Origin of the sequence: Pseudomonas graminis (assembly GCF_004364335.1) — a bacterium.
In the GTDB taxonomy this organism is placed as follows: Bacteria; Pseudomonadota; Gammaproteobacteria; order Pseudomonadales; family Pseudomonadaceae; genus Aquipseudomonas; species Aquipseudomonas graminis_D.
In genome coordinates this window covers 1-57,061 of the sequence record NZ_SOCR01000018.1, presented here as the reverse complement: position 1 = coordinate 57,061, position 57,061 = coordinate 1, and the positions used below count along the sequence as shown (strand labels likewise).

The following is a 57,061-nucleotide window of genomic DNA, read 5'->3' as shown; positions in this document are numbered from 1 at the left end:
ACGCGAACGGGCTCTCACGAGATACCTACGCAGCGAAAAAGCGCTGCTGCGATCATCAGTTTGATCCAGTCGACAAGGCCGGTCGGCATGAGCCAAATGCATGCCTCACGGACGATCTCACACGGCTGACTGCGCAGTGGCCGAGCGCAGATACAGATTCGCTACTGCAAAATTGAGGGCCGTCGCGCAACCTGTGATGCCCAGCCGCTTACGGCTTTTTGACACACCGCGCTCGTGAAGCCTCAGCAGTCTCCCGGCATGTGAGTGGCTCGCTTATTGGCCTACATACCGCGCGCGACCAGCCAGTACGGCGAAGACAACTTGCATTAGAGCTGCTGCTAGCAAAACCAATAGAGGGAGGTGCCAACTCGATGTCAAACCGTGCAGCCACCCGGCAAGAAAAGGGCCGCTCGCGCCGAGCCCGTAACCTACGCACTGGCCCATGGCCGACAACGAACTAGCTTCGTGATGATCACGAGCGCGTAGACCGAAAAGGCTTAAACACGTCACCATTGACATGCCCGCTCCCACGCCTGCGAATAGCAGCCAGACCAGTGATATTGCCGGCGCAAAAATCAGCCCTAGCACACCAATAACAATGGCTACGGAGCAAATAAAGCCCAGCAGTCGCTGGTCATGCAGACGTTTGATTGCTACCGATGTCGATAGGTTGGCCACTACCGCAATTGCTTGATAGGCAAAAAGGTAAACGCCTGCTTGCGTGGCGCCAATACCAGTCGAGGCGGCCATTGCCGGGAACCAGTCAATCAGGGTGTAGAACGTCACGGTCTGCAAAGCCATGAACATCGATATTTGCCAGGCGACCGCACTGCGCCATACCGTGGTGCGTCCTGCAGGTACGGGGAAAGCGCTACGCGCACGAGCACTCTTAGCGTGAGGCCACCAGCAAATTGCAGCCACCAGAGCGAGACAGAACCAAACACCCAAGGAAAGCTGCCAAGCATAGCTCGACAGTGCTGACAATGGTGCGGCAAGTCCGCTGGCGAGCGCAGCCAGCAGCGCCATGGTCGCGGCATACAGCCCGATGCACAAAGCAGTATGATCAGGGAAGTCACGCTTCACTAGCGGTACGACCAGAACATTGGCGACAGCTATACCCGCGCCGATCAGCAGTGTTCCGAGCCATAGACAGCTATAAAGGCCGGTGGAGCGGGTTAGCGCGCCTACGGCGATCATCACCAAGGCTCCCAGCAGGGCATGCTCCAAGCCAAAGCGACGAGTCAACCAGGGAGCCAGTGGTGAAGCGCACGCGAACATTAGTAGGGGCAACGCATTGAGCAGTCCCGCCACCGAAGGACTGAAGTTAAAGAAGTCCTGGATCTGGGACAACACGGGCCCTATGGCGGTTATGGGAGCTCGAAGGTTAGCTGCGATCAGCAGAACACCCATCAGCAGGGAGAAACTAAAAGTAGATTTTGCGACGTGAGCCGTCGAGGAGGAATGCGGCATTTTTACCTACGCACAACTGTGGGATAGAAAATCCCAGGTGTGCGTTGGTTGACGTTAACGCTTACGCAATGCGCAGCGGCGCGCAATGTCTGCCGCGAAGCTTAACAGAACTGCATGGTCAGCCTCAACGTGCAGTTCCTTAACAGGTTAGCCTAGCCATTTTCAGAAGCCCTGAGTTACACGGCCGGCATCGCCCTTACAGACAACGGATGCTGCTAAATACGAGGACACACTCGGACTAAGCGGCCGTGCAGGTGTGTTCACCGGACACTTACGCAGTAGGTTCGAGCTTTTGCACTGAGGACAACGAGTGTTGACCTTTTCCCCTATATTCATAGGTATTTTTCCATCAAAGATTAGCCCACGGCTAGCCTGTCAGCTATACCTCAAATGAGACAGCGTGCCACCACCGGCACGCCCACTGGAGGCTCAATATGGCGAATAATGAAAAAACCAGCAAAGGAGTAGCGTCAAAAGCAGGCAAGCAACTGAAGGACGAGAAATCTTCCGCTGCAGAGAAATCCGTCGCTGGTTCAGCACTGACTCAAACCCCGGATAAAAAGAAAAAGTAGATTCTTCCTGCTGGAAGCTTCTAGGCCTCGTATTTTTCATGTTCTTGGAATCGCTGTAATCCAAGGGGACTTGTCCCCTTGGATTACAGCGGCCAGCAAGCGGAAAGGCACGCGGGCCACCATCCCTGCCTCCCACAATCTTGGGGTGAACCATCTAGGTGCCCTGCGTTTTGCAGTAGATAGTCGAAGCGTGATTACCCTAGCCCGCTGACCTTGCTGCTGCGCGCGCAGGCACAGCACCAGGTGCTGAACCAAACAACGCCTGACGCATATCCTCTGCTGTCAAATCGGCAGTCATCAACCGTCCAATCGGACAGCTGTAAAACGCAGTAAGAAATCCTTAGAAGGATTTAATGTAATCCCGTCATTAGGAGTCGTGCGGGTGCTCCAGCGGCAGGCCGTCGGCATCGACCTTTGGCTGCCAGTTGTCGGCGCCTCGTTTAAGCGATCACCAAGGCTTATCCAACACGCCGAACTTTTAGGTCACATCTATCCATATCTCAAAGGCTTGCACCTTTCAGATAGCCGCGTTAAGCGCGGCAGTCTCAGAAAAAACTGCAGCTTTACACTGGCAGGCATCGGCTATTGCTTTAAGCCGGACCTCGCATTTTTTACGTGCAGCGGCATAACACGCCATTAGATAGTCGGCTTGCCACAGGGTTAACCGCTCGGCCACATTCAGTCCCAAAGCAAATCCATCCGCTCGGCCATGCGTCCACTTCAGTTGCTCGAGCGAGTCTGCCATATGGATCTTGTACAACAGAGTATCCGCCATGCTATGCAGCTCCGGGGCGAGCTCCAGAGCGTTGATGTGGCCGGGTGGGAGGCTTGGAAAGCCCGAGGGCTGTTTGATCTGGTAAGACATGTTCGACTCTCGTTGATTGCGCAGGGCAGAACTGCGGCTTAGCTCAGCTAAGATTTGGCTCGTCTGATATCAGCATCTTCAGCGTTCGACCTACCAGAGCCATAGTGGCTATTTGACAACACCATCACCAGGAAAGTTACATACTGCAGACGTCCGATCTGGACAGGTGCCATCGTTATGCGCCTGACTACGCTCGCAGGCGCCACGAAGAACATTTACAACGTCATAGCGGCTGGACGGCTGGCTCCGATGCGCTCGTCGTCTCCATACCTTGCAACACCCCACCAAATCCCTTGACGCTCAGACAACAGCCGCTCATAAGTCAGACGGCTGAAGACGCCTCAAAGGGCCAGAAACAGGTGCAGCAGGCCGTGACGGCCATCAACACTGTAACCGTTGAAATTACAGACTCCACCCAGCGCGTGGAGGCCTTAGCTGGACAGATTCATGACATCACCAAGGTTCTGGAGGTCATTCGTGGCATTGCCGAGCAGACCAACCTGCTAGCCCTGAACGCTGCGATCGCGGCCGCTAGGGCAGGTGAGCAAGGCCGAGGTTTTTGCAGTTGTGGCCGATGAAGTTCGCGCGTTGGCTCATCGTACCCAATCGTCAACAGGTGAAATTGAAGCCATGATCGATCGGATTCGTAACGGAGTCGACGAAGCGGTGCATGCCATGTGGGACTATCGTGCAAAGCACCCAGGCGTTAGCGACGGAAGCAGGGCTAGCTCTTGAACAGATCAGCGAAGGCGTTAACCAGATCAACGAGCGCAACTTGGTGATTGTCAGCGCTGCTGAGGAACAGGCTCAGGTAGCCCGTGAAGTAGACCGCAACCTAGTGAACATCCAAGATCTGTCCACCCAGACGGCTACTGGGGCCAACCAAACCAGCGCATCAAGTCACGAGTTATCGCGGCTGGCTATGTCGTCTAACACGCTGGTTGGGCAGTTCAAGCTTTAGAACCGAGGAAAAAATTCAGCCAAACAGTTGTAGGTGCCAGCCGTCTTTCCCAGCCTTGCCTGAATAGAGGAGTGGACGGCACGCAACAAAGCGTACGGACGTTCCACTTCGCTATCTCAGCCGTGGGGAGTGAGCTTGTGACAAAGCTCCCGCAGCTGATCAAGGCCGAACGGCTTCTGTAGCCAATACACGTGATCACCGTCCAAGCTATCAGCAGCGGCATGGAACCCGGATGCCACAACCACAGGCATCAGTGGTAGCAGCGCGTGTACGTTGTGGGCTAGCTGAACCCCATCGATCGTCCCTGGCATTCTAAGGTCGGTAATCAGCAAATCGGCGTTAAAGCCGTAGCTCTGAATGTGATTCCAGGCTGAATCAGCTTCGCAAAACGCCTTGACCTCATGCCCGTCCATTTCCAGGACATCCGTCATGATCGTCAATATAACTGGCTCATCTTCGACAAGGATAATCGAACTCATACGCTAGATCCGGTCGTGAGGATGGGGGATCTTTAAGGGGCAGCCTGAATAATCAGGCCTATGTAGCTGAATGGACACTCAGTACGCGATTTCGAGCCATCAGGCGGATGAGTGGGCAAGACTAGGGGGAGACCTTCCGGCGTCGAGCAGGCGCAAAAAAGCCCGCCGGGGCGGGCTTGTCTGTGGGGGTCGATTGAACGTGACACCCGTTGTACGCTGCTAACCAGTAGCACAGTCCGTAAGTCCGGGTCCGACGGCTGCTTTGGGGCCAAAGCAGCCGATAGCAGGGCAATAGAGGTCTGAAGAGTTACTTACGTCAAGACCTAGGCCACTTCCAAGCCTCTAGGGTCAGCCCATCGGATGCAAGTCGGCAGGGGCAAGACCCACAAGCTCGATATGCGCAGCGTTCGCGTCGGCCACGATCAGGTTATCGGCGGTGAAAGTCTTGGCAACGTTCTTGTCGATACTGATCTCGAATCGGTTACCGTCAGCGTCCGCTTCGTAATCCTTGAGATAGGTGCGGTGCAGGGCTGTGTCGTAGATCAACTTAAGCGTGCCGTCGGTGCCGTCGCCAAGGCCTGTGTAGCCCAGCGCTGATACATCGATGCGGTCCTGCGTGGCGTCGAAATTCTGAATGAAGTCCGAGTTGCCCCGAAAACTGTCGCTCTTCTCGACGTATCGGAAGGTATCGACGCCAGTATTGCCCACCAACAGGTCATCATCACCGCCTCCGACGAGGATGCCACCCGCGGTCGAGTTGGTGAAGGTGTCACGGTAGTTATCGCCGGTCAGCGTCTGGCTGGCGCGGTCTGCTGCATTGTCCCCGGCAAAGGTGAACCGGTCCATGTCCTGCAGACCTGTGAGCGGATCCCGGTCGTATTGCGTCAGGTGCACGGCGAATCGGTTGCCGTCTTGATCGGCCTCGAAGGATTGGGCAATCGCGTAACCCGCTTCGCTGTCGTAGCTGTAATTGAGCGTGCCGTTGTAGCCATTCCCAAGGCCGGTGAACCCCAGTGCCGAAACGTCCAGCAGATCACCGTCACCGAGGCTGAAGCTGTGGATGAGGTCAACGCTGGACTGGCCTGTGCCGTCGTTCACGAAGCTATCGGTGAGATGCTCGAAGACAAATGTGTTACGGGAACCGCCGCCATACATCTCGTCCGCTCCGCCTGCACCGGTCACGATGTTGCCGGAGCGGGGAACGACCAGAAAGTCATCGCCATCGGTCCCGGTGATGACGTATTGCTTGTCGCTGAGCCCATGTTCGCGACCATTGCTATCTGCAGTCAGGTCGTAACGGAGGGCGAAGTTTTGCGTGCCAAGCTGAGCGGCATGGTCGCCTTCCAGTCGCACTTCGAATGCCTGGCCCTGAGCGTTCTTATCCAGCGAGCGAACATAGGTGATGTCCTCAATGGCGTTGTAGGTCACCGCCAGATCGCCGTTGTGGCCATCGCCCACGCGCTCCAGCCCAAGCGCTGTCAGATCAAGCACATCACTGGATTGGAAGTTTTTGATCAGGTCAGAGTGGGAGCCTTGTGCGTCAAAGTAACTGTCCGTCACCGAGGTGTAGACGAACGTGCTCCCGTAGTAATAAGCGGAGTGGCTGGTGATCGTATCGACGCCCGCGCCGCCGTTATAGCGATCCTGCGGGTTGTTGAACGGGTTGGGCTCACCTGCCTGGCCGGTGAGGATGTCGTCGCCATCGCCGCCAAAGATGAAATCCCGCTTTGTGGTGCCCGTGATGGTGTCGTCATCTGCCGTGCCGGTGTAGCTGTCATACGTGCCATGAGGGGTCATGACAACCGCGTCATCCGCTTCACTCTGCAGTGCTGTTTTCTTTGCCTGAACCATGTTTTTTCTCGTGATAAGAGGATGGGGCACTGTGCCCGCCTTAAATGGAAGACCCAGTCAGAACGAGCATCGTCAGCGTCATCAATGCCAGCCACTGCGTGGTAGACCCGTCAAAGGAGTGTTTGTTTGATTATCCGCATCCGTCCAGAGACAACAAAACCCAAATTACTCACGCGGCACATCATGGGGCAGGTCTAATTGCCCTATTTATCTGAGGCCGATTCTGATGTCTCTTTGTTGCAGTAAAAACTCGACGTTTCTCCTTTCAGAGCATAAGGGATCGCATGCTCAGTGAGGCTACGGCTGGCTAGTTCGCAATTTTCGAAGGCAAAGACGCCATAGAAGTCGGCTTGCTTAACGTCCTCCTGGCAATGTCCAAGCTGAGGAAGGCATGAATGACCCCATAGGCTCACAACGATAGCTGCAACACTCATTAAGCGACTACCGTTGTTCGTGAGCTGGTGGTGGACTGGGTGACTTGTCGCCTTGGATAAACCAGCAAGCCTATGGCGCGCTAGTTGCTTGGTTCATGAGAGTTTCAGGTTTTGAAGCGCGCTACCATCTGATTCAAGTTAACCGCCAACTGCGACAGTTCGTTACTGGCCATCAAGGTCTGCTGCGTGCCCTCGCTGCTCTGTAGTGACAGGTTGCGGATGCTTACCAACGCGCGATCCACTTCGCGAGCCACGTGGGCCTGTTCTTCAGAAGCCGTGGCAATCTGCTGATTACGGTCGTCGATCAACTGCACTGAGTCGGCGATAGCCTTCAGCGACACCCCGGCTTCGTCAGCAGTACGCTGGGTATTATGTACCTCTACGGTACTGCTGCTCATCGAGTCTACCACCTGTGACGTTCCGGCCTGGATGCTGGAAATCATCTGTTCGATCTCTTGCGTCGAGGTTTGCGTGCGGTGCGCCAGGGCCCGAACCTCATCAGCCACTACAGCAAAACCTCGGCCCTGCTCACCGGCTCGGGCCGCTTCTATGGCAGCGTTTAGCGCGAGCAGATTGGTCTGTTCAGCGATGGCGCGAATGACGCTCAGTACCTTGCTGATGTCCTGCGCCTGGCCAGCGAGGCCTTGGACCTGTTCCGAAGTCAGCTCCACACGGTCGGTAAGAGTGCGCATGGCCTGCAGGGTTTCGCTGACTTTTTGATTACCAGTGGCAGCAGCCTGAGTGCAATCCTTTGCTGATTCGGAAGTTGAAGCAGCGTTGCGTGCGACTTCGTCGACGGCGGCGCTCATCTGAGTGACGGCGGTAGCAGCCTGTTCAATCTCGCTGTTCTGCTGTTGCATAGTGCGGCTGGAGCTTTCGGTTATCGAGGTCATCTCTACGGCTGCGGAGCTGAGCTGCGAAGACGCATCTGATATCTGACCGATGGTGCTGCGCAAGTTACCTTGCATGGTGTTGAGCGCGCGCATCAAGCGCGCGGACTCATCGTTGCCCTTGACCTCCAAGCTCAGGCGGAGGTCCCCGGCGGCGATTTCCTCAGCCATTTTCAGCGAGGCGCTCAAGGGGTGAACGATGCTGCGCGTCAGCAGGGTGGCCAGCACCAGGGTCAAAACCAGCGCGGCGAGCACCACGGCGTCGATAATGGTAATGCTGTGGGCATACACCTCGGTGGCAGTGAGGCCCGCAGCGGCAGCACCGTCGGAATTGTGTTGGCGCAGTTCACTGAGTTTGGTCTGATGGGCGCTAGCTCGATCACGTTGTTCAGTATTGGCGAAGGTTACTGCCTGCTCATGTTGGGTGGATTCTAGATCGACGATGCGCTGTAGCCCCTCAAGGTATTGCTTCATCAGTGTGGCGGCGGCTTCAAATTTAGCCCCTGCTTCCTGGTCAGCAATCAGGTTTTTTCGGTAAAAATCAGTACGCTCGTTGAGTACGTGCTTAGCATCTTCCAGATGCCGCAGGGCAGCAGCGCGCTCTTGGGGTTGGACGTAGCCAATAGGCGGATGCTTTCCAGGCGCGCATCAAGCAGGGCAATCTGGATACCGTCGGCTGTCTGAACGCTAGTCAGCCAATTTTTCTCGATATCCTGTTCAGTGCCACGTAGTTTCCCTAACTGAACGTAGGCGAAGCCGCCAAGGGCAATGACTAACAGGGTGATCAGCCCGAAACATAAGGCGGCGCGCGGCGCGATATTTAGAGAACGTAGATTCACGGCGTAACTCCGAGGGATGCAACGCAGAAAATTTTGAGTTTTGCTCGGAGGCCATCGGCAAAAAGGGGCACAAGTTTAAGGCACGGAGGTGTCTACGAAATCCGGGGCGATTCAAATTGATCCGCTAAGTAGATTTGGCTTAGGAGCGAAACACGTCCCTCCCTTACGGCCTCGGCCCCGGTCATTGAAGGCCGAGGCTTGGGAGCCAGCCCAGCAACGTTTCCTGCATCAAACCAATTTTAAGCCTCCGGTTTTCTGAGCAGCATCCGCAGCGTTCATTTCCCGCCTCGCTTCACCCATACGGACGTGCAGCTTTGTTGCACCCTAGCTGGTGATAACGCCGCAGATCTGGAGGGTAACGATAAGGATGAGGCGGTTTCTGGCTTGCCAGGGGGACTTTCTATTGTTCGATCATTTTACAAGCCGTAACACGGGTTTGACCGTGTCCGCGTTCAGCCCTATTTCCGAGACGAGGCAATTCGGCGCGATGACTTATAGATTCGGGCAAGAGCGGCAAGCGGCCCTACGCCGTTCACCCTGTTGCGGTCGATCGTATCTACACGTATCTGGAGCGTTCAGGCCACTACCTGTTTTGAGGTCAGATGCTAACAAGCGCTGATAAATGATTTAGATACCTACGACTGCTTTCCCATCGGGACGGACGAGCCGGATGATCGCAGCCGCCAATTCCGAACCGCTTCCAATCACGGAAACGGGTCCATCAAAAGCAATGGCATTCTCAGGCATTGCGTGGCCCAACAATGATGAGGGTCGTAACGCCATTGTTTGTCCACCAGCATGATGGATAGCAGCTAAACCGCGTGATCCGTCGTCCAGAGAGCCTGAGAGCACGACACCAATCGTGTTGGTTCCTCCGCAGTCGGCGACTGATTGAAATAGCAGGTCGATTGCGCGTTTTCCATAAAGACGAGCCCGATCAGCGGCCAAAAGTGCAAAGGTCCGATCGAGCAGGGTGAGATGGATGCTCGGCTCTGCGATGTAGGCAGTCCCGGGAACTAAAAGCTCACCTTGGCCGGCAACCACCACCGTCATCTGCGAACTTCCAGAAAGCACCTCTGCCAGCTTGCTCGCTTGATCCCAAGGCCGATGCAGCACAATCATGACTACAGCGTCGAGGTCGGGAGGGAGAGCCGATAGGAGATCACAGATATCCTCAAGCCCAGCTCCACCTGAAGCCCCAATTGCAATGATCCATCCACTGTCCATAAGCTTTATCATCCTGGGCAACTACGCCTACAGCTTAGCCGTTCTCTAACGGCCCAATGTCAGGAGCCCGATCCCCCCGTCCGCATTTAATGAAATCAACCAGCTAGGCGGTGCATAAGTCCATAACTTCTTCGTGCCCAGTGATGGGCTATCTTTGACAGATGCATTTGCCTACGTCAGCTTGGGCCTCGCGAGCCTAGTCATTCTCGATCGTCGACTTGCTGTTGTCGGCACGACGATCGCCACAAACAATCCCCGACTACACCGTTGCGCTAGTGGATCGATATCTGGCGATGTCATAGTGCGCCAGGGCTGTCATCGGACTCACCCATTGATACCCTGTCTCAGGAATTGTATATGGCCGTGAAGCGTCACGTTGGCTCAACGGAGCAGAAAGCTTTAGGCAATTTCGTAAGCGCTGCTTCCCACCTAACCGGCTGCGTAGGCGCAATGCTGATGGTGCGCGAGAGCGTAAGCTGGAGCGTTGTCTCAACCTGGGGAAGAGTACCGTCCCTCAGCATCGGCGAAAACACCGATGCCTGGTTGAAGAGTGTGGTGTCCTACGGCGACGTGGTGGATATAGGGGAGGCCATGCCTTATAACTCCGCACTCCCGATTGGCCTTGATCAAGTGATCAGTGAATTTCTGGTCTGCACCGCCATCAGGGATGCTGCAGCTGGCTTGGCGGGCGTGGTGTTGATGATGATCCCACTCCCCCACAAACGACTGAGCGACGCACAGATCTATGGCCTGCAGGCTCACGCGACTGATCTGTACGGCACCCTCCAATCAAGACCGGTCAACGCGACCGGCGGGGTGGCCATAGAGCGCCTGCGCTTACTGGAATCAGCGGTAGTCAATGCCAAGGACGCTATTCTGATTACCGAGGCCAAGCCTATCGATCTGCCGGGGCCGCGAATCGTCTATTGCAATCCGGCATTCCTGTCAGCTACCGGTTTTTCCCTCAAAGAGGTCATAGGCCAGACTCCACGAATATTGCAATGTGAGGAGACCAACCGCGAGACGCTCCAGCAACTGCGAGAAGCGCTGCAACAATGGACTCCGATCGAAGTCGAGCTGATCAACGCACGACGCGATGGGACCCGTTTCTGGGTACAGTTGAGTATCGTTCCAGTGGCAGACGAGAAAGGTTGGTTCACTCATTACGTTTCCGTGCAACGCGACATCACGGAGCGCAAGCACACCGAAGAAGCGTTGCGCCAGGCGCGGTTAGACCGCGAGGAACGTCTGGTGCTCGAATCACGGCTGGTGGAGCGAGAGCGAATACAGGAAGAGTTGTCCTATGCCGCGTTTCATGACGAGCTCACCAAGCTCAAGAACCGTGTTTACTTCATGGGGCGTATCCAGAAAGCGTTCAGCGAAGGAGAACCGGAACACCTCGGCACGGCCACGGCGTTGTATCTGGACCTGGATCGATTCAAATACGTCAACGACGGCATAGGTCATCACGCTGGTGACATTTTGCTCAAGCAGGTGGCCGAACGCCTGAATGAGTGCGTGGATCCTGATGCAGTTATTGCGCGCATCGGTGGCGACGAGTTCGCAATACTGCTCACCGGCGTGGGCCACCAAGAACACGCCATCGAGACCGCCAGGCGAGTTACCCAGGCGCTAAGCTTACCCATGCAGATCGATGGCCAGCCTCTCTTCACTTCCTGCAGTATCGGCATCGCCACCTCGGATGCTCGACACAGCACGGCCGAAGAATTAATTCGCGATGCAGACGTAGCAATGTACGCGGCCAAGAAGAAAGGTCGTGGCCGCTGGGCCGTCTTCGATCTCTCCATGCGTCAGGCATCGATCAACATGTTGGGAATACAGAATGCACTCAAGCATGCGATCACAGGCGATGAGTTCTATCTGGTGTACCAACCAATCTTCTCTATCACAACTGAAAAGATCATCGGCGTAGAAGCCTTGATCAGGTGGCACCATCCGACCTTGGGAAACATTTCGCCTGACGTCTTCATCAGCGTGGCCGAGGATATTGGCGTTATTTACGACATTGGATGTTGGGTAATGCGCAATGCTTGTCGGGAGATCAACAAATGGAGCGACAGCACTGTGCAGAGCGCTATCAAGCTCAACGTCAACGTGTCGGGGGCCGAGCTCAACCGCAAGAACTTCGCCACTCAAGTGGCCGACATCCTTCTCGAAACCGGATTTGATGCGCGCGCTCTGCAGATCGAGATCACCGAGTCGGTATTCTTGCATGAGCCGGAGATCGTGGCCCAGACCTTGGAGGAACTTCGCGCCCTGGGTATTCGCATCGCTCTGGACGACTTCGGTACCGGCTACAGCTCTTTGGGATATATCGATCGCTACCCTATAGATGTCATCAAGATTGATCGTTCATTTGTCTCACGCATGATGAGCCATGAACGCAGCATCGCCATCGTCAAGAGCATTCTGTCTCTGGGCCAAGCATTGGATCTGGCGATTGTGGCCGAGGGTATCGAGACGCGAAGCCAGCTGCAACAACTCAAAGCCCTCGGCTGTCCCTATGCTCAAGGCTTCCTGCTCAGTCTGCCGCTCCTGGCCAAGGATGTGAGGCCGCTTCTTGACAAGAAGCCATAACGGCCACCCTCCCCCTCGGCTGAGAGAGCAATCGTACAGGTTCACTCTGTCAATGAACTCCATTGCGGTGGCTACTTGGAAGTAGACGGTGCCCAACGCTAACGCCGGACTGCAACCGATTAATGACTGTCAAGCATTGCCGGCATCATCACGCTACCTGCGAGCAGCAGAGTAGTCACCTGCGGTTCGTTCAACGGTTGGCTAAACAAGTAGCCCTGCCCCTCCTGACAACCATTGCGCTGCAAAAAGTCCAGCTCCAGGGAGTCTTCGATGCCTTCAGCCACTACGCAGTGCTGCAGGCTCTTACCCATGGCAAGGATAGCAGCGACCACCGCAGAATTATTTGCACGTGAATTGACATGCCGAATGAAGGACTGGTCGATCTTCAATACGTCGAAAGGCAATTGAGTGAGATACGCCAAGCTGGAATAACCGGTGCCGAAATCGTCCAGCGCCAGGCTCAGACCTGCAGCCTTTAAACGTGATAGAACCTGCAGATTGAATGGCAGGTCGGACATCAGCACGCTTTCAGTCAGCTCGAGTTGCAAGGCCCCGGGCGCGATCCCGGTCTCCTCAAGGATCGCCAGGATATTGTCGACATAACCGGTATGCAATAACTCGGTGGTCGACACGTTGACTGCTACGCAGACATTTTTCAGCCCTTGCTTGTCCCATCGCTTTATTTGTTGGCAAGCCGTTCGCACGACCCAATCGCCGATCGGGATGATCAACCTGCTGTCCTCGGCAATACCGATAAAGCGCGAGGGGGCCACCATGCCCTCGCGCGGATGAGACCAGCGCACCAATGCTTCGACGCCTGTAATTCGGCCACTGCTCAGATCCACTTTGGGCTGATAGTACAGAATGAACTGACCAAGGCGCAGGGCGCTACGCAGATCCGCTTCGATGACCTGACGTTCCACAGCATTGGCATTCATGGTTGGCCGGAAGAATTGATAGCGATTGCGGCCCTTCACTTTGGCATCGTAGAGCGCGGTGTCTGCGTGCTTGATCAGATCTTCGACGCTGGACGCATCAGAGGGGAAAAAACTGATACCGATACTCGCAGAGATATGAAGCGTGCTTTCATTTATTCGATGTCCCGCATTGATTCCTTCCAAGATCTTCTTGGCAATCACTTCGACGTTATCGTCTGCCTGCAACGCCGGCAGCAGCACCACGAACTCATCACCCCCCTGACGGCTTACAGTGTCCGAGGCGCGCACGCTTCGGGTCAGGGCGGCGGCCACTGCGAACAAAAGCTGGTCGCCTACTGTGTGCCCCAGGGAATCGTTGATATATTTGAAATTATCCAAATCTATGAACATCACTGCCAAGCGCTGGTTATCACGTCGCGCAGCGCGTACAGCTTGTTCTAATCGATCCTGGAACAATACCCTATTGGGCAACTGAGTGAGGTAGTCGTGCTCGGCCAGGTAGGTCGTTTTCACTTTCATGGCACGCTCTTCCGAGACATCGTGAAACACCACCACAGCCCCTGTCAGATTACCGCGATGATCGATGATCGGGGCAACTGAGTCTTCTATATCCACCCGGCTGCCGTCGCGTTTGACCAACACGGCACCTGCGCTTAAGCCCGCTGCAGAACGCTTCTGCAAGGCTAGTTGCACAGGATGTGGCTCATCCCCAAGGGAATGATCAACATCGATGGACATGACCTTTCTAATCGATTGTCCCTTGGCTTCGGCGCTGGACCAGCCTGTCAGCATTTCGGCCGCAGGATTGATGAAGTCAACATTGCCGTCGGTATCGGCGCCAATCACTCCATCACTGATGGCATTGAGCGTGACTTCGGCTCGCACCCCACGGTTCTCCACTGCCCTATGCAGGCGAAAGCGCAAGATCAGATCACGAACGATCTGTACACCGACACCTCTATCCTTTGGATAAGTTAAGCTGAAACCTTGCGCACCACAGGTGATGAATGTCTCAGCGGCGCGGCGCTGCAACTCTGTTCCGCTCATCAATATAGGTATCGACGACACCGCATCATAAAATTCAACGAATCTCGCCATTTCCCTGAACCGTCCGCGGGCCATGCTGACGATAATGAGTTCGGCCGATTGTTCTCTTAAAGAACGCACCACTGATGCCGCATTCTCGAAAAACTTTATCAACCAGTCTTCGTTGGTAGCAGTAAACTGCTCAATGAATGCAGCTTTTTCACGAGCCCCACAAAGGATAAATATTGGAATGGCCATGCGTCCTTGCTCCGAACGATTTCAAGAAAGCATGAAATCAAAATGCTTGTGCGGCATCGTCCATCACGCAAGCATGACGCACATTCATACAACGTCTCACCTCCGCAATTTAATAGATATATAGAGTCAGACCGCCGGTACAAATTCCTTTTCCTGGGATCAAGGCTGAGCTGGTCCCCTTCAGCGATGTTCGCCTGCATCACGTCAATGGCCGAACCGACGAGCCCAACACGGCTACCGTGGCAGGGTCAGTGGTCACCTTTCAGGGCTTGCAGCGTGGAGTTAGCAACGGGATTGCCGGTTGTCCCTGCTCATCGGACACCCCCGTTCATTTTTCCCGGATCACTTCTTGTAGAGACGGACTCATTCGATAATCTCATCCAACTGGCGGTCATCCAGCTAGGCGCAGTTCGTGTAGATCGCGGCAGCAATTTGGCCTTGGAGTCGTTCTGACGTTGAACCAGTACCGACCTTACCTTGCTGCACGTTTGGCCGTCGTGGGTCAACAGCTTCATTGAAGCCCATTATAAATCTTTCAGCGCAGGTCAGAATGCCATCAAGGCATGCAGGAACTGGCCATTAACCCGTACGTAGCGTCAGGGATGGCAAAATAATGCTACGACTAACAGGCTGAACCTCCCGGGCGAGGGACCAGCCCACCCGAGCTTAAGTGGCATGATCGACCTTACCATTTGGAACCTCACACTTCCCGTTGAAACGCCGCCTTTGACCACCGCAGCCGCGCTGCCAAAGCTGCAAACCTCTTACTTCACCAACACCGGTGACAAAGTTGTGTTCTGGGCTCCGGTTAACGGTTCGCATACGGGCAACAGCGAATTTCCACGTTCCGAACTGCGGGAAACCTCGACGGATGGCAAAGCCCGCAATTGGTTGTACAACAGTGGCCTTAATACCCTCAAGGGCACTCTCTCGGTCAACCAAGTACCTTCTACCGGACGCGTGGTGGTCGCGCAGATCCATGCCAAGAACGCCACCACGCCCTTGCTAAAGGTGGTGTACCGCTATGCAAATGGCATTGGCAATATTGACTTGGAATACCGCATTAATCCCACAGACGTTAAAAGTCCCGTGGCCTACACGGTGACCGACGTGCCGCTCAACAAAGTTTTCGCGTACGCCATTCAAATGAACAAGCAAGGTAAGCTGACGGTTCTGATTAATAATGCCGGCCCGCAGATCCAACTGGCACCGGCCTGGCACAATTATGCGTTTTATTTTAAGGCTGGCGTGTATACCTTGGATAACGTGGGCTATGCCACTGAAGGTGGCAAGGTGACCTACACCCGGTTGGAAGTAAGTCACGAGTGAGATTTCTACATCCTTAGAGTCCATTCCTGGAGCTGGGGTAGGCTTTCGCGACGAAAATCGCTATGCCTCTACGACCTCGGCCCAGCATGAGCGGTCCTGCGTGTTTTCCCTTTACTGGCCGGGTCACTCATGTTGCATTCAGTGACGTGATAGATTCGTTCCCCGGTCGGCTGAGCCTAGTCATCGAGGACTTCCGCAATCCGCCATTCACGGCAGTCAGGATCACCGCATTCGTACATGCAGTCGTCCGGTTCCGCGCCGTCCTCTGTTGGGATCAGCTTCACCAAATACGGGGTTTCCCCGTCATCGTCCTGCACCTGGACAAAAGCACTAAACGCTCTGCGTTTGCTCATGCTCGATTCCGCTGCGCAAGATGCATCGCAAGCCTCGACCCGGCCTGCCTCGACTGTTTGACAGGCCTCAGTACAAAAAACGCAACGTTATTGAGCGGGTGTTCAGCTGGCTTAAGGAAAAACGTCGGATCTGTACGCGTTACGACAAACTGGCCAGCAGCTTTAAAGCCATGGTCACACTGGCCTGCATCGAAAGATGCTTGCGGGCTGACTTTTCGGACAAACCCTAGATCGCTCAGGGCATCACCGTGAAGAATCCAAGATGCCGCTGTTCGCGCCGCTTCGGGGTCGGACTACGCTCACAAGCGCATTTATACCGGCGTAGCGGCCTATGCTAAGCAGGCAGGCATCGAGGTCGCAGGGTTGGGGGGCGCATGGGCTTTGGTGCAGCTATATGTGGCACGACATGACTCAGCAGGAATTAAAACTCTGCTGAAACGGCCCTTTGATCTGCGCGAGTGGAAGACAGCGGATATTCACGGTAAAAATACACAGATAAAGCGCCAAACCAGAGTGCTAAGCGCCCAGACGGGCGCCTCGATCGTTGGTCTTGCCGACGGCAGTTATAGTTTGTGATCGGCCTGCCTGGATGTGGCTTTCATAAGGTCAAATTCGACTGTTCGTCGTTTTGGCGTTGTGAAGCTTTTGTTCATCCTGAAAAGACATTTCCTGATGGGGGGATGTGAATGGTTATGTACCTGTACGGCGGGCCCAAGCACCGCTCTCCGCGTAGCGCTACAAAGGACCCGCGCGCGAAACTCTCGAATCACGACTGGACCAGCGAAAGCATAGATGTCGCCACCCCTAGCCATGGAGCGGGCGACTGCGTTGATTTCTGGCGCGAAATAATTCTGCGTTTGTTCGCCGATGTTGAAATCGGCGCTGTCGGCAACCCCGATTTTTTTGGAAAGGTAAAATCGCAGAAGTGCGACCTGTTGCGGATCAGCGACGTCAGCGCCGCTGCTCAGGCGGTCAACCGACGCCATCTGCAACCGCGCAGTCATGACGAGGACAAGTACTTTGCGGTACTGATGCTCCAAGGCACGGAGTCGCTGGAACAGGATGGCAACCGGACTATTATCGGGCCCGGCGATTTTGCCGTGTACGATGCCACGCGTCCGCATCAGTTGAGCTTCACCGAAGATTGGCGGCAGATCATCGTCAGCGTGCCGCGCGCGAGCCTGGATCAACGCGTCATGAACATGGAGCGGCGGATCGCTACGCGGGTCTCGACTGACACCCCGACCGGTCGGGTCATGCGCATGTTTTTGCAGAGCATCGCCGGGCAGATCGGGCAGTTCACGGCGGCGGAGATGAGTAGCTTGTCGGAGGCCGCGACCAACATCATCACCCTGGCCATGGGCGACCTTCACCCGTTGGACGCCGAGCACTCCAAATGCAAGACCCTGACCCTGATGCGGGTGAAGATGTTCGTCAACGATCACCTTCGCGACCCGACACTGGGTGTCAGTCAGGTGACCTGCGCGCTGGGGCTTTCCAGCCGCTACGTCAACCGGTTGTTCGAAGCGGAAGGGCTGTCGCTGATGCGCTATGTGCTGCGTCGACGCCTGGAGCGCTGTGCGATGGACCTTGTGAGCCCAAGCCAGGCGGCCCGAAGAATCTCGGATATCGCCTTCGCCTGGGGATTCAACGACCTCTCCCATTTCGGCCGTGCTTTTCGCGAAACCCATGGCTACTCGCCCAGCGAGTGGCGTGAATCGGCGGGGCGTGGGATTGGCTGATACCGCCCACCCTGGCACTCAACGAGCAATCATATTAGCGGCCTGTTGAGTGGCCTCGGTGGTGCGAGTGGCCAGTTTGCGTACTTCATCCGCGACCACTGCAAAGCCCCGACCGGCCTCACCCGCTCGGGCGGCTTCTATCGCCGCGTTGAGGGCGAGCAGGTTGGTCTGGTTGGCGATGCCCTGGATGGTGGTGACGATATGGGTCAGTTGGATGAGGTTCTCCTGCATGGCGGTGTGTTGGAGCGCCTGGGCCTCGCGCAACTGACGCTCTTCGTGGCTGGCATGAATGTCGGTGATCGCGCCGACCACGCGCAGGGGCGAGCCATCGGCGGCGCGCCTGGTCTGACCACGGCCACGAAACCAGCGGTACTCGCCCGTCTTGTGGCGCAAGCGATAAGCTACATCGAAAGGCGTCTGGCCGCTGTGATCGTTGACGTGGGCGACGAAGGCATTAATAGCGAACTGGCTGTCTTCGGGATGCAGGCGCGACGACCAGGCCTCCAGCGTGTTGGGAAATTCCTCGAGGGTGGTATGCCCCAGCAAGCGACGCATTTGCGAAGACCACCAGATAGCATTTTTCGGATTGGCTGGATCGCCCGCGATGACCTCGATATCCCATAACCCGTCATGGAGCATTTCACGGGAAATCTCGAAGCGCGTGGCGGCCAGTGTCAGTTCCTGTTCCTGCATTCGTTGCTGATGAATATCGTGCAAGGTACCTGCTGCCATTTGCGATTGGTCGTGATCGCCGCGCCACAGCCGCGCGCTCATCCGGGTCCAGCGGTACTCGCCCTGACCGATGTCCAGACGGTACTCGTGGCAAAGCGTCCCGCGCGCATTGCGGTCGTTGAGATGGCTGGCCAGTGCCCTGTGGAAGACGTCGCGATCAGCGGGATGAATCGCCTCCAGCAGATGCCCGAATCGCGATGGCAGCACTTGCCCATCGAGTGCGTTGGACCACCAGATCTCACTGTGTGAAGAAAGCGTGGAGGCGTCGATACGCAGCTCCCAAAATGCCTCCCCGGGGTTTTGAGTGAAGCGATTCCAACGCTGATTTTGTAGCGACAACGCCTCTTGGGCGAACTCACGCGCGGCGATCTCATGAGCGATGATTTTCTCGACAGCCGCTAGCCGCGCTTCGAGATCGTCTCGTTCGGTGCGTAAGCCCTCGAAACCCGACAATACTTTTTGCAGTAACGGATCGTCAGCGGTCAGTGGCTCGCCGACCGCGTGGGTGGTTTCGAAACGATCCGTCAATTGCTGGAGTACTCGCCGTACTGCCAACCCTTTGAATAAAACCATGCAATACCTCCAGCAAAAAACGCCTACGTCAGACAGGATCGATCGCCTGGGCGATGTCGCGGGTAGTGGCCGGGCTGATCGCGACCGCCCCATGGCGGCGCGGGTGCCCATGGGCGGGTGGGCAATCGGCATTGCCCAGCGCCACGGCGACGCCATGGGGAGTATGCAGATAGGCCTGACGCCATTGTTCGGCGCGTCGCGAGAGGGTCGGCCCGTCGGCGATGCCGAGCTGCGCGATCAGCCTTTCGAAGGCGCTCGTCCATTGCCGGTAGTAGGCGTCGTTGACCCGCTCACCGGGGCGTGCGGGCGCGGCCTTTATCTCTTCGCCGATCACCTGGACCCACTGCGACCAGTCAAAGGCACCGCTCTTGAACAGCTGTACGGTGAGCGCGAACACGTTGGCTTGCCAAGGCGCATCGAACACCGGGCCTTCCTCGTCCAAGGGAACCCGTGCAGCTGTCATAGCGTCGATATCATTCATGCTCGGCGAGCTCCATATAGTCATCCCAAAGATCAATGCGCAGGCTGTCCTGGGCGAGTGCGACATCACCCCATAGCTCGGTGGCACTGAAGCTGACGCTGTACAGGTGCTGAGGGTGCTCCCCCAGGCCGTGTGCGACCGCATCGGGGGTGATGAACACGCCGTGGTCGCGCTTTATGCAGCCCAGCTTGCCGCGCACATAACGGGGCATGCGCGTGTGAGTGGTGGGGTTGATATTTTTCACGCGTACCCAGTCGCCAACGCGAAAGCGTGCGGTGCGCGCCACGTCGACCCGCGCCGAAGCGCCGGTCTTGACCAGTATGGGTACGAATTCTTCGGTCAGTACAGGCATCACGCGGCTCCTTTGAGGCTGAGCATTCTGGCTGCCAGTTCGTCCTGGCCGATCACGCCTTTGGCGATCAGCAGGCTTTCTATACCGTGCACCCAATGCTCGTAGTAGCTGGACGTCAGGTAGTGCACGGGCTCCATGCGTTCGACAGCATGGCGAAATTCGTCGATGTTGAAATGGCCGCCACCGAAGGCCGCAAAGAACAAACCGAAAATACGCCGCTCCCAGTCGTGGCGAAACAGTACTTCGTTCGGGTCTTGCAGCACCGGGCCGAGCCCATGCATGCCGCCGAGGTCATGTATCGAATTCATGGCGATCGCTCCAGGGCATCAACGAATGTCGCCAGCCGGCAGGGCCAGGCCGGTGCCGATCATGGCATTACGGGTCACCAGTTTCATGAGTTGCGCCTCGCTCCAGCCCTCGGTGTCGACGGGGCGTTCAGGCAGCACCAGGTAGCGCAACTCGGCGTTGCTGTCCCACACCCTGACTTCCTTGCTCGGCGCCAGGGTGACGCCAAATTCGGCCAGCACGCTGCGCGGTTCGATAACGATGCGCGAGCGATAGGGCGCCGACTTGTACCAGATAGGCGGCAGGCCCAAGGTGGGCCACGGGTAACAGGAGCACAGTGTGCAGACCACCACGTTATGCACGGCCGCGGTGTTCTCCACCACCAGCATGTCTTCACCCTGTACACCGCCGAAACCCAGCTCGGCGATCGCCGCTGTGGCATCTTGCAGCAGCCGTTGCTTGTACTGCGGGTCGCTCCAGGCCTTGGCCACCACTTGGGCGCCATTGCGCGGCCCGACCTTGTGTTCGTAGATGTCGATCAAGGCGTCCAGCGCGGCGGGGTCGATCAGCTGCTTTTCCTGGAGGATGGATTCCAACGCCTTGACCCGCAGTTCGATGTCGCTAGGCGGTTCGGTGTGTTCGTGATCGTGGTAATCGGTAGGGGTGTGTTTCATAATCAGGATTCCTGCAAGCTATGTGAGTCCGGGCAGCCGAAGACGTGGCTGCGCGGCCAATTCCGGCGTTACAGCGCCTGCCAGTCGGTGTCCGCCTCGAAGGCTGCCGCAGCCTGGTAGAGGGTGCTCTCGTCGAAGTGACGACCTACCAACATCAGGCCCACCGGCAGCCCGTCCACTCGACCACAGGGGATCGACATCGCCGGATGGCCAGTGACATCGAAGCCGGCGGTATTGCCGATCATCTCCAGTGCGCGGGACACGTATTCGACGATCGAGCAGCCGGGCTCGGGCAGGCGCTGCGCGGTGATCGGCACGGTGGGCATGACCAGCAGGTCGAAATCTTCCAGCGCATGGTCGTACCCGGCCCGGGCAAGGCGAGCGAGGTTCTGCGCCTTGGCGTAATAGCGGCCGTTGTACCGTTCCAGTCCATACTGGCCCACGAACATGCACATTTTCAGCGAGGCGGACAGGTTGTCAGCGCTGTCTCGCCAGCCGACATGCTTCTTCAGCAATTCGACGTCATAGAGGCCCTTCCAGTTAAAGCCCATGCCGCTGCCATGCATCATCTGAACGGTCAGGCCTTCGCAGCCGATGGGGTTCCACAGGGCGCCCGCCAGTTGATGTTCCGGGACCGAGACCTCGGCCACGTGCCCGCCCAGACGCTCGAAGTGGGCGATCGCCTGACGTACGCAGTCACCCACTCTCGGGTCGAGGTTCGGTAACCCGAAGCCTTCGACGAGAATGCCGATGCGCAGGCCCTTGATGCCACGGTCCAGGGTTTTGCTGTAGGCCTGGGCACGTGGGAAATACTGGCGTGGGTCGAGGCCATCCGGGCCGGCCAGCACCTCCAGCATCAGCGCGTTATCGCACACATTGGCGGTGATCGGCCCAACGTGGTCGACCGTGGCTTCAATCGGCATGATGCCGGTATAAGGCACCAGCCCGTGGGTCGGTTTCATGCCGTAGGTGCCACAGAAGGCCGACGGAATGCGGATCGAGCCACCCTGGTCGCAGGCGATGGCCATACTCACCTCGCCGGCCGCAACCAGTGCGGCGCTGCCTGACGAGGAGCCGCCGGCCGAGTAGCCATGGCGACGCGGATTGTGCACCGGGCCAGGGTCGGAGGTATGGCTGCCGCCCGACAGGCAGAAATGCTCGCAGGTTGCCTTGCCGAGGATGGTCGCGCCGGCGTCCAGCAGGCGGCTCACCACGGTGGCGTCAAAGCTGGGCACGAAGCCTTCCAGCGAGGCCGCGCCATTCATCATCGGTACGCCGGCCAGCGCCACATTGTCTTTGAGGGCCACGGTATGACCGGATAATTTACCCTCGGCGGCCCCCTTGATCTCGGTCTTGTAGTACCAGGCGTTGTAGGGGTTCTGCTCGGCGCTGGGGCGATAGCTCTGAGTGCGGGGGTAGCGAACCTGCGGGACGTTATCCGGCAGCTCGTCTACCAAATCGTAAGCGTCGAAACTGCCCTGCATGAGGGTCAGATACTCGCTAGCTTGCTCGGGAGTGAGCTGCATGTGCAGCCGTTTGGCAATATCCTGAAGTTGCTCCGGCGTGGGACGCACGATGGCCATAAGAGTGTTCCTGTACAAAGTTTAAAAAGGAAGCCGCACGTTTTGAGTTGCAAGCTTTACGTTAAAGCTCGTCGGCCTGGCTTGCAGCTGCGCCCGCCAGGCGTGGGTGAATCAAAAGATGTGGGCGTAGCGCAGATTCATCCGAAAGTCTTCCCGGGCGCCGTTTTCCACTCTAAGGTCTCGGCCCAGTTGCAATTGCAATTGGTCCTTGGCGGTGACGAACTTGGTAGCCGTCAAACGGACGTTGGTAATGTCCGCGCGGTCGTCCTGATTGGCACCAGCGACCTGCGTCTCGCCGCCCCAGGTATGGCCGAAGCCAAGACCGAAGGTAGTGGTGCTGTCCGGCATGTAGCGGCCCATGATCTGCGCGGCATAAGAGACGTCCTGTTCAAGGCGCGTGGAGTTGGCGCCGTAGTCGGTGTTGTCGCCATACCAGATGGCGTCCGCCACCAGGTCCATCGCCCATTTGTCAGTGAAGTGTTTGACGTAGGCGCCTTGCAGGTCGAACTTCCAGCGGTTTTCGCCCAGGTTGAGCGCGTCGTTCTTGTCGTAGTTGCCGGTAGGTACATAGACATAGGGACCCACGCTCAAGGTGTCGCGCGCCTCATTGAGGCGCCACTTGAGCGGCGCGGTAAGGATCAGGTCGCCGATGCCAGTGGTGCTGTCCAGCGCGGAGGCATCGCCGCCGCCCTTGATGTGGCCGAAGGGCAACAGGAACTGTGGGTCGATCGTCAAGGTGTCGGTCAATGGGTAGACATGCAGCAGCCGCAGGATGCTGACATCGGAGGTCAAGTTGAAGTTGTCGCTGGCTTTATGGCCGTGGGAATACAGCGAATCGGTGCTGGCGTGCTGGTAGTAGATCGCGCCGATGGTTGCCCCGATCGGGTACTGCTCGTAGTCGCCGGGCGTCACTTCCACGGCATTGGCTTGAATGGCAGGCAGCATGGCGGTCAGCAGCAACGGGCGTAGCTTGCTCATGGATTTACTTCCTTACGGGAATCATCCGCGTCGCCGTTCGCGAGGGCGCGCAGTGGCGTCTATGGAGGTGCTAGGCGGGCGAACGAATCAACGCTTCGCGTCGCGCAACATGCCGGTCTGGGGGTGGCAGTTGATGTATTCGAAGACCTGATTGCTGGCGTCCGACACCGACACTTCGTGGTAGAGCCGCAGTTTCGTCAGACCTGCCGCCACGCGGAAAAAGGTCACGAAGATGCGCAGATGAGTGGGATGCGATTCGGCCCAGCGCTCGAGTTTTTCCACCGAGCGCCAATGACCGATGTTGTAAGCGATATCGAGCAGGTTGCCGTCCAGATCGATGTTGCGTACGAAGCGGTTGCTGTAGCAGCCCAGCTCCTTGCCTTGGTCGCGTAGAAAGTCCATGCCGTCCTGCAGGCTTGGCAACATCTCATTGAGGTACAGCGCGCGCTCTTCGGCTTCGGCCTCTACCCAATCCTGGCCCGAGCGGATCAGCGCCACGTTGTCGTGACCCAGCACCACCACGCGGCCCCCCTTGTCCGGGTTTCCAGCCACCACTTGTAGCTCGCCGGTGGGTTGCATCCAGTCGGTTTGCGAGGCCGGGAAGCGATCGCGCATCGAGCCCCAATAGCCGTGCTCCTTGATGTCACCGCTGATGTTGTCCAGCAGTGCGCCGACGCCGGGCAACTGATCCTTGAAGGCGTACAGGGTCTCGAGTTGCTCGGCACGCGGCGCGACCATCTCGCGGAAATAGCCCAAGCCGTCGCTCAAGCGTGCGTCCGACTCCCACCAGGCGCTGACTTCGGGCGAGCGCAACCAGCGGCAGTGCGCGCCTGGATCTCTCCAGTAGCCGACCACGATGAGGTTGTCGTAACCGCTGTTATCGGTGTGGTGCGTCAGATCATGGCTGAGCGGGCCATCGGCGAGCGCGAAGCTGGCAACGATGCCACGCATGGCCTGCAAGGCGGCGGCGCGTTGCTCGTCGCCTCGGTACTGCACGCCCAGGTAGCCCATCACGACCTGTTGCAGGCTGGCATCGGCGCGGCCTGTCCACATCGGAAACGGCGGCTGGTAGTCGTCAGGCACGCGGCTGGATAACGTCCGAGGGCATTGAAGGTGCTTGTCGATCGCAGATTCCATATGAACTCCTGTTGCTACAGTGTTGGCCAATAGGGCGCAGAGAGGTTGTTGTTCTGGCAGAGGGGTGCATCAGGATTGGCGTGATCGTCCATGTCTCAAAGCAAGCCAGCGCGCACTGAGCGCCGAGCCGATGACTTCGATGAAATAGACCGCGTACTCTTCTGGCGCCAAGTCGCGCTGGCGCATTAACGAGGCTGAATCGAAGCGATACGGCAGAGTGTGTGTCGGCATGGCATGGCCTCCTCGGTCGCGTTAAGTTCGGACGCTTGTCGAGGAGGAATTTAGGGCGTGGGGAGGTGCGGCGCTTGGCTCTGGCGGACAACCGAATGGTTGACACGGACAGCCTTGACCCCCCCGGCGGGCCTGGCTGTCAGCGCTCACAGCCAAAATGGATCGTAGTGGTGCGGACATGCGAAAAATGCTCGCGGAGTGCGCTATGGGAGGGCGAAAATAGGGGCTTTGCTGGCTTTCAGTGAAGGTGCGTGAACAGTGTATGGCTACCAGCAGACTCCATAGGCAGTGGCTGCCTGCGACAGGCCCAAACGGCTGTCAGGCAAACCTTGAGCTGGCCTAGTTTACCATAAAAATCCGTTCCACGCAGCTAGCTGTAGCAGGTGGCAAAGGCTCTCAGTCGGAGCGGCTGCTTTGGGTCGAAAAGCGGTCAGCCAAGACCGTCTGCTTCCGACCCGCAGCCGTCTGTGACGAGACAGAACATGGTTTCGCTGCGCTTGGTCATTTAGTCACGATGCTTGAGGCCGATTGAGGCGTGGCAATTCGCGATTCGATACTTCCCTGTCTATAAGTCCAGCACGCACATTCTTTTCATGCTCGGCGAGTGCCGGACGATCGTCAACTTCGGTTTCTTTGGAGCCTCTGGCCTTGGCGAAAGATCGGAGCTAACTCGAAAAGCGACCACATTGTCAGCGTCTCTAGAAATGAAGTTCTGATCATTGATAGGTCAATTTTCCATACTAGATTAAACGCTAATTTCAGGTCTTGAAGCGCGCTACCATCTGATTCAAGTTCACCGCCAGCTGCGAGAGCTCATTGCTGGCGGCCAGGGTTTGCTGCGTGCCTTCGCTGCTCTGCAGCGCCAGGTTGCGAATGCTCACGAGCGCGCGGTCTACTTCGCGAGCTACATGAGCCTGCTCTTCCGCGGCAGTGGCGATCTGCTGATTGCGGTCATTGATCAGTTGCACCGAGTCGGCGATGACTTTCAGTGACATCCCGGCTTCGTCGGCAGTGCGCTGCGTGTTGTGTGCCTCGATGGTGCTGCTGCTCATCGAATCCACAACCAGTGACGTGCCTGCTTGGATACTTGAAATCATCTGTTCGATTTCCAGAGTTGAGGTTTGTGTGCGATGAGCCAGTGCCCGAACCTCATCAGCCACCACGGCGAAGCCTCGGCCTTGCTCACCAGCGCGGGCCGCTTCGATCGCGGCGTTCAAGGCCAGCAGGTTGGTCTGTTCTGCAATGGCACGGATCACGCTCAGCACCTTGCTGATGTCCTGCGCCTGACCAGCGAGGCCCTGCACCTGTTCAGAGGTCATTTCCACGCGGTCCGTTAGGCTGCGCATGGCATGTAGGGTTTCGCCGACTTTCTGGTTACCGGTGGCGGCAGCGCGTGTGGAGTCCTCGGCCGCTTCGGAGGTGGAGTTAGCGTTAAGCGCGACCTCATCGACGGCGGCGCTCATCTGGTTTACCGCCGTGGCGGCCTGCTCGATCTCACTGTTTTGCTGCTGCAGGGTGAGGCTGGCGCTCTCGGTGATGGAAGTCATCTCTACTGCGGCGGAACTGAGCTGTGCGGAAGCATCGGAGATCTGCTCTATGGTGCTTCGCAGGTTGCCTTGCATGGTGTTTAGCGCGCGCATCAACCGCGCAGATTCGTCATTACCCTTAACCTCCAGGATAAGACGCAGGTCGCCGTCGGCGATTTCCTCGGCCATTTTCAGCGAGGCGCTCATAGGCTGGACAATGCTGCGAGTCAGCAGGGTGGCGAGCACCAGCGTCAGCACCAGCGCGGCGAGTACCACACTATCGACGATGGTGATGCTGTGGGCATACACCTCAGTGGCGGTCACGCCTGCTGCTGCAGCGCCGTCGGTATTGTGCTGGCGCAACTCATTGAGTTTGACCTGGTATGCTGCGGCACGATCGCGTTGTTCAGTGTTGGCGAATGTCACGGCCTGCTCATGCTGGGTAGCGTCAAGATCGACGACGCGTTGCAGTCCATCAAGATAGGTCTTCATCAGCGCCGCTGCGGCCTCGAATTTGGCCCCTTCTTCTGGGTCGGAAATGAGGTTATTGCGGTAGAAGTCGGTGCGCTCGTTGAGCATGCGCTTAGCGTCTTCCAGGTGCTGCACGGCGGTCGCTTGCTCTTGGGGATTCGAAGTCGACAGAAGACGGATGCTCTCCAGGCGCGCGCCGAGCAGCGCGATCTGGATGTCGTCGGCGGTTTGCACGCTGATCAGCCAGTTCTTTTCGATGTCCTGCTCGGTGCCACGCAGCTTCCCTAGCTGCACGTATGCGAAGCCGCCGAGGGCAATGACCAGCAGCGTGATTAAACCGAAACACAAGGCGGCACGGGGCGCAATATTTAAAGAACGTAGGTTCACGGTGCAACTCCGAAGGGCAAACGCAGAAACTTTCTGCGTTCTGTACGGAAGCCATCGGCAATGAAAAACATAAATTTAGAACAAGGGTCGATTACAGCGGTATCAGTGCGGCCAGGTAGCGAGCAATATCGTCGAACCGTTATTGTTGTATCCGAATGTACATCAACAAGATCAAGGTCGTGCATCAGCGTCAGGGGGTGGGCCAGGGATTGCTCTGACACCTTTGGCAGATCCATCGACTGCCGATCGTGCCGCTGTACGAGTACGAGCTGTCATGCGGCTTCTGGGATAAAGCGCGTCTGCGGTTGGACGCTGCAGGTGCCCAACTGCTCGATCAGCTGGCCAGCCTTCCCGATACGAATTAAGAAGCGTTGCGTTGACAGCATCTAGTACCGAAATCTGATAAAACCCAAGGTCTTTGGGGGGCCGCTATCGACCCAAAGCGGCCATTGGCATCGAATGTCAAACACCTAAAGGCTACCGCGTAACGATGTGTATTGACCCGCTTCTTATCGCCGCTTCGTCGATACCGGCCCATTGCCCGCAACGAAACGGCGTTAATAGCGTTACACCACACGTGCTGTGGACCAACCGCAGATAAGGAACAGGTATGACCCAAATTTCCGGCATCAAGGAAGTCACCAGCTATACGGATTTACAGGTCACAAGTGCCAGTAGCCAGGTCAGCAAGAACGCGATCGAACTCATCGTGCAGGGTACTCCTGGCAATGACTACATACGTGGTGGGCTGGCCAATGAACTGCTAATGGGTGGGGGCGGCAACGACCAGCTAGTCAGCGGGGGGGGCAACGATGTGATGGTCTCCAGTGCCGGATACGACGGTATGGACGGCGGCGCCGGTAATGATGTATTCCGCTTCGACCGCCTCGGCGACAGCTATATCAAGGACGGAGGCGAATATACCGACACCATCAACTATTTCGATCCCGCCCACGATATCCTCGACGTGTCGGCTCTGGGCTATAGCCATTTAGGCAATGGTTATGGCGATACCTTGCACATCCGTAGCGAGCCTCTGCGCGGCATTTACATTTTGGAAAGCTACGAGCGAGACGGTAATGGCAAACATTTTGCCGTGCAGTTTCTGGCCAATAGCGGCCTTATTACCGATGCCAACTTCCAGCCGCTGATCAACGGCACTTCGCACAACGATCTGCTCGAAGGCACACACGCCAGCGAATCCCTGAAGGCCGGCACTGGCCGCGATACCGTCGAAGCAGGTGCGGGCAATGACCGGCTATTCGGCGGCGCCGGCGGCGATACCCTGAGCGGCGGAGCAGGTGCCGACAATTTCGTGTATACCCGGCTCAGCGACAGCTACCGTAATGATGCCAGTGGTAGCTACAGCAGCCGCGACCTAATCACCGACTTCAGTGGCAGCGGCCATGACATGATCGACGTGTCAGCGTTGAGCTTCACCGGGCTGGGCAACGGCTACAATGGTACGCTGAAGGTGGTCCTCAACTTGGCCGGCGATACCACCGCGCTTAAATCGCTGGAGCCCGATGCCAACGGCAACCGCTTCGAAGTTCTGCTCAGCGGGAACCACGTCAGTGAGCTCAATGCCAGCACCGTGCTGTTCGCCCCGCCCAGTGACGCGACCACCGTGACCACCCCGCAGCCGATCACACCCGTGAATCTGGCCGGCGACGACAAGGCGAACATCCTGTATGGCTACTGGGGAAACGACACGCTGGCCGGCGGCGCCGGAAACGACACGCTGGAGGGTAACGCCGGCGACGATGTGCTGACCGGTGGGCTAGGCGCGGACAAGCTCACTGGCGGTACAGGCAACGACCGGTTCGTGTTCACGAGCAGCGCCGACAGCTATGCCGGTAGCAGCGACCTGATCACTGACTTCATCTGGGGCCAGGACAAGCTCGACGTCGCCGCGCTCGGCGTGACCGGTTTGGGAGACGGCCGCGACGGTACCTTGCGCATGACCTACGATGAAAACACTGATCGTACCTACCTGCGCAGCAGCGAAGCGGGGGCCGATGGGCACGCTTTCCAGGTCACGCTAGCCGGATTCGACTACACGCAGTTGATCACCAATGCCGATTTGGTGGTTGCTGATAAGGCAGAGGTGGTCCTCATTGGCCACACCACTATTGACATTGACCACGTGGGCTAACGCTGCCTGAGCAACTGGGCTATCAGCACGCAACTTTAGCTTACGCAACCGCTACGGTGTGCGTGCTGAACGGCAGCTGTGGGGCGAAAGCGGTCACCCATGACCGACCGCTATCGACCGTAAGCAGCCACCAGCCGGGGCTGCTGCACGATATCAAGAGCCAAGGATGATCGTAGGTGCATCAGTATCCTTGTGCATTTGCTACGCAGTTTCCCCCTTGCCAATATCACCACGGTGCGAATCTACGATTGCCGGTAGAACCGACAGAGGAATGACCGGATCACCGACTCTAAAAGGCTAACTACTAATAGAGGAAAACAGTGGTGCCAGCACCTGCTGATGTAAGCAGTTTCCAAAAAGTCCTGTTTATGATTCGCCCAAAGCCAGCCGCTCAGCTATACATTAGAAGAGAAACAGTGCCATCACCGGCACACCTACTGGAGGCTCAATATGGCTAGCAATGAAAAAACCAGCAAAGGCGTAGCGTCAAAAGCAGGTAAGCAATTGAAGGACGATAAATCTTCTGCTGCAGAAAAATCAGTCGCTGGTTCGGCACTGACTCAAACCCCAGACAAAAAGAAAAAGTAGACATTTGCTACTGAACGCGTCTGACCCCAGCATTTTTCTCATGTCCGAGTAATCGCTGTAATCCAAGGAGACTTGAGCCCTGGATTACAGCGGCCAGCAAGAGGAGCGACACCTTGGGTACCCCTCCCCGGCCTCCCACAATCCCGCAAGAGTGATTGCCAGCTTCGGTCTTGTCATTGTTGTCGGCGAACCGGGCAATCAGATCCACAAGGCTCTGGCTCTCCGGTAGCTGTCAGTCGCCGCCGTGTAGCGGAACACGTCAGCGTCGTTGGTGCCATTGCGGCGATAGACCGAGAGATTGGGGTCGCCGCCGGCGATCAACAGGTGAGCACCTGTGCCTCCGATGATCAGATCCGAGCCTATGCCGCCGTCGATATGGTCCTTGCCGGCCAAGCCGTAAATGACTTCCGACGTAGCGGTCCCTATGATCACGTCGCTGCCGGCCGTTCCTTCGACGGTGGGGGCCGTGAACACCAGGTTGGGGCTGTTCAACTGCCCCGTCAGGTAGCCTTCGAGCGCCAGTTCATCGCACCTCCTGTTTTGGCCTCATTATGAGGCTTGGAGGTGTCTATGAAACCAGAAGCGACTCATACGGTAGCTACGATCTTACCCAGCTGTAAGCCAAGGTCCTGACTGCTACGGTTTGACATCGCAGCAGCCAGAGGGCTGGTTAGAATGCTGCCTTCAGGCGAGCGCCGGCATAGGCCTGTGCTTCCTGAGCCTTTTCCACCACCGCAGCGGTGCCGAAAAACTCGTGGGTCACGCCGTCATACAGCTTGCGCTCCACGCTTACGCCCTGGTTTCGCAACGCCTGCTCCAGTTGCGCACCGTCATCACGCAGCGGGTCGATCTCGGCATTGATCAGAGTCACTGGCGGCAGACCGTGAAGGTTGGCGTGCACAAGATCCAGGCGTGGATCCTTCAGATCGGCAGAGCTTTTGGTCACATTTGCCACGAACCAAAGCATCATGGGGCGATTGAGTGGCTTGGCGTCAGCGTACTTCAAGTACGACTCGGTGTTGGTCGTGGTCTGCCCCACTGGGTACACAGCAATCACACTCTTGGGCGAGGTCAGGCCCTGATCGCGTGCTGCCACAGCAGTGGCGAGCGCCAGATTGCCGCCGGCGCTTTCGCCGGCCAACGCTAGGCGTTTAGGGTCTCCGCCAATGCTAGCAGCGTTGGTAGTGAGCCAGCGGTAGGCAGCAACAGCGTCTAGATGCGCTGCCGGGAATTTATATTCAGGCGCGCGACGGTAGTCCACTGACACCACGATAGCATTGGCCTGCTTGGCCAGGCCGCGGGCGCCACCGTCATACACGGTGCGGTCCGCGATCACCCAACCGCCGCCGTGGAAATACAGCACTACCGGGAATGGTCCGTTACCAGCAGGGGTATAGACGGTTGCTGGCAAGTTCCCTGCAGCACCGGCTACAGTGATCTCATGGGTTGCCACGCCCGGGACCAGTGCTGTGGGGCTGCTGTCACGCTTCTGGTCGGCCAGTACCCGCTTTACGCCATCAGCCACAGTAGGCTGTTTACGGGCTTCCTCCGGCGTGGTTTTTTCAATAGCTTTAGGATCGAACGCAGCTTGGGCGTTAAGCACTTTCTGCATGTCGCTGTCAGTGCGGAACATGCTTTTAGTCGAGCTGACAGCTAATTCCGACAAGGTAGGTTTTTCCGGATCGCGAGCGCAACCGGCCAAGGTTGCCAAGCTGACGGCAGTTACGGTAGCAACCAATGCACAACGTATTGGGTGGGACGAACGCATGGTGAATCCTCGATGGGTGCAGCTATCTCGACGAATGTGGTGGTAGGCGCTGCACAAGCCGCTCCTACGCTTTGTCCGAGGAAAACACGTAGTGTTCAAAGCAGACAGCAGTCATCCGGATCAGCGGCAGGAAGCTGAATCCAACACTGCGCGAGTCGGGCGATATTAGCTGTGCATCTTTATTACGGGCTGCGCTGCGAAGAAGCGTCTAGGACCATTCAAGTTAATGGGTAGTTGTTTTCCGGTTTTGTAAGAGCAAGTCAAGTCAGTTGCCCGAAACTATATGAAGATGACAATAGGGGTCCAGGGTTTGGGTGGGCGGCAACGTGTTACATGAAAATGTATTGGGTTGAGGACGTCCAAGATAATAGCCTTGAGCGTGGTCGTAGCCTATATCACGCAGTAATTCGAGATCCTGGGCGGTCTCAACGCCTTCAGCCAGCACCTTGAGACCAAAAGCATGCCCTAATTTCAAAAGAGCCATCAACACCTGCTCGCGCTGGGATTTGTCTTCGATTCTCAATACCTGACGGTCAACCTTCAAAGAATGGAATGGAAGCTTCAGGAGATAAGCCAGGTTGGCATGACCTTGACCGAAGTCATCCAGAGCCAGTCGCACGCCCAGGTTGCTGAGGCCTGAAACTGTTTTCAATAGTTGATCATCTATGCGCAAAGGCACTCCTTCGGTTATTTCCAATATGAGGCGATGCCCTGCAAGACCCTGCTTGAGTAATGCACCCGCCACTTTCATTGGAAAATCAGGGTTGGCAAGCTGTATAGGTGAAAGGTTTACCGATATGCTCACAGCGTCGTGCCACCGGCTGGCGTGCTCGCAGGCTTTATCCAGAACCCAGTCACCTACAGCATGAATCAATCCGCTACGCTCTGCCATTGCGATGAATAGATCAGGCGGAACATTTCCGAGCTTGGGATGCTGCCAGCGAATAAGGCTTTCGTATCCAGTGAGCTGATAAGGTTCGAGCTGATACAGCGGTTGGAAGTGCAAACAGAATTGGTCTGTTGCTAAAGCCTCTCGGATATCCTCCGGGGTCAGAAGCGATTCATCGTTCTGTGAAAATATAAATCCCGTGTCCTCCAAACGGTTACGGCCACCTCTTTTAGCTCGATACAGCGCTTTGTCAGCCTGATCCAGGAGTGAGGAGCTATCGGTTAGCTCGATACTCGCACTGTGCGCTAATCCGATGCTGACAGTGATAATGGAGATGCCGTCTGTACGTCCGAGGTGGGCGATGTTTAGTTCACGTATGGTCTGCAGTACATGGTGAGCGATCCTACGGGCCTCATCATGAGAGGTATCTGGCAAAACGGCAATAAACTCTTCCCCGCCGAATCGTGCTACGGTACAGGGCGATATGAAGCAACTGCCTAGAGCAGTGGCAACAACTCTCAGGCACTCATCGCCAAGGAGATGTCCATAATGATCGTTATAGCGTTTAAAATGGTCTATGTCGATCAATAATACTGCACCCTCGGACTGTCGATCCAAATGGTTTGTCGTAAGTGCGTCCAGTTGCGGTTGTATGTGCCTACGGTTAGCCAGTCCTGTCAGCGAGTCGGTCTCTGAAAGACGTTGCAAGTCACTGTTGGCATCGGTGAGACTAGAGGCTCTGGTTTCCTCACGGAGCCAATAAAGATAACGTCGTCTGGCTTCGGCGTTGGACCAGTAGTTACCAAGCAATGAGAAAAAAGATGAAGAGCCTATAGCGGTCATTATCAGGCCCCCGGCACTCAGGGAAATCGGGGCTGTATGCACTCCCCAAGCCGTGATGACCAAGCAGAATATGTTATAGACTAAGGCCACATTGAAAGGGCTTTTCATGCACGTATTAACATACATAAGCATCAGCGGCCAGCAGAACATAAACAGTGACTGCTCGCCCGAAGCAGGCTGTTCACCATTGACCACTACGTTGTAGGCAACTATAAATCCTGTGTATGACGGCAACATGGAGACGTACTCTCTCCAGCGCTCAGATAATTTCCTTAGAAGCAACACCCCCATTAGAGTGCTAGGTACACATGTTCCGACCATCTGCAAAATTGCTGATACCAGCTCCTTTGGATTTATGATAGCTGTCCATAGTGAAAAACTACTGAATGTGAATCCTCCCAAGATCAAGCACAAGATCAGGTGGTGCCGGCGGGTAGCATGGATATCGCTCTGATAACGTAGTTCCAATTGATCGGAGAAGCGTACAGCGCTGGGTTTTTTCTCGAGTTCTCGGTCAATCTGGCTAGCTTCTATCATAGGGATTCCACAGCTTGCACTAATGAAGCCTTGGTGATGGCTATAGGCCACCATTCTACCTTGCCGCGAACGTTGAGCCACCAGAATCTGCCCAGCGGTGATTTCCCGAGGTTTGCTGGTAGAACCTAACCCTCTAGACGATTTCGTCGATCAGCTTGTCGTCTGGGTGTGGACATTCGCGAAACTGCGGCGGTTATTTGAGCACCTCGGTGGAGTTGCTGTTGCTCTCGGTCTGTTGGGCCCATTAGCCTGATCCAACAAAGGGGATCCTTACGACGGCTGATCTCCATCTATCGTACAACCCTTGACGCTGCATCTCTCTACTTGCACAAACGCCTTGCTCTGGCTGCCATTGTCCAGTCGTTGTCAGGTATTGACGAGCGAAACCTGGTGATCGCCAGCGCGGCCGAAAAGCAGGCTCGGGTGGCCCGCGAGGTCGACCGCAACCTGGTTAGAATTCGTGATCTCTCGGTCCAGACAGCAGCCGGGGCTGAACAGACGCGAGCGGCCAGCCAGCAATTGTCGGAACTGGCGGTCGGACTCAACGAACAAATCCGTCGTTTTCGCGTATAGCCTTGGCCTCTTATCCAGCCGTTATTTCAAGATCCCCTCCACTGGCAGTGCCAAACAGCGATTTTTAAGAGATTCACAACATGGACAGCTTTCCCGCTGGGACTGAGCAGTTTGTCGTGATCAGTGCCAACGGGTTGAAGTGCCTGACCAACTAGAGACCTTTCGTTTTTAGCACAATCGTCTAGCCTCAAAGCGATGAGGTTTTGGAAACCTCGCCTTTCACTCAGGAGTTGCACCATGCGCAAGCTCGTTTCATCTGCCATGATCGCCTTTCTACTAACCGGCTCTCTTATCCCATTTGCATCTGCCGAAGACGATGTGGCCAAAGGTATTCGCCATGACAACCGAGAGCTGGACAAAGGCGTCGACCACGACGCCAGTGAGGTTGATAAAGGCGTGAAACATGACAATGACGAACGCCATAAGGCCGACAAGCATTTAGACAAGGAAGCCAAGAAGCATCTCTGAGCCAAGAAGTGGCCTCAAGCTCGTAAGAAGTACTGATGCGTTCACGAATGCGAAGAAGCCCTAGCCAAGTTGGAGAAGGCCGTGGAGGGCTTGAGGCTTACACCTCTTAGATAGCGGCGTTAGGCACGGCCTCTCCAGAAAAAACTGCAGCCTGACGCTGGTTAGCATCGGCTTTAGCTTTGAACTGAACCTCGCATTTTTCACGTGCAGCGGCATAACACGCTACTAGATAGTCGGCTTGCCAAAGGGTTAACCGCCCGGCCACATTTAGTCCCAAAGCAAAGCCATCCGCTCGACCGTGCGTCCACTTCAGTTGCTCGAGCGAGTCTGCCATCTGGATTTTGTACAGCAGAGTATCTGCCATGCTGTGCAGTTCCGGGGCGAGCTCCAGAGCGTTGATGTGGCTGGGTGGGAGACTTGGAAAGCCCGTGGGCTGTTTGATCTGGTAGGACATGTTCGACTCTCGTTGATTGCGCAGGGCAAGACTGCGGCTTAGCTCAGCTAAGATGTGGCTCGTCTGATTATCAGCATCCATAGCGCTCGAATGCTCAGAGCCATGGTGGCTATTTGATAACGCTAATAGCCAGAAAGTTTCGTCCCCAAAACGTGCAGTGAAAGATGCCCTTGGGAACAGGCGAATACCTGCCACCGGCCCCCCGATCTCACTGCCTAAAGAGCCTAGGGAAGATTACGCTGAGCGACTGCCGTGCATGCGAGTGGCTGAACACCGCGTGTTGCTGCGCAAGGGTATTTACCAGATGTGCGCGAAGCCCCGAATTTCCATCAGGGGGCAGGATCACGATCGCAGAATCAAGACTAGCGAGCTTGACCGGAGAACTGCTCAACAGCGGCAACAACGCTGTTGGCACCTTGCTGAATGTCCTTGATCACCTCGTCCGCCTCGCTTGCTAAATCCAATGCCGCCTCGGCCTGCTGCCTGCTTTTACCAATCATCGTCACGGCGTTGGAAGCCAAAAGCTCATTGTTCTTCACAACCTCGACGATTTCTCCAGTTGCTTTTGTGGTTCGAAGGGCCAGATTTCTGACCTCGTCGGCGACAACAGCAAAACCCCTGCCTTGTTCCCCGGCGCGTGCCGCTTCAATCGCTGCATTCAAGGCCAACAGATTGGTCTGGTCCGCGATGCTGCCGATGGTTTTGACAATGGTGCCGATTGCCTGGCTTTGGGTATTCAATGCTTCAATGCCATGGGCAGCGTCTTGCATCAAAGCCGAAAGAGTATTGAGGGTCGTGACGGTATTCTGAATGACTTCTCGGCCTTGCTGTGCGCTGGCATTGGTTTGAACCGAGGTGCCGTGGGCCATGCTGGCTGTTTCAGAGACAGCACGCTCACGGGTGACCTGGTCGGTAATAACGGTGGCTAATTTGGCAATCTTGTAGAGCTTGCCATTAGCGTCCACAATTGGATTGTAGGAAGCCTCCAGCCATACCTCTTTGCCAAGTTTATCCACTCGGCAAAACCTTCCTGTGACATACGCCCCCTGTCGCAAGGTATGCCAAAACTGCTCATATTCTCCTGATTCAGCATCGGACGGCAGACAAAAGATCCGATGATGCTGGCCCTGGATTTGGGGAAGCGTGTAGCCCATAGCGCTCAGAAAATTCTGATTGGCCGTCACCACGATTCCGTCCAGGGAAAACTCGATGACAGCTGTGGAGCGCATCACTGCTCCCACCAGCGCCTCATTCTCCCTTGAGGCTTCAATGGTCCTTGTCAGCACACTGGAATACAAAACGATCTGCTCGGCACGTCCACTTGCACCTGTAAACGGCATCACCATTGTCCTTAGCCAGACATGTCGACCATCCCGGCTGCAAAGGCGCAACGTGCCGCTGTAATGCTTGCCCTGGGCAATTGCGTCGAGAGCCCGGCGCTGATGTACATCTCCATGCAGTTCAGAGGGACTGAGTTCACGGAGGGTACGGCCGGACAGTTCTGCCCTGGTGAATCCCAACTCTTTCTCGAACAAGGCGTTCACCTGCAGGATGACACCTGCCGCGTCCAAACTAACGGACACGGTTTCGAGATCCAGAGTGGCCTTTACCTGCTCCAGAGCCACCAGCCGTTTCTCCAATTGCTGGATTTTATTTTTTAACCGGTTATTGAACATAAAGGCCGCTCGCGTTGATATTCAAGGCTATCGACAACCTGAAAAAAACCTTGAAAGGCAGTTGTTTTCAGACAGTATAAAGTTCGCAAGTACCTCCCAGCGACGGACGTGAGCTTTAGTGCATGAACACTGCAAGACGAACGTCGAAAGCTCGCGAGTAGGCTTCAGCTAATACCTTGAACTGCTCCGGAGTTACAGCATGCGCTAAACCGAGACCAGTGCTGACACCGAGGGCGCGGCCATGAGCTTGACTTAGACCGATAATGGAGTCCGCAGACCAGATTTGCTCCAGACACGTAAGCAGTCCCTGCTGTAGGTCTTGCTTCAGCCTCAAGGCACGAATGAGACGCTGCGGATCGGAGGCTGAGTTGAGCAGACGGTTGGCCATAGCGCTTCTCTCTATAGCAAAGAGACTGAACGGAAAATGCCTTAGCCTAACTGACTGACCCGCCGTGCATAAGTCGGTAACCGTTTTTTCTATACAGGCATCCGGACTGTCGGAACTCCATGAGTTTAACCGCAGCACTGGACTGACCGGCCGGCAAATTCCACTCGATTATTAGGAATCAACCACTGAAGATTCTGTCGGAGCAGAAACACTCTTCTGTAGAGCTACTGCGAATGGACTCCATCCTGGTTGTTGAAGACGAGCGTCTGATCCTGAATCTGGTAATCGACGTTTTGGAAATGTATGGCTACACGGCTACGCCTTTCAGCAATGCCGATGCTGCCTGGAGATTCATCGAAAACTGCGGCTATCCTCCGCGGCTACTGATTACGGATCTGCAGATGCCAGGAGAGATTGATGGCATTGAGTTGGTTAGGCGCGTCCGTCGGCTTCAGCCTTCGACGCCCGTTGTCGTCGCTTCCGGCTACCACTCCACTGCTGAATCACTGGCTGATCATCGCGTGCACTGGTTACCCAAACCGTTTGAAATCGATCAGTTGCACGCGATCTGTCAAAAACTTGCACCACAGCATTAAAGACTGTTCATATATACAGACTATTCACAGATAGCGTACTGTTTGATGCAGGCCGGAGCAGCGATGGCGAGTCACCCAACACGTGTAAACGATAGCTCCACCGGAGACATCAGCGGATCAGATCACAACATCTTCTTCGCTGCCGTGGAGACCACGCGCATGCCGATGATCGTCACAGACCCCAAACGGCCTGATAACCCGATAATCTTCGCGAACAACGCATTCATCGACATGACCGGTTACAGCCGCGATGAAATCGTGGGCTCCAACTGTCGATTTCTGCAGGGGCCCGAAACCGATCCAGCTGCCGTCAAGCAGGTCCGTGAGGCCATCGCTGCCAATAGGGAAGTGGCTGTTGAGCTGGTGAATTACAAAAAAGACGGTTCGGCCTTCTGGAACGCGCTTTTTATTTCGCCGGTGTACAACGAGTCCGGTGAGCTGATCTATTTCTTTGCCTCGCAGCTGGATGTCAGCCGCCGGCGTGATGCCGAGGACGGGTTGCGCCAGGCTCAGAAAATGGAAGCGCTGGGCCAGCTCACGGGCGGTATTGCACACGACTTCAATAATCTCCTGCAGGTGATGATTGGCTATCTGGACATGATCCAGCGTACCGCCGATAAACCGCATTACGATCAGCAGCGGATTCTGCGCAGCGCAGGTAACGCACGAGACGCTGCTGAACGGGCGAAAACGCTCACTCAACAGCTGCTGGCCTTTTCGCGTAAGCAGAAGCTTCAGGGCCGTGTGGTGAACCTGAATGCCATCATCACCTCATCTCAGGAGATGGCCGAGCGCACGTTGATAGGTACCGACATCAGGCTGGCTCTGGCAAGCGATCTATGGAATTGCAGGGTGGACACGACCCAGACAGAGGTCGCGTTGCTGAACATATTCATCAATGCCCGTGATGCCATGGAATCACGACAGCAGCGACTACTGACCATGGAGACCAAGAACGTACAAATTCAGAACCTCGCCTCAATGTCATATGACGGGTTGATGCCTGGACGTTATGTCAGCGTGGCTATTACTGACAACGGCGCTGGTATGCCGGCCTCCATCGTCAGCCGGGTGATGGACCCCTTCTTCACCACAAAAGATGAAGGAAAGGGCTCCGGATTAGGGCTTTCCATGGTGTACGGATTTATGAAGCAATCCGGAGGAACGGCCCGGATTTATTCCGAAGAGGGCATCGGCACAACGATTCGGATGTATTTCCCTGCGGATGACAGCCAGCTCAACACCCTGCCCGTCATGGAGGCGATCGTCGAGCCATCAGGCCGAGAACGGGTTTTGATTGTGGAAGACCGTCCGGACGTCGCGGAACTGGCCAGAATGGTCTTGGAAGAATATGGCTATACGTGCGGACTGGCCTACAGCGGCCAGGAGGCACTTGCCATTCTCAAAGGAGAACAATTTGATCTGCTTTTTACCGACCTGATCATGCCTGGTGGAATGAACGGCGTGATGCTGGCCCGGGAAGCCAAGCGCTTTTACCCCACCTTAAAGGTGTTGCTGACAACTGGTTATTCCGAGAACTCGCTAGAGCGTACGGATGCGGGGGGCAACGAGTTTGATGTGATATCCAAACCCTACGTGCCCACCGATCTGGCGAAGAAGGTACGGCAGGTGCTGGAGGGGCCCAACGGGGTGAGCTGATTGTCCTTTCTTGTTCGGTGCAGTCGTGAAAGCCTGTCAGCTTAATCTAATGGTGCATTGATACACCCTGCGAGACTGAGCTGACTTACTAAGCGTGCGACCACTGCACCTGGACAACACCGTGCCGCTCGGCGAGTGGCTTGCTAACGATCTGGACCCTGTCTCTGCGATATTTCGGGATCTGCGCAACCCCCGAATCCACTGCAGCCCAGTGCCAGGCCTCAGCATTGCTCATGGTCTCCGCGCTGACGTAAAAGCTCTTGTCGGCACCATTGTGCACGTAGTCGATTCGATAATGAGCGGAGTGTGGCATGGGCAGTTCCTTTCCCGGAATGTGACGAAGTTCGCTTATTCGGAAAATTCCTATGTCCCTAAGTTCCGTCTCTTTGAAGCACCTCCGTGGCACGGTGTTTAGTCCACGCTGAGGCCTAGAGGCAAGTGGCGAATCCCGATCTGTAGTAGTTAACGTAAACCCCGTTCTACGCAGCTAGGAACTGGCGAAGGCCTTGAGGTCGAGCGGCTGCTTTGGGTCGATTGCGGTCGGCCACCACTGTCCGTTTTCGACCTATAACGGTCTTTCGCTTTTGACAGTCTGAAAGTTTATGTAGCCTCGCGAAATCCGCTCGCAAATTCGTTGTTATACCCGGGATACCTCTTATGCAGACTGCTCAAACCAGGCTACTCGCGCTTGCACTGATAGAGATCAGGACGTTGCTTGCAGATTATCTGGGCAGTGATGTAGGTGCTCCAATGAACGTCCGTGTTGCGGCCCATATTGCCTATGCGCTCCACAATGAGGCGGAGGCTGCATACAGCAACGCTGACTTTCAACTCGACTGTGCGACCCAGAAATTAGCCGCAATTGATCAGATTCTTGGTGTTTCGGATGGAGCCGCGTTGTTGAGTAGATTTGACGTCGAAGACAAAATCAATCCGGATGACGCCCGACCTAGATCACCGCTTCTGGCCGAAACCAGCCTCATGACTTTGCATCAACTTCACGGATTGGCTTTAGGATCATAGATCCATCGGCCAGCTCAATGCTCAACGAATCACCGAGACCGATGTTCAGTGCTTTGAGGACGTCCGGATGGAGATCGATGAGGACGTCACCGCTGCCATCCCCAGGGTCCTGGCAAACCACAGTTGTTTGCACTGCCTCACTCATCGGACGCTCGCTCCATTCTCGGCTGACGTACTCAGACGATATCCTACGCGCAGGATGTGCGACTGGCACCTAACGGCCGAAAGCGACGGGGTGCTCCCCGTCACCGCTCCCAGCTCATACTTCAGTCTGCTCTGCCATCTCAAGGGCGTCATCTACTTCGATGCCAAGATATCTGACTGTGCTTTCCAGCTTGGTGTGGCCGAGAAGTATCTGGACTGCTCTGATATTTTTTGTTCTCCGATAGATCAGCGAGGCCTTGGTCCGACGCATCGTATGGGTACCATATGGAACGGGGTCGAGGCCGATGGAGGTTACCCAAGCCTTGACGATGCGTGAGTATTGACGCGTGGATAGGTGCTCCGAGGTTTTCAGGCGACTTGGAAACAAGAAGTCCTCACTTCCGAGTCGTGCCTGTTTAACCCATCCCTCCACTGCGAGCCGCGTCTGCGCGGTGATTTCGAACTGTACGGGCCGTTGTGTCTTTTGCTGCATGACGATGGCCCGTGCCGCAACGTGACTCCCGTGAGCGACGTCACGAACACGTAGCTTCGTTAGATCACAGGCTCGGAGCTTGCTGTCTATCGCTAAATCGAAAAGCGCTAAATCTCTGACGTTTCGGGCAAGCTCCAGTCTGATCCTGATGCCCCAGATGTCGCGTAGGCGGAGCGGCGCTTTTTGCCCAACCAATTTGCCTTTATTCCAGACCTGGTGTGCAGAGTCGCATGGTACGTTCATGTCATAACCTCCATCTTGGGAGGCTTGAGGATGAGCGTTATCGTGACTGGCCGCAGTCGGCCAAAAGCAGTTATTCGGCTGGATCCTCCGACCCTTTCCGGCACTCAAGCCTGCGAGCTAACGGCATTTCTTACCGACCGAGTGAGGGAGGCGCGTAAGGGGGCTTCTACGTACACAGTAAGCTAAGTAAACGGTTTGAAGCATTCATTATGATTCATTCCCAATTCTTCGCTGCCACTCTAAGCCAAATAACGGCTGCCTACGCATTGTCTTGCAGAATCCATCAAGGCCTAGATAAATATTTGCTGCATTGATATTCATTTGGTTTAACTTTTTTAAACCGCTGTAGCGTAGTTTTTTTGGGATTATGTACTTGATCATATCAGGGTTGCCTATCTGATAATCTTTAGCTATTTCTTCATGCGAATGCTTCAAAGTATTTGTAGCCACGAACAACCCTTGTTGAGAAAGCAGGCGATGATTTGAAAACGTTGGTTCAAAGGCAAAAAGACATGGATCATCAGATTCATTCTCACCATCGAGTACTCTTGAGTAAATTTCAAGGCGATTTTTACCAAAGTATTCGTCGTCATCATTTTTTATAGCAGAATGATTTACGCAATAAACTGCAGCACTACCTTCACCTGCCTCAAGAGCAAAAAATACCGCAATATAGGGAGAGAACGTAAAGTCAAGAAGCCTAGTGGGTGCGCCATGGTGCTGCATTAAAGACAACCAACTTAGGCGATCAGCTTCTTTGGGTAGCGATGATAGATAAATATGTGCGTTGCACATAAAGCGGTCAATCATCACTCGCTCATGCTCCAACTTATTCATGCGCTTTTCTGTTCTTGCATATGCCTTATGAATTGTTTGGGCCTCTCCAAATGCTCGATGTAACGAGCTTTCCAACTTCCAAGAGGCATCTATTTGGCCACGGTAAATCCATTTTCTATAATGTTTTCGTGATACAGCTTTGTCGTACTCATCCCAGCTCTTGAGAGTTATGATTTTCATAAATTATTATTCACTCGTAACTGTAAATAGGTCACACATATTTCGTATTTTTTTCGTCGATTTTGTCTGGCGAAGATCCTTGCTCATGGTTAGCTCCTTGAACGGCTTTAAACGGCTTGAAGCGGTGCGATGCACTTTTCTTCTAGGTGGATGCATTTAAACTTGACACCCTCGGTTGACTCTTTGAAAACGGCATCAAGGTCATCAAAAGAAGCCGCAACAATCGCCTGGAAATTATTTTGACTGGCAAGCATGCGAAATAGTGCTTGTTGGCTTTTCGTGGCCATGGAGTGCTGGCCAGGTTCGTCCATCATGATGAAACCGAGGTGATTCCCGGGGATGTCCCTGCTTGATGCTGTTTGGTACAGAGCCATGATGTAACTCCAGATCAAGCGGACGAAGTCACTTGCACTAGAGTTTTGCGCCATACTTCCATTGCGAACGGCCTGCGCTTTAGTCTTGGCATCTGAAGGCGAGTCTACGATTTCTCGCAATTCCAGCCGCGATAGCTGGGGCAAAAGAGAGTCTTCGTTGAATACGATATCCGCGACATCCGCGCTGTGGTAGTCGAACTCTCCCGCGTTACCCCTGAAGTGTTGCGCGAATCTTTGGATACGTCTTTTGTCCTCTTCGGAATATCTATCTTTGGGAAGTAGCTTTCTTTTTTCTTGGTTTATCTTGAGTGTGCTGGCAAGTTTTTCCATGTCTGCAAGTGCATCTTCAAGCTTGTCGGAGAAGTCCTCCAAGCGTTCAATTTCCCACTCCAGCAAAACCTGCTTTTTCACAGCAGCTTGAGATACTATGTTTCCTTTAGCTGCATCTTTGCGCAGGGACGAAAGTACGGAGCGCTCTTTCTCAAGTTGACCTGAAAAATTTTGGCATATAATTTCAGCGTCACGAATTTTCATCTCCAGACCCGCTTGTTGCTTGGCGAGCATTTTTGCTTGGCTTTCTAGGTAATGAATGTTTGTGTCAATATCCATTGCGGATCCGGTCAGATTTATGCTGATCAGTGAATCCTCAATGTGTTGGTGGCACGTCGGGCAGGAGTCGCTTGCGGCATGCAAGTGCTTGCTTGCGCCGTATTCTCTAAGCTTTTTCGTTGTTTTGTTACGTGTCAGCTCTTCCTGAGTTTGAGTCTTGAGCTGAATATGTGTGCTCAGAGTAGAGTTGAAAATCGTCAAATTGCTCAGTGATGTTTCGTAATCGCCCACCAGCTTAGTGACAATTTCCGTCTGTTGCTGCAGTTCCTCGGATATTGTAGAGTACGGTGAGCCACTGTCAGGATTGATAGCTAGCTCAAGATCCCTATGCTGTTTCTTCAATGTTGTGATGGTGGTGTAAAGTTTCGACTGCTCACCATTCGCACTGCGCAAAGCTTCAACATTTTTTAGGTCAAAATCTGAAGTTATTCTATTTGGGATTCCAGTTAGGTATAGGCGTAGAAGTGCTGCTTGAGAGGAGAGTTCTTTTTGCTTGGATGTCCAGTAATTGTTCAGGCTGACGGACTCCAAATCCAACTCCATGCGCTGAGATTCTTGATTGAAGACACCTAGGCCAAGCAAGTATTCGACAACCCGTACGCGGGCATTGCTGACGCTATAATAGGGTATATTCGCTATATAGTCTGTCCAGCCGCGCTTTTGTTCAATTGCGGTTGCAGCAAAAATAGCTTGGAGGTAAAGTTTAACCCGCTTTCCGTTCGAGTCGTGAATCTTAGGGAGGTTGAGGCCTAAAAAATCCTCGAGATAAGTAAAAAAACCTTCTTGGTAAACGGCGCTGTAGTTATCGTGAATAAATTTATATCTGGTGTCTTGCGCACCTGTACCAAGTTTGGGAGGGGGTGTTACTTCAGCTAGCTTTGTATTGTGAGTTTCGCTTTTGATCCAGCGTTTTATCTTGCTCGTTTCGCCAAGGTGATTTTCTATTTCTACGGTTACATAAGAATCGGTTATTTGATGTTTTTTTTCGTCATGGATAACATAGTCTCTGACAGCATATGAGAGCGCTGCCTCTCCCTTGCCGCCCACAAGCTCCTCCATTCCGAGCGAGTATAATAGGCAGTTAACAATGGTGCTTTTGCCCGAGGAGTTGGATCCGCGAATAATATTTAGACCCTTTTGAAAAGTTGTAGCGAAACCGAACTGTGCTCCTGAACAGGAGATGTCTGTGCTAAAAGATTTGATATGCATTCTTTATTCCCAATCCCTGGCTGTCTCTGTAACCATTTTTTCGGTGAGCTTTTTGCCGAGCAAGTCTAGTTGATTTTTTTCTTTGGCTAAAAATTCAGGATCGCTATCGATACTCAGAAGGAATTCCTCGCCTGCGGGGAGGATTATTATTCCTGTCTCCTCCGGCCTCAATAGGTTTTCTTCCGCAGCTATTTGGAGGGCTACTGCAAGAGCTGGGTCGAACCCCCAGACAGGTATAGATAGCTGCTTATTTTGTATGGCAGCCTGTAGATCTGCAATTCGAGAGTCTTTCTTTAAAGCCCAATTTATCAGATGGAGCTTTAACAGGCTGCACTTTTGGGAACGACCGCAAACTTTAATTATTAATAGGCATTGCGCAATCTTGTATAGTGGCCTGTGTTCCGCCAAGACTGGCGCGGGGCGAGGAGTAAATTTGAGAGTGGCCATAGTATTTTACTCACTATAGTCGAGTTGGCAGGCGCCCAGCCAGTATGAAATCTCATTGGCCACTATTTGTGAGGCAAGGGCATAGTCAACTGAGGGGTTAAGCTCGCGAATCAGGAGGTCCGTTAGTTCAGTTCTAATTTTTTCGGTGAGCACGTCGGGTGTAGCGTTGAGAGTATCAGACCACTCTTCCACATGTTTGTGGAATACTGAGAGAAGACGCTTAACCTTTTGATAGAGTAAAGGTGAGGCTTTGTTCAGTTCGTCATGGAAGCGACTATATTTAAGAAAACACTCAAGCGTTGAAGAATAGAGGCGTTCCACCTTGGCCTTGTGTGCGCCGTTCTCCATGTCGAGTTCAATCTTTTGAAAACTCGCTGCTACCCTGGCAATAGATTTTCGCAGTATATTTTCTTCGTAATTTATGCTTTCCGTGTCAAAAAAAGGGAAGTCAAAGGTGATGCCAGGGATGTGAAGAGCTTTTCCTTGCAATGCTTGAAATGCATGAATGTCGGTTTCATAGTGATCCGCTGTGTGCAGATCTATCCTGAAGTCTGGGCTAAGAATTGATAGATTCCAGGCTCTAGCCTCGGCCTCTTTTGTTTTCGCATGTTTTAGTAGCTTGTTGTCCAAAATTTCTGGCGTGACAAAGCACCAGTTTTTTATAAGAGTGTCGCCAAGTCGCGCAGAAAGTTCTGCCTCATTTGTTTTCAGTTTTCCAATATCTTTTGTGATTTTGTCTCTTTGCTTTATATATAGCATGTCAGGGTTGTAGTGCTTGTTAGGGCAATAGCATTGGAATGCTATGCCGGTAGCTACATACCCTTCGATTCCCCAATCCCCAGGTGAAGTGGGCATTTCGACATAGCCATCTGCACCGTGCCGATGCTTGAGTATTCGCTGTAAAAGCGATTCCCAAGAGTTTCCGTCAAATAGGCCTAACCTAGATTGAAACATCTGGTCCTGACTCCGTTCATCTGTGCTTCCCGGCCCCAAAACTGATCCTTGAGGCGATGTGGTGTTCGCAGGATACTCAGAAGCTTACACATAGGCTAGCAAGAGGCTACTACGGCCCACTGGAGGGCAGGTTGCGGTCGAACGATGCCGGTGACGAATGGCAGCTAATGGCCGTTTACTGCCCTTGGCGACAGGCAAAAAACGGCCAGAAGCGGGCATTCGATTTCGCTATTCATCAATCTACCGAGCGTGCGAAATTATCAGCCTTTCCATTTCTCTCACAGGCAGGCTCATGACCTCCACCCTGGCAGTTTCGGATATTTTAGGTCCATGGAGTGGGGATACCGCCACAGGACTCATTCAGCGTTGCAGGGAGGCATGGGACACACCTCTAGAGAGTTTGAATGGTCTTATGGTCGCTACTTTTTTGAATCAGAACATCGCGGCGACACACTTGCTGATTGAGGCGAAGCCCCGCATGCAAGACCAAGAACGAGATGAAACAGAGTACTTCGACGGCCAGCTTCTCGAAGCTATCGACCGCTTGCAATCCGGGGAGTAATTCATCCCGACAGTTTGTTGCGTTCAACATGGACTATCTATATTGGGTCGCTTTCTGTCTCGCACGACTGACAGAGAACGAACGGCCAGGATCGGACGCTGGGCCGCGCATGCCCCCATGATCGCATCCAAGGTGATTTATGATGCTCTCTACAGGCTGCAGAGACCAGACGCTTTCAACAATCGCTGCACTGGATCAGGTAACCACGAACTGCGCAAGCATTTACAGCCACAAAAGTCATTGACTCGGCCCCTACCTTAATGGGCCCCGCACATTGAGTCTTCGGTCACACCTAGATATCTCTATCCAGTTCATCCCCGGACGCGGCACAATTCCAGCTTCAGTAGCGTCATAATTTGTGAGTTACTGCATAATTGAGGAATTGTCTGGTAACCAACTACTCCGGTTACGTCATACTCTGATACCGCCATTCGGACTATATTACCCTCGGACTATTTATACCACCGTGGCGATATAAAAACTTTCACATCAACTTTGTCGCGTAGTTTTTCGATATCTGTCAACAGGACTAATGGATCCCGGATCCGAGTCTCGGGATCATAGATAAAAAATACAATTTTATTGATGTGCTCATAAGCTGAATATCGAATGACATCAACGATGAGCTCATTCGATAGTTCTCGATCTGACAAAGTCCCTCGTGTCTTCTTAATTTCAATAAGCACTCCTTCGTTGACGAGCTGAAAGTCCACTCTGGAAGCTGACCCGGCGATATCCGGGCCCCAGACTTCACGCTTGACGATTCCGAACTCCATTTGCAGCATAGGTAGCATGAGGTCCTGAACATCGTACTCATCGTTAACCTCAAAAGATGGTTTTCCGCGTTGACGGGAATTCAGGGACACCACAAAAGCGTTAAATCGTTTGAAGATAAGAGCGAGCCGGTTATCAACCCCAAGCATTTCACGGGTAGGCGGCAATCGTTCTCTCGGTGAAAAATGATTCTTAAGCTCTAGCTCCTCGAGTCGGATCAGCGCCGCAGGTGAGCGACGGGATAAAAATAATAGCCCAGAGACCAGCAGCATGCTCATCAATAAAACAAACCATATGAGGTGAACGAAATTCAGCGAAACCCTGAATTGATTTTCAAATTTGTACTGAGGAGTGCCGTCCGGCCTGTGCCCTGTTCCAGGCACTACACTTACCTCGTGCTTGACGATTACACCTAGAGTAGGGAAATAGAAACTCAAGTCTGGAGGTAACGAATCGGCCACCCCCTTATTGTACCGCTCCAACTGCCGCGCCTCGTCCCGCATAGCGCTCCCATAATAGTCCGACGACAGGTACTCCCTGATGGCCGAATTCCCTAAATCAAAATCTTCGAAGACGGCGTGCACCCACATGATGTAATTCGAGCCAATCGAAATAAAAACGCATACACCCATAATTTTCGCAAAGAAGACAGCACTTCGAGTGTTTAGTATCGTGTCGGCAAGGGATCGTTCTTCCCGCAACAACCCTAAATAAATGAGTATTCGATTCAACATTTCGAGATCCTAAATCCTTACTTTTCTACGGTCGCCCACCGAAGCGGCAGACAGTTGGTCGATTGAAATAGTTACATTGGATTGGTCTAATGACCAGCCGTTGGTAGTCGAACCGAGATTATTGCGCTCCTGCGAAGCTCCACAAAAAACGCGGAATCTTTTAAAGCTCACGATTGAAGATAGTACCATCGGATTGCAGTCACTGGTTCTGGTAAGCGTTAGCAGCCATGAGGGGCCGGCCTGGGTCGATAGCTGCCCTTCATGGACGGCAGCTGTCGGCCAAAAGCGCTCATTTCCTCACGTTGGTATTCAGCCGCCCGCTTTAGCGGGTCGACTTGAACGAATGGTAAGCCATTTTCTACCAAACTTTGATATTAAGATTGGCCGCAGAAACAGACTTTATTTCCCAGGCTATCGCTTGAAAATCCACGGTACCGCCAGCTGTTTGAAGAGGGTGTATGCCGTGTGATTGGCAAACAAACGACTCCGGAATAGTAAAGCCAGCAGAGGACAATTTCTTAATTGGTTCAGAGAAGCAATTTCGATGATCCATGTTTGTATGATTAGGTTTCAGTCTTTTCTCGTTGCCGGATGAGCCTACCCCGGTATTTATGTTGCCCGACGTCGCAAAGGGCATCCCACTCAGGAGTTTAAATACCTGCAGATGCGATCCTGCTAGCACGAAAATACAAACAGTATCGGGATCTCCTCGTTTAATTTCAGAGAGTCGCAAAAAATCCTGAACGATATTCGATGGAGTGCAATGCGACGAACCTGCCCACTTTGCTTCTACGGCAATTTGGGCATTTCGTTTTGGCAGCCCCCTACCAGCAAGAACTAGTGCGAAGTCGAGCTCTCTCTTACGGCCGGATTGAGCTGTAGGATTCAAGAGTGCGTGAGGAAAATCTGCATGAACGCGCTCACCTTTCACTAGGATTGGGAATGAGCTAAGAACCTGGCCCACTGCGGCCTTCAACGAACTTTCGGAAAGCAATCCAGCTCTATAACAGCAAAATTCCATGTGTAGCCAACTACCAATGGCTTCGGATATGCGTCGGGCTATGTGCATCTGCATGATGTAATTTCATCCTTGAGTGCTAGTAATTGGTTAGGCGATGCAATTGTGACAACTTGCATCCCCGATTCCGGCAACATCAACGCTGCCGTGAGCTTCGATTGCCGACTAACCTTTAGATTCAGGTGACCTATAAAACTCACCACCTTCCAACACAGGCTTGAAAAATTTATCATAAACAGCCTGATTGTTAAAGTCGTGTGGTTCGTAGCCTAATATACGCGCAGGAGACATAAGAGGTTGAACTAGATCCTCATCTTTAGCATATGTTGATGTGAAAAATATTGAATTTCTGACCAGCTGTTTATTTTTCACCGAGCTGATCAGTGCGGAAGCGGGCATTATGGCCTGACCAGACTTAAAAGAATGGTAGAACATCAGGTCCTCCCGCAATGTTATCTGATAAATCCCCGCTACACCTACAGACTCAGCTATATCGACCATGACGGTGCCGGTGCTCTTTCTGCTTGGGATTTTCTTCCTGATTTTTACGCGTAACAAAGAGTCCCCTGGAGTAACCGGCGCCCCTCCATTGATAGAAACGCCGTAATTGCTCCTCATTACGAGGTTTTGAAACTCGTCGCCGTCATCCTCGGAAGGTTCTTCACCGAGAATATCAGTGAAATCAATGTTCCCAGTACCAAGCGTGGCATCCACGGCAAGAGGTAGAGTACTGTCACCAAAGCAAAGCTCAGCTTGCACTCCATGCCAGGGCTGGTCATAGGGTAGCAGCAGTGAATCATTGACAACGATTATGTAATGGGCACCTTCTGGTACGTGTCCGGCCGACTTATGAGCTTCGAACATCTCCAATTTGTCTTTGATAGCTGATGTGACTGACAACAAACGCTCACGAAACACTAAATCCCGCTCTTCAGGCGCTAACTTGCTTCGCCCAATAAGCTCTCTGATAGAATCTTGCGGGGTTGGCGTGACCACTTCAAAACAAAAGGTCTCACCATTTTTCGCAGCAACAAAGTCTGGCCCAGCATCCTTGCTTTTAATGTCGCCGAAGCCCATCCCCAAAAGCCTGTAGTAAAACAGCATCTCCGCCATTCGCTGGGAATATGCACCTACATCAGGCAGCATGACTTGCGTATTGAACTGAGTATCTTTTAAGTTCGAAAACCTCAAGAAGAAGGACTCTAGACCTTTTATCATGCAGTCCATTATCAGCTCCATGCGCTGACCACTTTGGGGAGACTTATTAAAAAAATAGGCAAATCTTGTAGTTAATATAGTCCGCCACTTAGTTTGAAGATAGGCTATACACAAAGCATTTGTTCTGTTCTTCTTTGTCGTTACTGGCTTTGCGGAGTTTTGCGTTTCATTGCTTGGCATGACGATCAGGCTCCCACATTCATATCGCTGTTATAGCACAGAAGCCTGCAAGGAATGGTTACTGACTTAGAATAGGCTCGCACTGACCTAATCACCATAAACAGTGGCAGGTGTCGCGACGCTGCGCGGCTCTTCACCCAGCAATTTTGTGTTGGCTGAAAATGGCCTTGGGTACCAACAGGTTGCCCCTCAGATGGTTCTGGAGCGACTCGCTCACCTATTGTGCCATCTCAAGCTCGTCACCTTCCGTGAACATCCCGTTCTTCTGCTGCAGTTGGCTGGCGGTGACACCAGTGTGCAGACTGGGTCTTGGCCTTTATGCCACTGGTCCTGATGTAACCCCCACATCAATGTGGGCCGCTTGATACCGGCGCTCAATGAGTGGTGGCCGAAGTTCGATGAGTACCCCGCCCTTGGCAGCTTGCAGTGCTCTCCAGCATGGCGCCCCCCGCAGTCGTCCTATGGCATAGCCGAAACAAAATTAAAAAGCTGCCTCTGGTCAAATCACGGCTAAATGTCCGGCTAACACATCTCTTAACCAATGGCAGCTCTTGGCCGTGAGCTGCCTCAGGACTGGATATTCGCATCACGAATCGGTCTGAGCACTATCGTCCCGTGAACCAATTCGATGCTCAAGGAATCACCCAAACCGACGTTTATTGCTGCAAGGATATCTGGCGGGAGATCGATGATTACGTCTCCGCTACCATCATCTGGATCTTGGCACTTCACGATTGTCCGCACGGATTGAGTCATAAGGGAAAAGGTCTGGACTGATGGGAAAGCCCTCATCCTACGCCAGCATGGCCCCTCCACGAAGCCATACAGCCTGCCTGGCGAACAGCCCTATCAAACCTGACTGGCACCTTACCCTCGCGCGCAGTCTAGGATCTCGTGGAGCGCAACCCACGGAAGCTCGGGTTTTTCTCCCCTGGCCGCGCATATCCGGGCATGAGAAAACGGCCTCTGACAATCTTCCAGTGCTTGGCTTTCCAGGCAATCACTGCAAACCGCTCGTCCTGCAACAATCATCCATCGGGTGTTCCATTTTTCAATCCTCCGCTCATTATCCATAGCCGGATCTCTTCCGTGTGCGCTCTAGAGAACTGACGATACATTCGGGACAGCCGCATTGATACGCTCAAAAACGTATCCTTATCTGGGGGTAATGCCGCTATTCTCAAAACACGAGGCATTGCGCTCAGCACGCGTTCGTCAGCGCCAGCTGTGGGCCAAAATCGATCGTTTGAAAAGCGAGAACGTTGTGCACGGATAGTGATGGCCTAGCTTGTGAGCACGACCTCAAAGAGGGAACATCACCGAATGGCGCCACTCGTAGGATTGGGTTAGCATCTTAGTACCGCACCAGGAGGCTCGAGCATGGCTGCTGTGCGCAAACGCATCGTCATATCAGATGCACAAGACAACTGGATCAAGGCTCAGATCGAGTCGGGCCGGTACGCGAGCTATAGCGAATGCATCCGTGCGCTGATCCATAGGGAGCAGAAGCGATCTGATATTACCGAGGCTATCCGTTCTGCACTGATAGCCGGCGAGGATAGCGGCGAACCTGTCCCATTCGACCCGGACGCGTTCCACCAATTAGTGTCAAAGACGAACTGATGGCGTGTTGTTGTCGGCAAGGCACTAGCGGGGGGTAGGATGAGCCTTATCCCGTCAGCCGAGAGCGGATCTGTCGCAATGACTGGAGCTGCGAGGACCACTCTGAAATGTCCTGACCGCCGGATGGTAGCTGGAACTTCATTCGGACTACTTCGAAAGCATAAACCTTATTGCGAGTGATGCGCTGAGTATCTAGTTGATTGACCCGCGCATAGCGCTCAAGCCGATGCTTGATGCACGTACAAGCGCAGAGTCAGCTGCTGACGCAAAGCCGGACCCGGTATCAATACGCTGTAACACGTTGACATGCCGACTGCGAAGGCTAACCTACGCATAAAAGGAGACCTTGGGTGACGGGCATGGCTACCAAAGAAACTGAAGACGTCAAGGCAGCGGCTCGTGCAAAGCTGAAAAAAATCCAGCAATCGCCCGGCTACAAAAGCTTCTTCGAAGAATCTGCAATTGAGGCGTTCGGTACCGTTGAGACCACCGCGTTTGCCGGCAAATCTTTAAGCGGCACAGCTTAGGCAGCCGCAGCCCGAGTTCAGCATCATCGGCACCGTCTGAACCTCCCAGACAGGTCAGTATTGGGCAAGGTTCCGCTTCTAGAAGTTGACCTTACCTTCAAAGCAGTCACCTAAGCTGCTATGACCGCACCGGTTGCCTACCCCCTCGCTGGCGGCTGCGGACGTTCGGCGCGTAGTAAATTGACTTTCAGCTCAGCCGCGGTCTGCCGCTCCTGCTTCCAGGCGGGTTGGCCCGGAGCGCTGCGCCAAGAATCGAGAAGCGGACTGTTATTGACCGTGTCGAACCCAAAATCATCATAGAGTCGTGTCACAAATTCAATCGCTTCCTGAAAATCGCTAGAAGCCACAAGAGCTAACCTATCTGGTGACCCGGCCGGCCTGCCCCATGTAGTGATTCGTGGGGCCTGAATGTGCGTAAATGCCTTGACGACTTTCGCTTTCAGAAGTTGTTCTTGACGGATCTCGTGGATAGTTTTCTGACCGCTCTCTACGAGGTCGAATGCGCCGTCCCGCCAGGCCATATAATTGTTGGTATCCAACACTATCTTACGCGCGAGCCCCTTTATCGGTACGTCGTTGATCCTTTTCAGCGGAACTGCGATGACAATCACGTCGCCTGCCATCGCGGCCCCCGCTGCAGTTTCCGCGCGCGCTCGCGGCCCCAATTCGGCCACCAGCTTGATTAGCGTGTCCGGGTGGCGCGAGTTGGCAATAACGATGTTATATCCGCACGCAACGGCCGCTCGGGCAATCTGACTGCCGACTTCGCCTGCCCCAATGATTCCGATAGTAGTCATCAATTCTCACCTGAGGTCTGCTTAAATCAATGCCCTGAACGTGAGCCGGGCAGGGGAAAAAAACCTGCCCGGCTGCATTTCAAGCGCCGAACGCACCATCGATGGTGTGCATTGCTCCGGTGACAAAGCTTGCTTCCGGACCGGCTAACCAGGCCACCATTCCCGCTACCTCTTCAGAACGACCATGCCTTTTGATCGCCATGAAGCTGTGCATGAGATCTTTCATCGGGCCGTCCGCTGGATTAGCTTCAGTATCAATTGGCCCTGGTTGCACAATGTTGATCGTGATTCCACGCGGGCCGAAATCACGGGACAACCCCCGTGCCATTCCTTGAAGCGCGGATTTACTCAAAGCGTAAGACGCCATGCCGGGGATGGGCATGCGGTCACCGTTCACCGAACCGATCACGATAATCCGACCGCCTTGAGGCATTTGTCGCGCCGCCTCCACGGAGGCGTGGTAAGGCGCTTGTAGATTTATGCGAAAGAGACGATCAATCGCGTCCGGGTCCTGCTCTAGCGCGTCGCCGAAGATGGCGATGCCGGAATTTACTATTAGTACGTCCAACGGGCCGCTGTCGCGGACACGAGCAATGACCGCATCACGGTCGGCACTGTCGGTTGAGTAGGCTCTGCCGCCGGTTTCGGTAGCCAGAGAACGTGCCGCTTCCGGCGAACCCGAGTACGTAAAAGCAACGTCGGCACCATCAGCTGCAAACCGCCTGACTATCGCCGCGCCAATTCCACGGCTGCCACCAAGCACCAGCACCGACTTGTGCTTAAAATTCGACATGAACGTACCTCCCCCTTGATTAATGTAGCGCATGATACAATCATCGATCAGCACACTGTCAAAGGATTTTGTAATAGTGACTACAGATAAGCCAGCACGTGGACGCCCTCGACAGTTCGACCCAGACCAAGCGGTCGCCACGGCTCAGCAGCTGTTTCATGCCAAGGGCTACGATGACGTAAGCGTTGCTGACCTCACGCATGCGCTGGGTATAAACCCACCGAGTTTTTATGCGGCATTCGGCAGTAAAGCCAAGTTATACAAGCGTGTGCTGGATCGGTACGCCCTCACGGGCGCCGTCCCATTATTGGAGATACTTGGGGCAGAGCGGCCGTTGGCTGTCTCGCTCTCTCAAATATTGGAGCAAGCCGCGCGTGCTTACGCCGCTGATCCTTCAGCCACTGGCTGTATGGTGCTTGAAGGCACTCGATGCAACGACATGGAGGCGCGGGGGGCCGCTTGCGGCTTCCATATCGCTGCGCAAGATGTGATTAGAAACACTATCGCCGAACGCTACCCACAAGAGGCTGACCGGCTGGCAGACTTTGTCAGCACTACGATGGCGGGCCTGTCGGCCAGCGCACGTCACGGCCAAAGCTTGGATCGACTACTGGCCACTGCACAACTTGCCGGCGTTGCGCTCGCACAAGCTATTCCGGTCTGAGCATAACCAGGATGCTGTGTTCAGCATCCGCTACACGGGTGGCCAGCGATACCAATATCTGCCTTGCAGCCATCAGCCGACGGTCGAAAGCGGCTGCTATCGGCCAAAAGAAGACACTCAGCGCCCTGACTGATCACGCAATGCATCCAGAAGCAGACGAAAAGCCGGTTTGTGCTGGCGCCTGCTTGGGTAGTAGAGGTGATACCCGGTGACCGTGCCAGTCCAGTCCTCCATCAGCCGCACCAGTCGACCTTGTGCCAGATCCTGCTCGACCAGATGCTCCGGGAAGTAGCCCAGTCCGGCGCCCGCCCTGACAAAGTCGCGCATGAGCCAGATGTTGTTACTCACCAGATGCCCGTCGGCGCGTACGTTGATTTCTCTCCCGTTTTTTGCGAAAGGCCAACCCCACAATCCTCCCGAGGTGGGCTGGCGCAGGTTGATACAGGCGTGCTCGGTCAGATCCTGTGGCGTCAGTGGTTCAGCACGGTGTTCCAGATAGGCGGGGGCGGCCACCAATGCCATGCGAAAATCCCGGCCGATGGGCATGCTGATCATGTCCTGAGCCAGCTGCGCCCCCAGGCGGATACCGGCATCGAAGCGCTCTGCAACGATGTCGACAAGCGCGTAGCTGTCGTTGATTTCAACCTTGATGCCCGGATAGTCGGTCATCAATTGCAGCGCAGCCGGGGCAAGGACCAGATGGGTTGCGTGCTCCAGGGAGGTGATGCGCAGGCTACCCGCCGGCGTGCCGCTGAGTTCGCTCAGCTCGTTGAGCCCTGACTCAATCCCGTCAAAATGCGGCCCGATGCTGTCGATCAGGCGCGCGCCGGCTTCGGTCGGCGCGACGCTGCGGGTACTGCGGGTCAGCAATTGCACACCCAGGCGCGATTCCAGTTTGGTGATGGTGCGGCTCAGCGCAGGCTGGGAAACGCCAAGCTGCGCCGCCGCTTTGGTAAAACTGCCTTCACGGGCGACCCGCAGAAGGGCCAAGAGGTCGGTAACGGTGTCGCGCAAGATTGATGCTCTGCGGTTATAGGTCTATTCCAACCATACCATCTAATCATTTGTAGGAAGGCTGGCTAGAGTGTTGCCTTCGCTTCGCGGCGCTTTCAGGAATTATCTTCTCCATGACTAAGCAAACATTCGATGTGATCATTTTCGGCGCCACGGGGTACACCGGTCGGCTGGTCGCTGAATACCTCTTCGCTCAATACGGCGTCGACGGCCCTGTTGAATGGGCCATTGCCGGTCGCAGCTTGAGCAAGCTGGAAGCCATTCGGGACAGTTGGGCAGGCGCCGCAGCGCTGCCGCTGATCGTGGCCGATGCCCAGGACCGGGCGTCCGTGCGCGACATGGTTGCCGCGACTCGGGTCGTAATCACCACCGCAGGACCGTTTTCAGTCTATGGCTCGGACCTGGTAGCAGCCTGCGCCGAGTCGGGGACGGACTACGTTGACCTCTCGGGGGAGATCCCCTGGATTGCCCGGATGATCGGCAGCCATCACGCCCAAGCCCAGGCATCGGGCGCGCGCCTGGTGTTCTCCTGTGGTTTCGATTCGGTGCCGTTTGACCTCGGCGTATGGTTCACCCAGCAGCAGGTCATGAAGAAGTTCGCTCGTTACGCGCCTCGGATCAGGGGCCGCGTGCGCAACATGCAAGGCGTGCTGTCTGGTGGCACGTTCCTGAGTGTCGACGCTGTGGTCGCAGCAGCGGCGCAGGATCCGGCCCTTGGCGCACTGGTGGCCGATCCATTTGCCTACACACCGGGATTCAGAGGCGTCGAGCAACCTGATGATCAAACCCCCTACCGGGATGAACTGGC

At 54.7% G+C, this 57,061-nt stretch carries 50 protein-coding genes and 9 pseudogenes; 19 read left to right on the top strand and 40 right to left on the bottom strand.

Translation table 11 applies throughout. The features are described from left to right. Window positions 1-273: 273 nt before the first annotated feature. On the bottom strand, window positions 274-1,470 hold the full coding sequence (locus EC919_RS25945; RefSeq protein ID WP_133777146.1) for an MFS transporter: 1,197 nt from the start codon (window positions 1,468-1,470) through the stop codon (window positions 274-276). Between the two features lie 434 nt (window positions 1,471-1,904). On the opposite strand from EC919_RS25945, the gene EC919_RS27265 reads away from it, so the two are divergent. Continuing rightward, the gene (locus tag EC919_RS27265) at window positions 1,905-2,042 is read left to right on the top strand and encodes a hypothetical protein (protein WP_166650639.1); all 138 of its coding nucleotides are present in this window, start codon (window positions 1,905-1,907) and stop codon (window positions 2,040-2,042) included. Window positions 2,043-2,559: 517 nt separating this feature from the next. On the opposite strand, the gene EC919_RS25940 is transcribed toward EC919_RS27265, so the two are convergent. Continuing rightward, window positions 2,560-2,907 (bottom strand): hypothetical protein, encoded by a 348-nt coding sequence (locus tag EC919_RS25940; protein ID WP_133777145.1) that lies wholly within the window; start codon window positions 2,905-2,907, stop codon window positions 2,560-2,562. 338 nt (window positions 2,908-3,245) lie between these two features. Here EC919_RS25940 and EC919_RS28055 point away from each other — a divergent pair. Together EC919_RS28055 and EC919_RS28050 are read left to right on the top strand one after the other, a co-directional pair. Next, window positions 3,246-3,559, top strand: a pseudogene (locus EC919_RS28055) (methyl-accepting chemotaxis protein); the annotation flags it as partial. Window positions 3,560-3,595: 36 nt separating this feature from the next. After that, on the top strand, window positions 3,596-3,868 hold the full coding sequence (locus EC919_RS28050; RefSeq protein ID WP_432213855.1) for a hypothetical protein: 273 nt from the start codon (window positions 3,596-3,598) through the stop codon (window positions 3,866-3,868). A 116-nt stretch (window positions 3,869-3,984) separates the two neighbouring features. On the opposite strand, the gene EC919_RS25930 is transcribed toward EC919_RS28050, so the two are convergent. From EC919_RS25930 to EC919_RS25915, 5 genes and pseudogenes are all read right to left on the bottom strand, one after another. Next, on the bottom strand, window positions 3,985-4,347 hold the full coding sequence (locus EC919_RS25930; protein WP_133777144.1) for a response regulator: 363 nt from the start codon (window positions 4,345-4,347) through the stop codon (window positions 3,985-3,987). Between the two features lie 348 nt (window positions 4,348-4,695). Further along, window positions 4,696-6,198, bottom strand: a complete 1,503-nt coding sequence (locus EC919_RS25925) for a M10 family metallopeptidase C-terminal domain-containing protein (protein ID WP_133777143.1) — start codon at window positions 6,196-6,198, stop codon at window positions 4,696-4,698. 538 nt (window positions 6,199-6,736) lie between these two features. Further along, window positions 6,737-8,065 (bottom strand): annotated as a pseudogene (locus EC919_RS25920) (methyl-accepting chemotaxis protein); the annotation flags it as partial. After that, window positions 8,044-8,361: a hypothetical protein gene (locus EC919_RS28045; protein WP_432213853.1), complete on the bottom strand. Its 318-nt coding sequence runs from the start codon at window positions 8,359-8,361 to the stop codon at window positions 8,044-8,046. The gene EC919_RS28045 and the pseudogene EC919_RS25920, both read right to left, overlap by 22 nt. A 627-nt stretch (window positions 8,362-8,988) precedes the next feature. Further along, window positions 8,989-9,588 (bottom strand): chemotaxis protein CheB, encoded by a 600-nt coding sequence (locus EC919_RS25915; RefSeq protein WP_133777142.1) that lies wholly within the window; start codon window positions 9,586-9,588, stop codon window positions 8,989-8,991. Window positions 9,589-9,945: 357 nt separating this feature from the next. On the opposite strand from EC919_RS25915, the gene EC919_RS25910 reads away from it, so the two are divergent. After that, window positions 9,946-12,186 (top strand): putative bifunctional diguanylate cyclase/phosphodiesterase, encoded by a 2,241-nt coding sequence (locus EC919_RS25910; RefSeq protein WP_133777141.1) that lies wholly within the window; start codon window positions 9,946-9,948, stop codon window positions 12,184-12,186. Between the two features lie 119 nt (window positions 12,187-12,305). Here EC919_RS25910 and EC919_RS25905 read toward each other — a convergent pair whose 3' ends face one another. Beyond that, window positions 12,306-14,408, bottom strand: coding sequence for a putative bifunctional diguanylate cyclase/phosphodiesterase (locus EC919_RS25905; protein ID WP_133777140.1), 2,103 nt, complete (start codon window positions 14,406-14,408; stop codon window positions 12,306-12,308). Between the two features lie 675 nt (window positions 14,409-15,083). On the opposite strand from EC919_RS25905, the gene EC919_RS25900 reads away from it, so the two are divergent. Next, complete coding sequence (locus EC919_RS25900) at window positions 15,084-15,737, top strand: polysaccharide lyase family 7 protein (RefSeq protein WP_133777139.1); 654 nt, start codon at window positions 15,084-15,086, stop codon at window positions 15,735-15,737. A 176-nt stretch (window positions 15,738-15,913) separates the two neighbouring features. On the opposite strand, the gene EC919_RS27260 is transcribed toward EC919_RS25900, so the two are convergent. Further along, complete coding sequence (locus EC919_RS27260) at window positions 15,914-16,090, bottom strand: hypothetical protein (protein ID WP_166650638.1); 177 nt, start codon at window positions 16,088-16,090, stop codon at window positions 15,914-15,916. A gap of 5 nt (window positions 16,091-16,095) precedes the next feature. Between EC919_RS27260 and EC919_RS25895 the strand changes: the two are divergent. Both EC919_RS25895 and EC919_RS25890 read left to right on the top strand, forming a co-directional pair. Then, a pseudogene (locus EC919_RS25895) lies at window positions 16,096-16,320 on the top strand (transposase); the annotation flags it as partial. Window positions 16,321-16,776: 456 nt separating this feature from the next. After that, window positions 16,777-17,832 carry a helix-turn-helix domain-containing protein gene (locus EC919_RS25890; RefSeq protein WP_432213852.1) on the top strand — a complete coding sequence of 352 codons (1,056 nt, stop codon included), beginning with the start codon at window positions 16,777-16,779 and terminating at the stop codon, window positions 17,830-17,832. Between the two features lie 24 nt (window positions 17,833-17,856). Here the strand turns inward: EC919_RS25890 and EC919_RS28040 are convergent. The 12 genes and pseudogenes from EC919_RS28040 to EC919_RS28030 all read right to left on the bottom strand — a co-directional run. Then, a pseudogene (locus EC919_RS28040) lies at window positions 17,857-18,114 on the bottom strand (methyl-accepting chemotaxis protein); the annotation flags it as partial. A 30-nt stretch (window positions 18,115-18,144) separates the two neighbouring features. Next, a pseudogene (locus EC919_RS27620) lies at window positions 18,145-19,137 on the bottom strand (PAS domain-containing protein); the annotation flags it as partial. Window positions 19,138-19,165: 28 nt separating this feature from the next. Further along, window positions 19,166-19,618, bottom strand: coding sequence for a nitrile hydratase accessory protein (locus EC919_RS25880; protein ID WP_133777137.1), 453 nt, complete (start codon window positions 19,616-19,618; stop codon window positions 19,166-19,168). Then, window positions 19,611-19,970 carry an SH3-like domain-containing protein gene (locus EC919_RS27685; RefSeq protein WP_347876993.1) on the bottom strand — a complete coding sequence of 120 codons (360 nt, stop codon included), beginning with the start codon at window positions 19,968-19,970 and terminating at the stop codon, window positions 19,611-19,613. The genes EC919_RS25880 and EC919_RS27685 overlap by 8 nt, the downstream gene beginning before the upstream one ends. Next, complete coding sequence (locus tag EC919_RS27680) at window positions 19,970-20,278, bottom strand: hypothetical protein (protein ID WP_347876992.1); 309 nt, start codon at window positions 20,276-20,278, stop codon at window positions 19,970-19,972. The genes EC919_RS27685 and EC919_RS27680 overlap by 1 nt, the downstream gene beginning before the upstream one ends. An 18-nt stretch (window positions 20,279-20,296) precedes the next feature. Next, complete coding sequence (gene nthA / locus EC919_RS25870; RefSeq protein WP_133777136.1) at window positions 20,297-20,929, bottom strand: nitrile hydratase subunit alpha; 633 nt, start codon at window positions 20,927-20,929, stop codon at window positions 20,297-20,299. A gap of 68 nt (window positions 20,930-20,997) precedes the next feature. Next, entirely contained in the window at window positions 20,998-22,512 is a 1,515-nt protein-coding gene (locus tag EC919_RS25865; RefSeq protein ID WP_133777135.1) for an amidase, read from the bottom strand. A 111-nt stretch (window positions 22,513-22,623) separates the two neighbouring features. After that, window positions 22,624-23,490 (bottom strand): transporter, encoded by an 867-nt coding sequence (locus EC919_RS25860; RefSeq protein ID WP_133777134.1) that lies wholly within the window; start codon window positions 23,488-23,490, stop codon window positions 22,624-22,626. Between the two features lie 87 nt (window positions 23,491-23,577). Beyond that, window positions 23,578-24,627, bottom strand: a complete 1,050-nt coding sequence (oxdA, locus tag EC919_RS25855) for an aliphatic aldoxime dehydratase (protein WP_133777133.1) — start codon at window positions 24,625-24,627, stop codon at window positions 23,578-23,580. A 69-nt stretch (window positions 24,628-24,696) separates the two neighbouring features. Then, complete coding sequence (locus tag EC919_RS27255) at window positions 24,697-24,858, bottom strand: hypothetical protein (protein WP_166650637.1); 162 nt, start codon at window positions 24,856-24,858, stop codon at window positions 24,697-24,699. 758 nt (window positions 24,859-25,616) lie between these two features. After that, window positions 25,617-26,405 carry a methyl-accepting chemotaxis protein gene (locus EC919_RS28035; protein ID WP_432213854.1) on the bottom strand — a complete coding sequence of 263 codons (789 nt, stop codon included), beginning with the start codon at window positions 26,403-26,405 and terminating at the stop codon, window positions 25,617-25,619. Between the two features lie 69 nt (window positions 26,406-26,474). Next, window positions 26,475-27,242, bottom strand: a pseudogene (locus EC919_RS28030) (MCP four helix bundle domain-containing protein); the annotation flags it as partial. Between the two features lie 610 nt (window positions 27,243-27,852). Between EC919_RS28030 and EC919_RS25845 the strand changes: the two are divergent. Next, on the top strand, window positions 27,853-29,397 hold the full coding sequence (locus EC919_RS25845; protein WP_133777131.1) for a M10 family metallopeptidase C-terminal domain-containing protein: 1,545 nt from the start codon (window positions 27,853-27,855) through the stop codon (window positions 29,395-29,397). Window positions 29,398-29,847: 450 nt separating this feature from the next. Further along, window positions 29,848-29,985: a hypothetical protein gene (locus tag EC919_RS27250; protein WP_166650636.1), complete on the top strand. Its 138-nt coding sequence runs from the start codon at window positions 29,848-29,850 to the stop codon at window positions 29,983-29,985. A 198-nt stretch (window positions 29,986-30,183) separates the two neighbouring features. Here the strand turns inward: EC919_RS27250 and EC919_RS27525 are convergent, their stop codons facing one another. From EC919_RS27525 to EC919_RS25830, 3 genes are all read right to left on the bottom strand, one after another. Beyond that, the gene (locus EC919_RS27525; RefSeq protein ID WP_243842345.1) at window positions 30,184-30,477 is read right to left on the bottom strand and encodes a hypothetical protein; all 294 of its coding nucleotides are present in this window, start codon (window positions 30,475-30,477) and stop codon (window positions 30,184-30,186) included. Window positions 30,478-30,655: 178 nt separating this feature from the next. After that, entirely contained in the window at window positions 30,656-31,753 is a 1,098-nt protein-coding gene (locus EC919_RS25835) for an alpha/beta hydrolase (RefSeq protein WP_133777130.1), read from the bottom strand. Window positions 31,754-32,018: 265 nt separating this feature from the next. After that, the gene (locus EC919_RS25830; protein ID WP_166650635.1) at window positions 32,019-34,022 is read right to left on the bottom strand and encodes a putative bifunctional diguanylate cyclase/phosphodiesterase; all 2,004 of its coding nucleotides are present in this window, start codon (window positions 34,020-34,022) and stop codon (window positions 32,019-32,021) included. A 339-nt stretch (window positions 34,023-34,361) separates the two neighbouring features. On the opposite strand from EC919_RS25830, the pseudogene EC919_RS25825 reads away from it, so the two are divergent. Together EC919_RS25825 and EC919_RS25820 are read left to right on the top strand one after the other, a co-directional pair. Beyond that, window positions 34,362-34,595 (top strand): annotated as a pseudogene (locus EC919_RS25825) (methyl-accepting chemotaxis protein); the annotation flags it as partial. Between the two features lie 237 nt (window positions 34,596-34,832). After that, window positions 34,833-35,063 carry a hypothetical protein gene (locus EC919_RS25820; protein ID WP_133777128.1) on the top strand — a complete coding sequence of 77 codons (231 nt, stop codon included), beginning with the start codon at window positions 34,833-34,835 and terminating at the stop codon, window positions 35,061-35,063. Window positions 35,064-35,169: 106 nt separating this feature from the next. Here the strand turns inward: EC919_RS25820 and EC919_RS25815 are convergent, their stop codons facing one another. The 4 genes and pseudogenes from EC919_RS25815 to EC919_RS25805 all read right to left on the bottom strand — a co-directional run bounded on the left by EC919_RS25815 (window position 35,170) and on the right by EC919_RS25805 (window position 37,581). Beyond that, on the bottom strand, window positions 35,170-35,517 hold the full coding sequence (locus EC919_RS25815; RefSeq protein ID WP_133777127.1) for a hypothetical protein: 348 nt from the start codon (window positions 35,515-35,517) through the stop codon (window positions 35,170-35,172). A gap of 362 nt (window positions 35,518-35,879) precedes the next feature. Next, window positions 35,880-36,311: pseudogene (locus EC919_RS28025) on the bottom strand (methyl-accepting chemotaxis protein); the annotation flags it as partial. Window positions 36,312-36,416: 105 nt separating this feature from the next. After that, window positions 36,417-37,193: pseudogene (locus EC919_RS28020) on the bottom strand (PAS domain-containing protein); the annotation flags it as partial. Window positions 37,194-37,308: 115 nt separating this feature from the next. After that, window positions 37,309-37,581: a hypothetical protein gene (locus tag EC919_RS25805; protein ID WP_133777125.1), complete on the bottom strand. Its 273-nt coding sequence runs from the start codon at window positions 37,579-37,581 to the stop codon at window positions 37,309-37,311. A gap of 233 nt (window positions 37,582-37,814) precedes the next feature. Between EC919_RS25805 and EC919_RS25800 the strand changes: the two genes are divergently transcribed. Both EC919_RS25800 and EC919_RS25795 read left to right on the top strand, forming a co-directional pair. Then, a complete protein-coding gene (locus EC919_RS25800) occupies window positions 37,815-38,177 on the top strand; it encodes a response regulator (RefSeq protein ID WP_133777124.1) in 363 nt (120 codons plus the stop codon). A gap of 63 nt (window positions 38,178-38,240) precedes the next feature. Continuing rightward, on the top strand, window positions 38,241-39,836 hold the full coding sequence (locus tag EC919_RS25795) for a histidine kinase famiy protein (protein WP_133777123.1): 1,596 nt from the start codon (window positions 38,241-38,243) through the stop codon (window positions 39,834-39,836). Window positions 39,837-39,924: 88 nt separating this feature from the next. Here the strand turns inward: EC919_RS25795 and EC919_RS25790 are convergent, their stop codons facing one another. After that, window positions 39,925-40,149 (bottom strand): DUF6555 family protein, encoded by a 225-nt coding sequence (locus EC919_RS25790; protein WP_166650634.1) that lies wholly within the window; start codon window positions 40,147-40,149, stop codon window positions 39,925-39,927. 344 nt (window positions 40,150-40,493) lie between these two features. On the opposite strand from EC919_RS25790, the gene EC919_RS25785 reads away from it, so the two are divergent. Further along, window positions 40,494-40,859, top strand: coding sequence for a hypothetical protein (locus EC919_RS25785; RefSeq protein ID WP_243842348.1), 366 nt, complete (start codon window positions 40,494-40,496; stop codon window positions 40,857-40,859). Between the two features lie 259 nt (window positions 40,860-41,118). Here the strand turns inward: EC919_RS25785 and EC919_RS25775 are convergent, their stop codons facing one another. The 5 genes from EC919_RS25775 to EC919_RS25755 all read right to left on the bottom strand — a co-directional run bounded on the left by EC919_RS25775 (window position 41,119) and on the right by EC919_RS25755 (window position 46,250). After that, window positions 41,119-41,739: a tyrosine-type recombinase/integrase gene (locus EC919_RS25775; RefSeq protein WP_133777121.1), complete on the bottom strand. Its 621-nt coding sequence runs from the start codon at window positions 41,737-41,739 to the stop codon at window positions 41,119-41,121. A 207-nt stretch (window positions 41,740-41,946) separates the two neighbouring features. Continuing rightward, on the bottom strand, window positions 41,947-42,756 hold the full coding sequence (locus EC919_RS25770; RefSeq protein WP_133777120.1) for an FRG domain-containing protein: 810 nt from the start codon (window positions 42,754-42,756) through the stop codon (window positions 41,947-41,949). Between the two features lie 107 nt (window positions 42,757-42,863). Continuing rightward, a complete protein-coding gene (locus EC919_RS25765; protein ID WP_133777119.1) occupies window positions 42,864-44,948 on the bottom strand; it encodes an AAA family ATPase in 2,085 nt (694 codons plus the stop codon). Between the two features lie 3 nt (window positions 44,949-44,951). Further along, window positions 44,952-45,395 carry a hypothetical protein gene (locus EC919_RS25760; RefSeq protein WP_133777118.1) on the bottom strand — a complete coding sequence of 148 codons (444 nt, stop codon included), beginning with the start codon at window positions 45,393-45,395 and terminating at the stop codon, window positions 44,952-44,954. Window positions 45,396-45,401: 6 nt separating this feature from the next. After that, window positions 45,402-46,250 carry a hypothetical protein gene (locus EC919_RS25755; RefSeq protein ID WP_208295016.1) on the bottom strand — a complete coding sequence of 283 codons (849 nt, stop codon included), beginning with the start codon at window positions 46,248-46,250 and terminating at the stop codon, window positions 45,402-45,404. Window positions 46,251-46,641: 391 nt separating this feature from the next. Here EC919_RS25755 and EC919_RS25750 point away from each other — a divergent pair, with 391 nt between their 5' ends. Continuing rightward, window positions 46,642-46,911, top strand: coding sequence for a hypothetical protein (locus EC919_RS25750; protein WP_133777116.1), 270 nt, complete (start codon window positions 46,642-46,644; stop codon window positions 46,909-46,911). 452 nt (window positions 46,912-47,363) lie between these two features. Here the strand turns inward: EC919_RS25750 and EC919_RS25745 are convergent, their stop codons facing one another. The 3 genes from EC919_RS25745 to EC919_RS25735 all read right to left on the bottom strand — a co-directional run bounded on the left by EC919_RS25745 (window position 47,364) and on the right by EC919_RS25735 (window position 50,835). Beyond that, a complete protein-coding gene (locus EC919_RS25745; protein WP_133777115.1) occupies window positions 47,364-48,419 on the bottom strand; it encodes a hypothetical protein in 1,056 nt (351 codons plus the stop codon). Between the two features lie 358 nt (window positions 48,420-48,777). Continuing rightward, on the bottom strand, window positions 48,778-49,494 hold the full coding sequence (locus EC919_RS25740; RefSeq protein WP_133777114.1) for a hypothetical protein: 717 nt from the start codon (window positions 49,492-49,494) through the stop codon (window positions 48,778-48,780). Window positions 49,495-49,602: 108 nt separating this feature from the next. After that, window positions 49,603-50,835: a hypothetical protein gene (locus EC919_RS25735; RefSeq protein WP_133777113.1), complete on the bottom strand. Its 1,233-nt coding sequence runs from the start codon at window positions 50,833-50,835 to the stop codon at window positions 49,603-49,605. A 1,380-nt stretch (window positions 50,836-52,215) separates the two neighbouring features. Between EC919_RS25735 and EC919_RS25720 the strand changes: the two genes are divergently transcribed. Then, window positions 52,216-52,458, top strand: coding sequence for a type II toxin-antitoxin system ParD family antitoxin (locus EC919_RS25720; RefSeq protein ID WP_133777110.1), 243 nt, complete (start codon window positions 52,216-52,218; stop codon window positions 52,456-52,458). A gap of 359 nt (window positions 52,459-52,817) precedes the next feature. After that, window positions 52,818-52,985 (top strand): hypothetical protein, encoded by a 168-nt coding sequence (locus tag EC919_RS27245; RefSeq protein WP_166650633.1) that lies wholly within the window; start codon window positions 52,818-52,820, stop codon window positions 52,983-52,985. A 137-nt stretch (window positions 52,986-53,122) separates the two neighbouring features. Here the strand turns inward: EC919_RS27245 and EC919_RS25715 are convergent, their stop codons facing one another. Then, on the bottom strand, window positions 53,123-53,782 hold the full coding sequence (locus tag EC919_RS25715; protein ID WP_133777109.1) for an NADPH-dependent F420 reductase: 660 nt from the start codon (window positions 53,780-53,782) through the stop codon (window positions 53,123-53,125). Between the two features lie 79 nt (window positions 53,783-53,861). Beyond that, a complete protein-coding gene (gene bdcA, locus EC919_RS25710) occupies window positions 53,862-54,575 on the bottom strand; it encodes an SDR family oxidoreductase (RefSeq protein ID WP_133777173.1) in 714 nt (237 codons plus the stop codon). Window positions 54,576-54,651: 76 nt separating this feature from the next. Between bdcA and EC919_RS25705 the strand changes: the two genes are divergently transcribed. Continuing rightward, window positions 54,652-55,239, top strand: a complete 588-nt coding sequence (locus tag EC919_RS25705) for a TetR/AcrR family transcriptional regulator (protein WP_243842344.1) — start codon at window positions 54,652-54,654, stop codon at window positions 55,237-55,239. Between the two features lie 117 nt (window positions 55,240-55,356). Here EC919_RS25705 and EC919_RS25700 read toward each other — a convergent pair whose 3' ends face one another. Next, the gene (locus EC919_RS25700) at window positions 55,357-56,256 is read right to left on the bottom strand and encodes a LysR family transcriptional regulator (protein WP_133777107.1); all 900 of its coding nucleotides are present in this window, start codon (window positions 56,254-56,256) and stop codon (window positions 55,357-55,359) included. Window positions 56,257-56,366: 110 nt separating this feature from the next. Here EC919_RS25700 and EC919_RS25695 point away from each other — a divergent pair. Next, a partial coding sequence (locus tag EC919_RS25695; RefSeq protein ID WP_208295015.1) for a saccharopine dehydrogenase family protein occupies window positions 56,367-57,061 on the top strand: 695 nt, incomplete at its 3' end.

Excerpts from the sequence above, each read along its gene's own strand:
- EC919_RS25945 (WP_133777146.1), bottom strand. The coding sequence starts at position 1,470 with ATGCCGCATTCCTCCTCGACGGCTCACGTCGCAAAATCTACTTTTAGT.
- EC919_RS27265 (WP_166650639.1), top strand. The coding sequence starts at position 1,905 with ATGGCGAATAATGAAAAAACCAGCAAAGGAGTAGCGTCAAAAGCAGGC.
- EC919_RS25940 (WP_133777145.1), bottom strand. The coding sequence starts at position 2,907 with ATGTCTTACCAGATCAAACAGCCCTCGGGCTTTCCAAGCCTCCCACCC.
- EC919_RS25930 (WP_133777144.1), bottom strand. The coding sequence starts at position 4,347 with ATGAGTTCGATTATCCTTGTCGAAGATGAGCCAGTTATATTGACGATC.
- EC919_RS25925 (WP_133777143.1), bottom strand. The coding sequence starts at position 6,198 with ATGGTTCAGGCAAAGAAAACAGCACTGCAGAGTGAAGCGGATGACGCG.
- EC919_RS25915 (WP_133777142.1), bottom strand. The coding sequence starts at position 9,588 with ATGGACAGTGGATGGATCATTGCAATTGGGGCTTCAGGTGGAGCTGGG.
- EC919_RS25910 (WP_133777141.1), top strand. The coding sequence starts at position 9,946 with ATGGCCGTGAAGCGTCACGTTGGCTCAACGGAGCAGAAAGCTTTAGGC.
- EC919_RS25905 (WP_133777140.1), bottom strand. The coding sequence starts at position 14,408 with ATGGCCATTCCAATATTTATCCTTTGTGGGGCTCGTGAAAAAGCTGCA.
- EC919_RS25900 (WP_133777139.1), top strand. The coding sequence starts at position 15,084 with ATGATCGACCTTACCATTTGGAACCTCACACTTCCCGTTGAAACGCCG.
- EC919_RS27260 (WP_166650638.1), bottom strand. The coding sequence starts at position 16,090 with ATGAGCAAACGCAGAGCGTTTAGTGCTTTTGTCCAGGTGCAGGACGAT.
- EC919_RS25890 (WP_432213852.1), top strand. The coding sequence starts at position 16,777 with ATGGTTATGTACCTGTACGGCGGGCCCAAGCACCGCTCTCCGCGTAGC.
- EC919_RS25880 (WP_133777137.1), bottom strand. The coding sequence starts at position 19,618 with ATGAATGATATCGACGCTATGACAGCTGCACGGGTTCCCTTGGACGAG.
- EC919_RS27685 (WP_347876993.1), bottom strand. The coding sequence starts at position 19,970 with ATGCCTGTACTGACCGAAGAATTCGTACCCATACTGGTCAAGACCGGC.
- EC919_RS27680 (WP_347876992.1), bottom strand. The coding sequence starts at position 20,278 with ATGAATTCGATACATGACCTCGGCGGCATGCATGGGCTCGGCCCGGTG.
- nthA (WP_133777136.1), bottom strand. The coding sequence starts at position 20,929 with ATGAAACACACCCCTACCGATTACCACGATCACGAACACACCGAACCG.
- EC919_RS25865 (WP_133777135.1), bottom strand. The coding sequence starts at position 22,512 with ATGGCCATCGTGCGTCCCACGCCGGAGCAACTTCAGGATATTGCCAAA.
- EC919_RS25860 (WP_133777134.1), bottom strand. The coding sequence starts at position 23,490 with ATGAGCAAGCTACGCCCGTTGCTGCTGACCGCCATGCTGCCTGCCATT.
- oxdA (WP_133777133.1), bottom strand. The coding sequence starts at position 24,627 with ATGGAATCTGCGATCGACAAGCACCTTCAATGCCCTCGGACGTTATCC.
- EC919_RS27255 (WP_166650637.1), bottom strand. The coding sequence starts at position 24,858 with ATGCCGACACACACTCTGCCGTATCGCTTCGATTCAGCCTCGTTAATG.
- EC919_RS28035 (WP_432213854.1), bottom strand. The coding sequence starts at position 26,405 with ATGACTTCCATCACCGAGAGCGCCAGCCTCACCCTGCAGCAGCAAAAC.
- EC919_RS25845 (WP_133777131.1), top strand. The coding sequence starts at position 27,853 with ATGACCCAAATTTCCGGCATCAAGGAAGTCACCAGCTATACGGATTTA.
- EC919_RS27250 (WP_166650636.1), top strand. The coding sequence starts at position 29,848 with ATGGCTAGCAATGAAAAAACCAGCAAAGGCGTAGCGTCAAAAGCAGGT.
- EC919_RS25835 (WP_133777130.1), bottom strand. The coding sequence starts at position 31,753 with ATGCGTTCGTCCCACCCAATACGTTGTGCATTGGTTGCTACCGTAACT.
- EC919_RS25830 (WP_166650635.1), bottom strand. The coding sequence starts at position 34,022 with ATGATAGAAGCTAGCCAGATTGACCGAGAACTCGAGAAAAAACCCAGC.
- EC919_RS25820 (WP_133777128.1), top strand. The coding sequence starts at position 34,833 with ATGCGCAAGCTCGTTTCATCTGCCATGATCGCCTTTCTACTAACCGGC.
- EC919_RS25815 (WP_133777127.1), bottom strand. The coding sequence starts at position 35,517 with ATGTCCTACCAGATCAAACAGCCCACGGGCTTTCCAAGTCTCCCACCC.
- EC919_RS25805 (WP_133777125.1), bottom strand. The coding sequence starts at position 37,581 with ATGGCCAACCGTCTGCTCAACTCAGCCTCCGATCCGCAGCGTCTCATT.
- EC919_RS25800 (WP_133777124.1), top strand. The coding sequence starts at position 37,815 with ATGGACTCCATCCTGGTTGTTGAAGACGAGCGTCTGATCCTGAATCTG.
- EC919_RS25795 (WP_133777123.1), top strand. The coding sequence starts at position 38,241 with ATGGCGAGTCACCCAACACGTGTAAACGATAGCTCCACCGGAGACATC.
- EC919_RS25790 (WP_166650634.1), bottom strand. The coding sequence starts at position 40,149 with ATGCCACACTCCGCTCATTATCGAATCGACTACGTGCACAATGGTGCC.
- EC919_RS25785 (WP_243842348.1), top strand. The coding sequence starts at position 40,494 with ATGCAGACTGCTCAAACCAGGCTACTCGCGCTTGCACTGATAGAGATC.
- EC919_RS25775 (WP_133777121.1), bottom strand. The coding sequence starts at position 41,739 with ATGAACGTACCATGCGACTCTGCACACCAGGTCTGGAATAAAGGCAAA.
- EC919_RS25770 (WP_133777120.1), bottom strand. The coding sequence starts at position 42,756 with ATGAAAATCATAACTCTCAAGAGCTGGGATGAGTACGACAAAGCTGTA.
- EC919_RS25765 (WP_133777119.1), bottom strand. The coding sequence starts at position 44,948 with ATGCATATCAAATCTTTTAGCACAGACATCTCCTGTTCAGGAGCACAG.
- EC919_RS25760 (WP_133777118.1), bottom strand. The coding sequence starts at position 45,395 with ATGGCCACTCTCAAATTTACTCCTCGCCCCGCGCCAGTCTTGGCGGAA.
- EC919_RS25755 (WP_208295016.1), bottom strand. The coding sequence starts at position 46,250 with ATGCCCACTTCACCTGGGGATTGGGGAATCGAAGGGTATGTAGCTACC.
- EC919_RS25750 (WP_133777116.1), top strand. The coding sequence starts at position 46,642 with ATGACCTCCACCCTGGCAGTTTCGGATATTTTAGGTCCATGGAGTGGG.
- EC919_RS25745 (WP_133777115.1), bottom strand. The coding sequence starts at position 48,419 with ATGTTGAATCGAATACTCATTTATTTAGGGTTGTTGCGGGAAGAACGA.
- EC919_RS25740 (WP_133777114.1), bottom strand. The coding sequence starts at position 49,494 with ATGCAGATGCACATAGCCCGACGCATATCCGAAGCCATTGGTAGTTGG.
- EC919_RS25735 (WP_133777113.1), bottom strand. The coding sequence starts at position 50,835 with ATGCCAAGCAATGAAACGCAAAACTCCGCAAAGCCAGTAACGACAAAG.
- EC919_RS25720 (WP_133777110.1), top strand. The coding sequence starts at position 52,216 with ATGGCTGCTGTGCGCAAACGCATCGTCATATCAGATGCACAAGACAAC.
- EC919_RS27245 (WP_166650633.1), top strand. The coding sequence starts at position 52,818 with ATGGCTACCAAAGAAACTGAAGACGTCAAGGCAGCGGCTCGTGCAAAG.
- EC919_RS25715 (WP_133777109.1), bottom strand. The coding sequence starts at position 53,782 with ATGACTACTATCGGAATCATTGGGGCAGGCGAAGTCGGCAGTCAGATT.
- bdcA (WP_133777173.1), bottom strand. The coding sequence starts at position 54,575 with ATGTCGAATTTTAAGCACAAGTCGGTGCTGGTGCTTGGTGGCAGCCGT.